Genomic DNA, 57,671 nt, shown 5'->3' on the forward strand with positions numbered 1-57,671 from the left:
GCGACCGGCGGTATGCATACGGGCCGCGTCGGGGCGCTTGGCAAGGTGCTCGGCAACAAGAACACGGCCAAGACTCAGGACGAGCGCAAACGGGCCGAGGTCGCGACGCGCATCGAGGCGCTGTACAGCAAAACCAAAACCGAAGTCACCAGCATCCTCGACGGCCTCGACGGTAAGGTCAACGGCGTCTTCGAGCGCGGCGAGAGCGCCGCGCGGGCGGCGTTCGAGCAGCACGTCGACAAGCGCATGAAAGCCTATAAAGATCAGCGCTACAGCGGGCTGCTGGGCAAGGGCAAATGGCTCAAAGATAAGCTGCTGGGCATGCCGAGCGAGGTCAACAGCTTTTTCCAGGAGGGTCGCCAGCTCTACCTTAAGCAGATGCAAGTCGTGATCAACTCGGTCGCGGATGTGGTCGGCGCTGAGCTGACGCGAGCCAAAGCGCGGATCGCGCAGGGACGGCAGGAGATCCAGCAGTTTGTCAGCGGGCTGCCCGGTGATCTGCGCGAGGTTGGGCAGCAGGCAGCCGAGGATATTCAGAGCCGTTTCGACCAGCTTGAGCAGGATGTAGACTCCAAGCAGGAAGCGCTGGTGCAAAGCCTGGCGCAGAAGTATGTCGCGGCCCGCGACGCCGTGGACGCGCGCATCACGGAGATGCAGAAGGCCAACCAGGGCCTCGTCGCCAAGGCGAAGGAAGCGATCGTCGGCGTGATCCAGACGATCCTCGAGCTCAAGAATATGCTGATGGGCGTGCTGGGCCGCGCCGCAGGGGTGATCGGGGCGATCATCAAAGATCCGATCCGCTTCCTGGGCAATCTGATCGGCGCGGTCAAGCAAGGGCTTAACCAGTTCGTCGGCAACATCGGCAAGCATTTGCAGCAGGGTCTGATGGGCTGGCTCTTCGGCGCACTGGGCGATGCGGGCATTCGCATGCCCGAAAGCCTGGATCTCAAGGGTATTTTGAGCCTCGTGATGCAGGTCATGGGCCTGACATACGCCAATATCCGCGCGCGGGCGGTCAAGCTGGTCGGCGAGCCGACGGTCAAGCTGATGGAAGGAACGGTCAAGGTCTTCCAGGTGCTGGCAAGCGAAGGCCCCGCCGGGCTGTGGCATCTGATCCAGGATAAGGTCGGCGATCTCAAAGAGCAGGTCATCGGTCAGATCAAAGAGTTCGTGATCACCAAGATCATCACCGCTGGCGTCACCTGGCTGATCAGCTTGTTCAACCCGGCGGCGGCGTTCATCAAAGCCTGCAAGATGATCTATGATGTTATCATGTTCTTCATCGAGCGCGGCAGCCAGATTATGGAGCTAGTCGGCGCGATCCTCGACTCGATCGGCGCGATTGCTAGCGGCTCGATCGGCGCGGCTGCAAACCGGGTTGAGCAGACGCTTGGTAAGGCGCTGCCCGTCGCGATCAGCTTCCTCGCCAGCCTGATTGGAGTCGGCGGCATCAGCCAGCGCGTGAAGAAGATCATCGGCTCGGTCCAGAAGCCGATCAACTCGGCGATCGATTCGGTGGTGAAGGCGGCGGCCAAGGGCTTCAAGAAGCTTGCGGGGCGGGGGAAAGCGCCACAGGGTAATGGAGCTAATAACGCTGATCATCGATCCCAAGCTGAGAAGCAGGCAGATCTTGATCAAGCTATTTCCGAATCTGAGAAAGTACTCTCAGAAGAAGGCGCTACAGCCGAGAGTATTCGCAAGAAGTTACCTGCCATTAAGTCAAAGTATAATCTTGTTTCTCTTAATCTGGTACAAGACTCCGATACAAAATACCATGTACATGGCAAAGTTAATCCTGAGAAAGATACCCTAGCTAAAGAAATAGGTGCTGAAATTGTCACGATTCAAGCTCCTCAGAAATTTGGTGGGAAACCCATTGAGTGCGTTAAGAAAGGGTCAACCTATATTCCTACTGGTAAGATCGAAATTTATGGAGCTGGCAAAGTTCAATTTCGTGAGCGCGAAGAGTATGAGCAACTCAAGGCTGAACGCTCAGGGAAGCTTGGTAAAGAAGCTCAGCGAGCATTCGCTAAAGATCCGGCGAAGCAAAAGCGCCTGAAATGGATCGAAGAAAAGCCACTCCATAATTACCAACGCTCACAAGGAAACTTAAAGTCTCTGCTTAAGGCTGGCATGGATCCGGACTCGCTTCAAGATGCCTTCAAGATTATGGAACACTTGATAAGTGAAATTGAGAAGCTCGATGTTGAATTAGTCGTAGGGACGAAGATCGATCATGGCAGCAAGATGGTAGTTCCCAATGGCAGTATGAAAGTAGACTCCAAATGGGAGGTCAAAGATGGGACACCGCCGCTGTTATATCTCGATACTATCATATACATTAAGAAATAAGGAGATGAGTTATGCATCAGTTCGATGAAGAAGAATGGAAGCACTTAAGCATCATGAACGATGAGGATATTGATTATAGTGTTGTTCCAGAGCCGATCCTTGAAAAACTGGCTCTCGGTAATGAGTTATATATTGCAAACTCAGCCCTGGTTGAGCTATGGATGCGCGAAACTCTTTCGGCTGCGCCGATAGCCGCAGAAATCTTAGTCACCGGGCACAGCGATCGTTACCTTCAAGCTACTGCACTACGAGTCTTGTTTGAAAGAGATCGCAGCACAGCACTCCGTTATATGCAGGAACAAGCGCCGACTTGCGATCTTTATACCTTGTACAAAATGATGCAATTGCTTACCGAGGAAGATGGCTTGAGTTCTTCAAACAAAGCATCATTAATTCCATCTATCCTTGAAAGACTTAAAATTCTTGAATCAGAAGAAACTAATGAAGATATTGACTTCATTGATCTTGAAGTAAAAGAAGCATTTTTTCAAAAGTATAATTCCTAACATCTTCGCTCGACGACTTGTAAAGCAAATGAAGCTAACAACTTAGCTCAAAGAGGATTAGCTCACGGAGGCAACTCGATGTCATCGCACCACTCGCTCGACAACCGGGAGCACCTGTCGCAAATTCGCCGACGTGCCTCCAACGAGGCGTCCACCAACGATACTGACATTGGCTCGACGCAGCACCCGCTGCTCAACTTACAGCGCCAGGTAGGCAACGCGCAGATCGCGCGTATGCTGGCCCAGCGCACTGCCGAAGAAGAGCAGGAGGAAGGCGGCGCGGTCCAGGCGATGCACGATCCCGCCGCCGTCCAGCGCACTGCCGAAGAAGAGCAGGAGGAGGGCGGCGCGGTCCAGGCGATGCACGATCCCGCCGTCCAGCGCACCGCTGAGGAAGAGCAAGAAGAGGGTGGTGCCGTACAAGCGATGCATGATCCTTCCGCTGTTCAGCGTACCGCCGAAGAAGAGCAGGAAGAGGGCGGCACAGTTCAGGCTAAACCAGAAGTCGGCCTCGAAGGTGGACCAATTAGCGGTGATCTAGGCGGTAGAATACAGTCGAAGCGCGGGAGCGGCTCGCCGATGGATGATGGGATGCGAGAGTCGATGGAGGGCGCGTTCGGCACAAACTTCAAGGACGTGCGCATCCACAGCGATAGCGAATCCCATCAGCTCAACCGCAGCATCAGCGCCAAAGCATTCACGACGGGCAACGACATCTTCTTCGGCGAGAGCGCCAGCCCCGCCGACACGAAGCTCCTTGGGCACGAGCTAACCCACGTGGTGCAGCAGCGCTCGATGAGCACCAGCGGGCCGATGACCGTCGGGCCAGCGGGCGATAACCACGAGCAAGAGGCCGACGCAGCGGGCGCAGCCGCAGCCGCAGCCATCGAGGGCGGTCATGCCCAGCGCCAGAGCGCCGAGGAAGAGCACGAGACGGCCTGAGCGTACGGAGCGCGCAGGCATGACGATCGATAGCGCCATATCGAAGTTCACAGCACCAGCTTCCTCCATCAGCCGACCAAGCTGATGCAGCCTCCCAGGAAGCTGGCGCACAACCCAAGCGCCAGGCAGTACGCGCAGCACAGTTCAGACCAAGACGGCAGCACACAGCTTACAACCTTTCGTGTCCAACACATAACCACAGCTTCATGCGGAGCCATACATTACTGGTTCGGCAAGGGATCGTTTGCTGCCCAAACGCTCTATGCCGCACTGTAGTAGCCGATAGATACCATGATCAGCGAGCTTGACGAAACAATCCGGCAGATCCTGCTCAAAGAGGGCGGCTTCGACACCGCCGACGTCGACGTAAGCTTCGATCTACCCAACCGCGAGTGGTCAGGCGGCATCTCGAAGCCGACGCTCAACTGCTACCTTTTCGACATCCGCGAGCGGCGGCAGCTTCGCGAGGAGGGCTGGGATCTGGAGCGGCGCGGCACCAACGGCGCGGCCCGGCGGCGGCCACCGCTGCATTTCGAGCTAACCTATCTGATCACCGCCTGGACGCGCGCCGTCGAAGACGAGCACCGGCTGCTCTGGCACGTGCTGCGGACGATGATTCGCTTTCCGATCATGCCCACGCAGCATTTACAGGGCATGCTAGCCGAGTATGGCTGGCCGATCCACACCAGCATCGCGCAGACCGAGGGCGTGCTCAAAAGCCCCGGCGAGTTCTGGTCGGCGCTGGAGAACCATCTCAAGCCCTCGCTGAGCTACGTCGTCACGCTGGCGCTGGATACGGAGGCGATCCCCGCCGGGCCGCCCGTGCTCACCACCAGCCTGCGGATGCGCCCATCGGCGCAGCAGAACGGCGACGGCGCTACCGAGTCGATCACGACCAAGCCCGCGCTCTACACCCGGCAGGTCGTGATCGACGAGCACGATCTCACCGTGACCACCGACCCACAGGGCCGCCTCAATCTTGAGGGCACGCTCCGTGGCGATCACGAGCAGCCGCTGCCCGACACCGTCATCACCGTCGAAGGGCACAACCACCGCGTCATCAGCGACTCCGAGGGCCGCTTTCGGCTGAACGGCCTGATCCCCGGACGCTACACCCTGGCCGTCAAAACGGACGGTCGCACGCTGCGCCATGCGCTGATCGTTCGCAATCCGAGCCACCAGATGGTTATCGATGTAGGTGACAGGCCAGGCAGCCTGTCGGACACCCCCACTGAAGGAGGTACTACCACGAGCTAGGCCTATATAACCACGACAAGAAGGAGAAGATTTCGGAGGATATACGCACGTTCCGCCGAAGACCGTTTAGCATCATTTAGGAGCCCATAATGCCTCAGTACCAGTACCCCGGCGTTTATATCGAAGAGGTGGATCGGGGAAGCAAGCCTATTCAGGGAGTTGGCACCTCCATTGCCGCATTCATTGGCTTTACCGAGCGTCGTCCCGCCGGAAACACCGGCCAGCCGGTCTTTGTTTCAAGCTGGACCCAGTTCGTCAATGATTTCGGCACGCCCGAAACGCAGGGCTTCGTGCCCGGCTTCTACCTGCCGCACTCGGTGTACGGCTACTTCCAGAACGGCGGAGCCGCTTGCTATATTCAGAGCATCGCAACCAAAGAAGAGTCCGAGCAGGCGTCGCGCGGTGGCGTCGCGCGGGCCGCGCTGCCCAGCCGCACGGGCACCAAGGCGCTTGAGCTGCGCAGCAAGGTCGAGAACGTTCCCGCCGAGAGCGTCAGCATCGAGATCGAAGACGCCACCGGCGAGGGAGCGACCAATGAGCAGTTCAGGGTGACGGTCAAAGCGCCGAACCGGCCCGACGAAGTCTTCGACAATCTCTCGATGGGCCGTGGCAAGGGCACGCGCAACGCCGTCGAAGTGCTGACCCGCGAGTCGCGCATCCTTCAGGCGCTCGAACTCGACAGCGCAGGCTCGATGCTGGAGCGCCGCCCGCAGAACGGCACCTACACGCTGTCGGCGACGAAGACCGCGCTGGCGACGGCGGCGAGCTTCGAGGGCAACCCCGCGCAGCGCACCGGCATCGGCGCGCTCGAAGAGATCGACGAGATCACGCTGGTGTTGTGCCCCGACCTGATGGGCGGCTACCTGACGGGCAAGCTCACGCGCGAGGATGTCGTCGCGGTGCAGAAGGCGATGCTGACGCACTGCGAGCTGATGAAAGATCGCTTTGCCATTCTCGACGCGCTGCCGGGCATGACCCCGCAGGAGATCAACGACTGGCGCATGAAAGAGGCCAACTTCAACTCGAAGTACGGCGCGCTCTACTATCCCTGGATCTACGTTGCCAACCCGCGCCCGCAGAACGGCGCAGGCAGCCAGATCATGATCCCGCCGAGCGGCCACATCGCCGGTGTGTATGCCCGCACCGACGCCGAGCGCGGCGTGCATAAAGCGCCGGCCAACGAGCAGGTGCGCGGCGCGCTGAAGCTTGAGCGCCAGCTGATCAACAGCGAGCAGGCGCTGCTCAACCCGAACGGCATCAACTGCGTCCGCGCCTTCCCTGGCCGTGGCATCCTGGTCTGGGGCGCGCGCACGCTCTCCAACGACACCTCCTGGCAGTACATCAACGTGCGCCGTCTCTTCAACATGATCGAAGAGTCGATCTTCCAGGGCACGCAGTGGGCCGTCTTCGAGCCCAACGACATGGACCTCTGGGAGCGCGTCAAGCGCACGATCACCGCCTTCCTGACCCGCGTCTGGCGCGACGGCGCGCTCTTTGGCGCGACGCCTGAAGAGGCGTTCTATGTCAAGTGTGACGCCGAGCTGAATCCGCCGGAGGTGCGCGACGTCGGCCAGTTGATCGTCGAGGTCGGTATCGCGCCGGTCAAGCCCGCCGAGTTCGTGGTCTTCCGCTTCAGCCAGATGAGCAGCGGCGGCGGCATCAACGAGTAACGTTCATCCAACATACACGACAGCAAGCATCTAAAGGAGGACACGCATGGGCGTTGGTTTGCGCAGAGATCCGTTAACCGGATACCATTTTTACCTTGAGATCGACGGCATCACCCAGGCGCGGTTCCGCGAGTGCAGCGGCCTGACCTCGGAGTCGCAGGTGATCGAGTACAAAGAGGCGGACAAGAACGGCAACGTCATCATCAAAAAGGTGCCCGGCGTGCTGAAATGGTCCGATATTACGCTCAAGCGCGGCATCACCGACATCATGGAGCTGTGGGAATGGCGCAAGAAAGTCGAAGACGGCTATGTCGAGCTGGCGCGCAAGAACGGCTCGATCGTGCTGTACAATCAGGCTAACGAGGAGATCGCCCGCTGGAACGTCACCGATTGCTGGCCGATGAAGATCAGCGGCCCGCAGCTCAACGCCAATAACAACGATATTGCCGTCGAGGAGATCGTGCTGGCGCACGAGGGCTTGCAGCGCGTCAAGTAGCGTGCAACGCCCTGGGATTATGGCCTGGGAGGGGCGTATGGTACGACGCCCCTCCTACATCACTCAATTTCAAGAGACGAGAGTCGAGACGTAGATGACCCTCCAGACTGAATTCGAGTTTACGCTGCCGCGCGGCTATGTCGACCGCGAGGGCAATGTGCATCGCCAGGGTACGATGCGCCTGGCAACGGCGATGGACGAGATCGCGCCGATGCGCGATCCGCGCGTGCGCTCCAACCAGGCGTATCTGGTGATTATTTTGCTGTCGCGGGTGATTACCAAGCTCGGTACACTGCGCGATGTTAATCCGGGCGTGATCGAAGAGCTTTTCTCTGCCGATCTGGCGTTTCTGCAAGATTTTTATCGCCGGATCAACGAAACCGGCACCAGCCTGGTTGCGGTGGCATGTCCCGAATGCTCGCACCAGTTCGAGATCGACACGGGCCGCCTGGGGGGATGATTGGCTACCCCCTCGACCGGCTCTATGAGGAGGTAGCCTACATCGCCTACCATTTCCACTGGCCGCTGGATGAGATTCTCGCGCTGGAGCATCCAGAGCGACAGGCATGGCTCGAACAGATTGGAGCCATCAATCAGCGGCTCAACGAGGCGAGCGAAGAGTGATCATGGAGCTGATCGATGGATCAGACAGCAGAGCAACCGCAAGGTGCGCAATCCGCTGAAGAGCCGATGGACGGCAAGCCAGCGGTCGATCTTGAAGCGTTGACCGCCGCAGTTGAACGCCTGCTCCGCCGCGATCTGGAGATCGCGAACGAGCGGTTGCGTGGTTTAAGGCGCGAATAGCTGCCGTCCATACAGACAGCGGGATCGTAGAGCAGCGTCGGCGATGTCGATCACCCTGCTACGTGAGAGAGTGTGGCAATGACAAAACAGCGCAAAGTCTATAGCACCTACCGTTTTATGGTGGAAATCAAGGGCATTACCGAAGCTGCCTTTAGCGAGTGCTCCGGCCTTCAGGCTGAGACTGAGATCTTTGAGTGGCAGGAGGGCGGTCGCAATGGGTTTACGCACCGGCTGCCGGGCCGCACCAAGTTTTCAAATCTGACGTTGAAGCGGGGCATCGCCAGCGCCGAGCTGTGGAACTGGTTCAACAGCAGCCGTCTGGGCAAGGTCAAGCGCTACGATATTTCGATCATCCTGTGCGGCTACCAGGGCTATCCTGAGGTGCGCTGGAACATCGCCGATGCCGTGCCGATCAAATGGAACGGCCCGACCTTCAAGGCCGATGCCAACGAGGTCGCGGTCGAGTCGATCGAACTGATTCATAATGGCTTTGAGCGCGTCGGGGCATAACGCTACATGTCTGCATCGAAGAACGACAACGCACACACACCAGACATCACGCTGCCGTCCAGCATCGCGCAGACCATGCGGCTGGTGCAGCGCACCGCGCAGATCGCAGGCTGGGGCGAGCGCATCGCGGCTCACAATCAGCCGCCGCGCTCCGCCAGCTTCGGGTCGCGTTTGTTCCGGCGCTTCGAGCCCACCAATTCGCCCGGCATCTGGGCCGATAGCTTCGCGCAGCGCTTTGCCGCCAGCGAGCTTGAGCCGTCGAACAGCGAGCTGAAGCTCGCGCCGTACGCGCCCGCGCAGCGCCAGGTGAGCGCGGCACGCCAGGGCGCGCTGCCGTGGTCGAGCGCCGATCCGTTCGCGCCCGCCGCCGCCCCGGCAGCCGCGCCGATCGCGCGCATGGCAGACACGCCCGCCGCCGATCCGCTGCTCAGCGATCTGATGGCCTCCGGCTGGCAGGTCCAGTCGCCGCGCTCCGCGCCTGTGCAGCGCTCGACGGAGCAGCCGAGCTACTCATCGGCTCCCGCGCCACAGCCCACGGGGGCATCGCCGCAGGCCGAGCCGCAGATCCGCCGCTCGACAGAAACCACGCCGCCCGCCGCAACGCCAGCGATTCAGCGCTCGACGGAGGCAGCGCCGCCTGCCGCAACGCCAGCGATTCAGCGCTCGACGGAGGTAGCGCCGCCCGCCGCAACACCAGCGATTCAGCGCTCGACAGAAACCCCGTCGCCTGATTCCGCCCCGGCCTCGCTACAACGCCAGCCTTCGGGTGAGCAGCCCGGCGCCTCGACTCCCGCAGCGCCCGATGCGCCCGCGAGCGAATCAGCGGATACGTCGTCGGCAGCGCCCGATGCATCGACGCCGACGATACAAACTGCGGCCACGCGCTCGATGACGCTGTTTCGCGGCACGCCCCAAAATCCGTTGATGCGGATGGGACTTTCAGAGAGCGCAGGCGAGGCCGACGAGATCCCGGCAGCGCCCAGCAGCGCCGCGCCTTCGGCTTCAGGCGAGCTGCCAGTGGTACGGCCTGCACGCTCAAATGATAATGCGGCCCCGCCGGTTTCCTCTCCGCAGAGCGCCCAGATCGCCCGCCGAGCCGACGCTCCCGCCGCGACACCGCAGCCGAGCGCACAGCCGGATACGCGCCAGGATATTACGTCAACTTCTCCGGCAGATACAGCCCAATCGTCGAGCAGCGCCGCCGAGAGCGCCACGCAGCCAGATGTGCAGCGCGCACCCGATGCGCCTGCCTCATCCGCCCCGTCTGCCAGCGATAGCGTCGCAGCCGATCCGATCCAGCGCACGCCTGACGCGACTCCTCAGAGCACCGCTGCCGATCCGATCCAGCGCACGCCCGACGCGACTCCTCAGAGCGTCACTGCCGATCCGATCCAGCGCACGCCCGACACGACCCCTCAGAGCACCGCTGCTGCCACGCCCGATCAGCCGGTGATCGCGCGTCTTGCACCCGATAGCGCCGATGCTCCGGCTGCCAGCGCCGCCCAGGATCACGCGACTCACGTCGCGCCCGGCGACAGCGGCTTGCCTGAGCAGGACAGCGCGGCATCGAGCGCTGCCAGCATCGCCCGCGCGACCGCCGACGCGCCGCCTGTGCCAATCGTGCAGCGGACGCCAGGCGCTTCCGCAGCGCCCACACTGTCCAATACTGGCTCAGGCGTGGATCGCGGCGCCGATGGTCCAGGCGCAGAAGCGACGAGCGAGTCCGCGCCGGTCATTCGCCGCCAGTCCAGCCCGTCTGCGCGGGACAGGGCGATGAATGCTGTGCTGCCGCTGGCGGCACGGCTGCTGCAACGCTACAGCACGGGCAATGCGCAGGGAAGCTCCGCGCCGATGCCGCTGCTCAGGACATACGCGCTACCAGGGGCGATCACGCTCATGCGCGCCACCGAGCAATCGAGCGGCTCCGCAGCGCTCCCACTGGTGACGCCTACGGAGGGCACGGCGAGCAGCCCGCCCAGCACGTCGCACGTCGCCGCGCTGCCGCTGCTCCGCCGCTCGGCGATCGTGCCCGCGCTGCCCCAGGCCCCGCTCCAGCGCGCGGCCATGCCCGGCATCACGTCGGCTCCCACCGGCAGCCCGGCGGCCACAACGCCTGCATCCGCGCCCGCTGCTAGCGCCGTGCCTGCCCTGGACTGGAGCGCCCTGCCGCTGCTACAACGGCTCAGCCTTCAGCACACGCTGCCTGCCGCGCCTGCCACGTCCACGAGCAGCCCGCCGCCTGCCGCGCCCACCAGCCACGGCATCGCCGCGCGCGTGCTGCAACGCCTCGCCCTCGACGGCACCCCCAGCGCTGCCCCGATGCCCTTGCTCAGGATGCAGACGCCAGTAACGCCCTCGGCTGTGATGCACACCGCAGCCCAGTCGATCGGGCATGGCGTAGAGTCGGGTAGCATGGTCGATTCGGAAACGGCGGGTGAAGCGACGAGCGAGCTTACGGGCTTTGACGCAGCGCCGACGATCCGCCGCTCGGCGATCATGCCGTCGCTTGCGGGACAGTCGTACCGGCCGCTGCCTTTGCTCAGGATGCACACGCCCGACGCACCGACGATGGCGCAGACGAGAGCAGATAGCGCCGATTGGTCGCAGCCGCTCTACGATCCGGCGATCGGCAGCGCAACCCCGCCGACAAGCGCCGCTGTGATGCGTAGCGCTGATCAGCCCGGCACAGCGCAGTTTTTGCCAGAGATGACACCGGCGGAGGGCACGGCGAGCAGCCCGCCCAGCACGTCGCACGTCGCCGCGCTGCCGCTGCTCCGCCGCTCACCGATCGTGCCCGCGCTGCCCCAGGCTCCGCTCCAGCGCGAGGCCATGCCCGGCATCACGTCGGGTCCCACCGGCAGCCCGGCGGCCACAACGCCCGCGTCCGCGCCCGCTGCCAGCGCCGCGCCTGCCCTGGACTGGAGCGCCCTGCCGCTGCTGCAACGCCTCAGCCTCCAGCACGCGCTCCCTGTCGCGCCCACACCCACCAGCAGCCCGCCGCCTGCCGCGCCCACCAGCCACGGCGTCGCCGCGCGCGTGCTGCAACGCCTCGCCCTCGACGCCACGCCCGGCGCGGCCCCGATGCCCTTGCTCAGGATGCAGATGCCGCACATGCCCGCCTTCGACAGCGCAGCGGAAACAGGTCCGGCAAGCCCAGGCGACTCCCCGACACACGAATCGACACCAGTGCTGCATGTCGCAGCGCCTTCGTTGGCATCCGCGCTCGTGCGTCGCTCGGCGATCCTGCCGTCGGTACCAGGCTTTGCGGCACCGGAGCAGGAATTCTTGCCGATGGCGGCAGACACGCCTGAGGCTGGCGCGGGCGCATTCCAGCAGCCAGCCAGCGCCGTCGACATGGGCAGCGCTCGCCCATTGCTGCAACGCGCCAGTCTTCCCGCTCTACTGTCAGGACAATCCACGATGAGCAGCCTGGGCGCTCCCGCATCTGGATACTTCCAGCGCAGCGCTTCGCCGCTCGCGCCGAATCAGGCCGGATCGGAATCGGGGACGCTAGGATTGCCGCTGCTTCAGCGCATGCTCACCGACAGGCATCCTGGCGCTGACGGAGAAGCCGGGCTGTTCGGAGGCGCTGACCACACGCTCGCGTCAGCCGATACGCCGGATCAGCCTTCTGGCGCGAGCCGTCAAGCCCCGATCAGCCGCACGACCGCCGATCTTGCGCTGCTCAAACCGGCGCGACCCGACATCCAGCGGACGCCGGAGCAGGGCCAGGGCGGGGAGGCCGAGGCGAGCGCCGCGCAGCCGTCAGGCGGCAGCGCCGACGCAGCGGCAAAGGGCGAGGCAGGCAAAGAGGCCAAGCACGACATCGAAAAGCTTGCACGTCAGGTCTATGCTCGATTACGGCACCGGCTGCTGATCGATCGAGAGCGATTGGGACGTTACTGATCAAGATAGTCTAACAAGAGGACATCTATGCGCAGCGGTCAACTCGCGAAAGCAGAAATCATCAATCTGCACACTGGTGAAAAAGTCCCGTGCATGTTCAATCCCAAGGAATATACCTTCTCCAAAAGCAATGGCTGGAAGGAATCAGAGACAAAGGGGCTTGATATTCCGCCACTGGAGTTTAGCGGCGGCGAGCCTTCAACGCTATCAATTCAGCTTCTCTTCGATACGAATGAGTCGCACAGCCATCTGAACCTGGGCGTCGTGGCAGGCCGCGATGTACGCAAGTACACCAAAGGGCTGTGGGACATGATGAAGATCAACGAAAATAGAAAGCATCCGAAGACCAAAAAGGGAGAGCCGCCATACTGTCGGTTTGTGTGGGGCACGATGTGGTCGTTCGAGGCGGTGATCACCAGCATCTCGCAAAAATTCACGCTCTTTGCCCCGGACGGAACGCCCCTGCGGGCGGTGCTCGATGTCTCGTTCAAGCAGGCCTTTGACGAAGGCCAGTACCCGCGACAAAACCCGACCTCCGGCGGTAATCCTGGCGAACACGTGCGGACCGTCCGTGAGGGTGAGACCCTGCCGTACATTGCGTACGAAGAGTACGGCGACCCGACCGTGTGGCGACATCTTGCGAATACCAATAATATTTCTGATCCCCGACGGCTGCGTCCCGGCGATATGCTGATGATCACGCCGCTGCCGTCGCGCTAGTTTGTGCCGCCATAGCCCGACCATACGATACAGGGATGATGTATGCCTCCGAATCAGCAGAAGAGTTCTATCGGTCAGTTTTTTATCCAGGTGGATGGCTCCAACGCGCCGCCTGAGGTAATGAATGCCCTTCAAGACGCGGTTGTCGAGGACGACATTGGGCAGCCGGCCATGTTTGCGCTGCGCTTTCATGATCCCAATCTCACGCTGACCGACGGCGATCAGTTCAAGCTGGGCCGTGAGGTGACACTTGGAGCTGCCGCGCCGGGCGGACAGCAAAAAACGATCATGACCGGCGAGATCACGGCGCTGGAGCCGGAGTTCGAGCAGCATACTCCCACGATTACGGTGCGCGGCTACGATCGATCGCATCGGCTGTACCGGGGCCGCAAAACGCGGACATTCCTCAATCAGACCGATAGCGACATAGCCTCGCAGATCGCGCGTGAGGCCGGGCTGACCGTCGATGCGGAGGCGACCAGCGCTCAGCACGCCTATGTCATTCAAGATAACCAGACCGACATGGATTTTTTGCGGGCGCGGGCTGCCCGGATCGGCTACAGTATCACCGCAGACGAGCGCAAGCTGCGCTTCCGCCGCGCCGAGGCCTCGCCGCCAGCCGCGCCCGCTCAGGAGTGGGGCCTTTCGCTACGCACCTTCCGTGTGCGGCTTACAGCCATCGCGCAGCCCAACGATGTCCAGGTGCGCGGCTGGGACCCCAAGATGAAGCGGGCGATCGTCGGCAAGGCCACGCAGGCGGCCAAGCCGTCACAGATCGGCGATGGCAAGACTGGCGGCGAGGCGGCGCAGGAGTCCTTTGGCTCGGCGGCGACGCTCACCGTCACCAATCAGCCGGTCCGCACGCAGGGCGAGGCCGATTATCTTGCGCAGGCGACACTTGACGAGCTTTCCGGTGGCTATCTCGTGGCCGAAGGACTCTGTAACGGGGAGCCAGCCCTGAAAGCAGGCACCACGGTCGAAATTAGCGGAGTCGGCACACGGCTGGGCGGCAAATATTTTGTCACCGCCACGCGCCATGAGTACACGCCGAAGGGCGGCTACACCACCATCTTCACGGTCAACGGGCGGCAGCCGCGTAATCTCGTCGCGTCGGTCAACGGGCATCACGGGCAGCACAGAATCGAGGGCGTGGTCATCGGCGTCGTCACCAACATCAACGATCCCGACAAGCTGGGCCGTGTCAAAGTCAAGTTTCCCTGGCTCGACGAAGGCCAGGAGAGCGACTGGGCGCGACTCGTCGGGACCGGCGGCGGCAAAGATCGCGGCTTCATGGTCGTGCCCGAAGTCGAAGACGAGGTGCTGGTTGCTTTCGAGCACGGCGACATCAACCGGCCCTACATCATCGGCGGGCTGTGGAACAGCAAAGATACAGCGCCCGTCGTCGCCGTGGCCGGTGGCAAAGTCGAGCAGCGCATTTTCAAGACGCGCGTCGGGCACCAGATCGTCTTCAAAGACGACGCCGGTCCCGGCTTTATCCAGATCAAGACCGCCGGTGGGCATCTGATCAACATCAACGACACCGATAAGCAGATCCAGATCAAATCGCAAAGCCATACGGTGCTGCTCGACGACCAGGGCAAAGCCGTCAAGATCACGTCGGGCGGCGATGTCGAGATCAAAGGCACGGGCGGCCAGCTCACGATTACGTCCAGCGGCGTCGAGCTGCGCTCCAACAGCGGCATGACCGTCCAGGCCAACTCGATGCTCGATGTTAAGTCAAGCGCGGCGCTAACCATCCAGGGGGCGATGGTCAAGATCAACTAAGTTGCCAGCCCGATCCGGTACCGAATGGCTGGTTTTCAAGGCTGAAAAAGGGGTATATATGAGTTTCCCTGCGGCGCGCTTAACCGATACCACCGCGACCGGCGACATCATCACCGGGCCGGGCGCTCCAACAGTACTGATCGGTGGGCTACCGGCGGCATGCGTCGGCGATGCGACCGTAGGCGCGGCCTGTACCGGCACGATCACCATGGGCAGCGGCACGGTCTTGATTGGAGGCCGTCCTGCCGCGCGGATCACCAGCCAGGTCAACGGCGTGAACAGCGCGGGCGTGCCGACGACCACCGTGGTCGCCAAGGGAGCGCCCAACGTGATGATCGGCGGCTAAGATGGCTGCCGGTGCGGCTGCGGGCAGATCCGAGCGTGAGTAGCAAAGGTTCAGCATGACTCAACTAGGCGATATTATCGGCTCAGGCTGGCGCTTTCCGCCGGGAGTCGATGGGCGAGGCAACATTGCGCTCTCCTCGCGCGAACAAGAGATCGAAGAGGCGATCGAAATTATTCTGAGCACGCCCAAGGGCCAGCGCGTGATGCGGCCTGAGTTCGGCTGTCGCATCCATGAGCTGATCTTCGCGCCGATCAACGCGGGCACCGCCGCCGCAGTGTCGCATCATGTCAAAGAGGCGCTGGGATGGTGGGAGCCACGGATCGATGTCGAGGACGTGAACGTCGAGCCCGATCCTGAGAGTCCCTCGTGTTTGTTGATTCACATCGCCTATCGTATTCGAGCGACCCACGACGAGCGGGCGTTGGTCTATCCCTTCTATACCATTCCGGGCGAGCCCTAGTCGCCGCACCGCCCGATCCGCTTGCTCGTCGTCGTAGGAGATATCGATGCCGCTTCCAACACCGAATTTAGATGATCGCCGCTTTCAAGACCTTGTGGACGAGGCCAAGCGGATGATTCCGCGCTACTGCCCGCAGTGGACCGACCACAACGTGAGCGATCCCGGCGTGACGCTGATCGAGCTGTTTGCCTGGATGACCGAGACGATGCTCTACCGGCTCAATCGCGTCCCCGAAAAAAGCTATATCAACTTTATGGAGCTGATGGGCGTGCAGCTTCAGCCGCCGACCGCCGCGCGCACGACGCTGACCTTCTGGCTGGCCGCGCCATCCAGCGAGACGGTGACGGTCCCGACTGGCACCGAGGTGGCGACAGTGCAGACCGCCGCCGAGGCCGCCGTCAGCTTCAGCACCGACGCCGATCTGGTGGTACGGCCAACCAAGCTGATCGGCTGCTTCACGTCGCCGGACGAGCGCAACTTTGAGGATCAGTTCTGGAAGCTGGACGTGCCCAACCAGTCGTTTCTGGCGTTCAGCCCGCAGCCCAATCCCGGCGATGCGTTCTACCTGTGCTACGAGCAGGATCATAGCAACCATATTCTCGCGCTGTGGATCGACTGTACGATCGAGGGTATCGGCGTCGATCCGACCAACCCGCCGCTCTCGTGGGAAGCCTGGTGTACCGAAGGCTGGTCGGAGGCGGAGTTCGATCGCGACGAGCACGGCAAGCGCAACGACGAGACGGGCGGCCTCAACAAGAAGGGCCGCGTCCTGCTGCACCTGCCGCCGGGCATGGCTCCGATCGACTTCGGCGGGAAGCGCGGCTACTGGCTGCGCTGCCGCCATACGCCGCCCAAGCCGGGACAGCCCACCTACTCGGCGTCGCCGATGATCTATACGATCGACTCCGGCTCGATGGGCGGGATGATGACCGCGACACACGCGCGCACGATCGTCGGCGAGATCCTGGGCCGCAGCGATGGCATGCCGGGACAGACCTACCGGCTGGAGGCCACGCCGGTTCTGCCGCGCCAGCCGCACGAGACGCTGGAGGTGCAGGAAGAGGACGGCACCTGGACGGTCTGGGAGGAGCGCGCCGATTTTGCCCAGTCGATGCCGCAGAACAAGCATTTTGTCCTCGACAGCGTGACGGGCGAGGTCCGCTTCGGGCCGTTCATGCGCGAGCCCGACGGCACGGGCCGTCAGTACGGCGCGATCCCGCCACGCGGCAGCCTGGTACGCTTCAGCCGCTACCGCAGCGGCGGCGGCTCGCTGGGCAACGTCGACACCGGCAAGCTGAGCGTGCTGAAAAACGCCGTGCCCTACGTCGATCGCGTCACCAACCGCCAGCGCGCGATCGGCGGTCGCGACGCAGAAAGCCTGGAGCGAGCCAAGCTGCGCGCGCCGCAGATGCTCCGCACCCGCGATCGGGCTGTCACCGTGGAAGACTACGAGTACCTTGCCAAACAGGCGTCGTCGAGCGTGGCGCGGGCGCGCTGCCTGCAACCGCGCGCCGTGGGCATGGCAAACACACCGCCGCCAGGCGTCGTGCAGATGCTGCTGGTGCCCGATCTGTCCGCCGCCGAGGGCCGTATCCTGCCCGAACAGCTCCGCATGCCGCAGGAGGCGATCCAGGAGGTGCAGCAGTACCTCGACGAGCGCCGCCTGCTGACCACGATCATCAAGATCGGACAGCCCGACTACGTGTGGGTTTCGGTCGATGCGCGGCTCAAAACGCGGCCTGAGACTGATCCGGAAGCCGTGCGCCGCGATGCTCAGACCAAGCTCTACCGCTTCCTCAACCCGGTCGTCGGCGGCCACGACCAGAGCGGCTGGCCGTTCGGACGCGATCTCTACATCTCGGAGGTGTACGCGGTGCTCCAGAGCGTGCCGGGCGTTGAATACATCGAGCACGTGAAGCTCTGGCTCGAAGGCAAAAAAGAGCCGCAGGATCGCATCACGCTGACGCCAAATGGACTAATCGCATCGGCAGAGCATCGCATTGCCGTCGTATAACTGAAATGCTATAAGCGATGGATTACGGGTTACTTAGCTACCTCGACCAGCACGGCACGCCCAGGAAGTACACGCTACGCCTGGGCAGCATGACGATTGGCCGCGCGCCTGAGAACGAGATCGTCTTCGAGGACGAGCAGATCGAGCGGTTTCATATCCGCGTGCTGTGCCTGCCCGACGGCTGCTGGGCGATCAACCTGGGCAACGGCGGCACGCTGCTGAATCAGGTCACGCTCCAGCCGAATATTCGCACGCTGCTGCGCGACGGCGATACGATCTACGTCGGCGCGTACGAGGTCAAGTATAACGCCCAGCAGCAGCTAGAAACGCTGTCGCCGGTGCTGCGGCCTGAGATCGCGGCCAAGCTGCCGCAGATCGTCCAGCCAGCACCGCCGCCGCCCAAGCGCTCGACGGTGCGGCGGCTGCGCGGCAACGGCGGCCCGCCCCGCGTCCAGCGCAGTTTGTATCTCGACGACAGCGTTAGCTCGTACCTTCAGTACTTGCCGCCGTGCTACCAGGCCGACGACTTTCTCGGTCGTTTTCTGCTGATCTTCGAGGCGATCAATGATCCGCTTGAGCGCATGATCGATCAGATCCCGTTCTATTTCGACCCGCGCCTGACGCCGGAGTCGTTTTTGCCGTGGCTGGCCTCGTGGGTCGATCTGGTGCTGAACGAGAACTGGACGGTCGAGCAGCGCCGCGCGCTGATCCGCGCGGCGCCGGACCTGTATCGCTGGCGTGGCACGCGGCGCGGGCTGAGCGAGTATATCAAGCTGTACGCGGGCGTGAAGCCGATCATCGTCGAGCCGCATGAGACGGAGCAGAACGGCGAGCAGGAGCCGCTACCGCCGCATGTGTTTCGCGTCGTGCTCAACGTGCCCGATCCCGACGAGATCGATCGCGACATCATCGAAGCAATCATCGAGTCGGAAAAGCCGGCGCATACCGGCTATATCTTGGAGATTCATCAGGCAACCGTTGCCGCATCCTAGCTTCCATCGCCGACGACATACAGTGCGCCGGAAAGGATCTTCATATGGACTATGGCTGGCTGCAAATCTACCATCGCGGCGGTCTGCAACAAGATCTGCCGCTGCGAGATGAGCTTACGATTGGACGTGCCGACGATAACGATGTAGTGCTCAATGAGGCGACGGTATCACCCTACCACGCCAAGATCGTCTGCGACAGCGAGGGCTGCTGGATTGTGGACCTGACGAGCGCCAACGGTACGTTTGTCGAGGGCGAGCGCCTCGCCAGCCAGCAGCCACAGGTCCTGACCGAGGGCGTGACGGTCCAGATCGGCAACACGCGCATTATTGCCTATCCGCAAATCGCTGGAGCCTCCGATGCGACGCAGCCAAGCGGCCCGAACGCGCCGACGCTTGCGGTCCCGGCGATTGTCGCGCCGTTCAATCGCGGCGCGCCGCCCGCCGAGGGCGTGCCCACGGGCAATCCTTTCGCGCAGAGCGGCCTGACCGCGCCGTCGCCGATGCGCGCGGTGCCCGCCGGCGAGTTTGGTCTGCACACGGCCAGCAGCACCGGGCACAGCTCGGTCAATCTGACGCTGACGGCCAGCGATCTGGCGGCGCACGCTGGCGGCTCGGCGTTTACGTCGATCTTCGTCGTCAACCGCTCGACCGTCGTCAACCGCATTGAGCTAGTGGTGGACGGCGTGCCGCCCTCCTGGGTGACGATCAAGCCAAACACGCTCTCGCTCTTTCCGGGCGGTCAGGGCGAGGCGCAGATCCTGATCAATCCGCCGCGCGATCCGAGCAGCCGCGCAGGCACACATACCTTTGAGGTCATCGCGCGCTCCGAGCAGCATCCCGCCGAGCGTCCGGTCGTCGCGGGCACGCTCACGATCCTGCCGTTCAGCGAGTTCGCGCTCGACATCAACCCGCAGCAGCAGACGGCACGAGTCCAGGGCACCTACGAGATCCAGGTGGCGAACCGCAGTAACAGCGAGCGCGTCTTTCAGTTCGAGGGACGCGAGGCCGAGAATGCGATTACGTTTCGCTTTCATCCCGCGACGCTCAAGGTGGGTCCCGGCGAGACGGGCACGGTGCGCACACGCGCGCGGCTGATCGCGCTGCACTGGGTGGGCAGCCCCAAGATCTATCCCTTCACGGTCAACGTCGCGCCGAACGACCAGTCAGCGCCGCACCAGCAGGTTGGCGGTCGGCTGGTGCATCGTCCGCCGATCTCGCCGCAGCTTTTGATGTTCCTGATGCCGCTGCTGATGGCGGCGTGCAGCGGCATGTGGTACCTCTACCGCTACAACAAGCCCAGGATCGTCGCGGCGCTCATGCCCTCGGCCACGCCCACGCCAAGCATGACGACAACCGCGACGATTTTTAGCACCGACTCGGCCTTAACGCTCACTCAGACGGTGACGGCTACCGGGACCGAGATCGTGCCGACGCTGGAGCCGACGCTTGTGCCGACCGATCCCGGCGCTGGCCTGGTGCCGATCGCGGATCCGACAGCGCCATCGCCCGCCGCATCGCCAACCACGCCGCCGACGGCCACGCCCAATCCCACCGCGACGGGCACCGCGACGGGCACTGCGACTCCGCCGCCAACGGCCACGCCCAATCCCACCGCGACGCAAGCCCCGACGTCGACGCCGACGATCGGTGTGGCAACCGCGCTCCCGACGACGTTTATCGCGCCGACGCTGCCGCCGCTGCCTACGCCCACGCCCACGAACACGCCGACGCCTTCGGTCACGCCAACGCCGCTGCCGCTGGTCGTGGAGGCGATTGCCCAGGCGCAGGCCAATCCATCGAGCAGCCGAAGATGCCAGGAAACATTCGGCTTCAGCGGCACGATCAGGGTCAATGGCCCCGTGACCGTTAAATACCACTGGACTCGCAGCGACGGCAGTATGTCGCCTGACGCGACGTACACGTTCACCAGCGCCGGATCGTACCCCGTCAGCAATAGCTGGAATGTCTCTGTCTCACAGTCCACGAGCGGCTGGGCGCGTCTCGACGTGATCGAGCCGGTTGCTGTTTCGTCCGGACAATCGAACTTTACCCTGACCTGCGATATGCCCTACGCGGCGTATGTCTACAATAACGATACGACCAGCGGGTCTTCGTTCAGCCAACTGATCATCGACAGCGTGCAGGTCGACGTGGTTTCCCAATCCGCAGTGGCAGCCCATCCCAATCGAGCCAGATGGATGAGCGTGATCGTCGGCAACGACACGAGCTGGTCGTCGGCGAATGTGGGATCAGTCTGGGACTTAAATAAACCGATCATCGGCGTCGGCATGGGCGGCAGATCCTTCTTCAAAGCGGCGGCGGCTGTGGCCCCGTCCCTGGAGCTGGATAATAGCGACTGGCAGGCGAGCGGCAAAGATGTCATCGCCGCGAATCGCCAGGATACGTTCATGTGGCAGAGCATTGATACCAACGCCGTCGTTCCGCTCTACACGGCTGATACGTCGCTGGTGGGCATGTACAGCCCTCAGCCCAAGCTTGGCCTGATCCGCGTCGGACAGAAAACCGACAGCACGCCCTACTACCCGATCGCTGCCCAGGAGGTCAACGGCGCGTGCCACAAGCTGTGGGGCTTTACGGGCGCGCCCACGAGCATGACGGATCAGGGAAAGCAATTATTCAAGAACGCCTTCTTTAAGAGCAGTTGCCCGGCAAGCATCACCAAGGTGACATTGACGATCTCGCAGGTGTATTGCAGCCAGCCGCTCGAATCACCGCCTATCGGGAACGGCGACGAGGTCTTCTTCACGCTTCAGGGTAGTCCGGCCAATGCACAGGGTACGGCTGCCAGTACCTCTGTGCAAGGAGGCGTCGTGAGGGGCTATACCTATGCGCCCAGTATGTCGCCGATAACGTTTACCGATCCCGGCAGCTCGCTCACGATTAACGTGCAGGGTGAGGACCGCGATCTTGCGCCTGAGCAGAACGATGGCAACAACAGCTTGATCAGCCCCGGCGCGATCACGATCACGCGGGCAGAGCTTGAAGCTTCGTTCGGAACGAGCATGGTCAGGGATTTTCAGCTCACGGGCACGAATGGCACCGGCGTCTATCGGGTCAGCGTCACGATTGTCGTCGAGTAGCGCACCGGGCTGTGCATAGCCATAATCCGAAATCGTGCTCGATGACACCACCTACGCGGGAGCGCATACGCTCCTGCGTAGGCGTAAGCTGGCCGGTAGATTCTTGTGGCCGACCTGATGATCAACGCCGCCGACCATCCATCACCCATAGGTAGGAACCATACGCCGATGATCCAGCCCGCAGACATGCAAACGAACACTGCCAAGCCTGCACCCCTGTCGCTTGAGGCTGCCAGATCAGAGCTATCGTTTGGTCTTCTCGTCATCACCTATCCCGATGGACGCGAGGACATCGTCGACCTCGTCAGGGCAACGACGCATGTTGGACAGGCCAGCGATAACGATGTGGTTCTCGACCACGAGCTGATCGCCGATCATCATGCCCAGATCCTCTGCGATTGGACCGGCTGCCAGGTGATCGATCTCGGTAGCCATATCGGGAGCCAGATCTTGGAGCGCGAGGAGATACCCGATAAGCGCTCGATCGTCGGCAAGCGCCTGCCGCCAAAGGTGCCGCATCCGCTGGAGAAAGGCACGACGGTGCTGATGGGCGAGGTGGTGCTGATCTATTATCCCTCGGTCAAGGACATACCAAAAGCCGCGCCGGTAGGCGATAACGAGCCGCTTGTGCGCATCCTGCATCTGATTAGCGCCGTGCTGCTGATGGTCTGCATCCTGGGCACCAGCGCCGTGTGGCTGCGGGGCTGGTGGCTGGGCGCGACCTCGCTTGCCACATCCGCACCGCCGCGCACCGCGACGCCCATCCCACCCACGCCAGCCCCGACCGCCCCGCCGACGATTGCGTTCTATAGCTACGCGGTTGAGACGGACTACAAGCTCAATCTGCATATCCGCGTCGCGCCCGGTCTGGATCAGCAGATCCTTGGCAAAATCCCGTTCGGCACGGCGGTGAAGGTGTACGGCGATCCCGTGCCCCGCGATGGATACCACTGGGTCCGCGTCGATGCTCCCAACCTGTCCGGGTGGTGCGTCATAGAAGCGCTACGTCGAGAGTAGCTGTCCTAGAGTATGTCAGCCTTCGTACGATTGAGTTCAATCATGCGGCATCGTATGGTGTGCCTGGTACATCGCCATACGCAGCGCCGTTCAATAGTTCCTTACATTTCTTTATGGAGCGCCATCCATGACGTACATGCCTTTTCCACGGCCTCGGCCACTCGCTCCTGATACAAAACGTCCTTCGTTCAAGCTCTTCTGCCTGACGATGCTCTTGAGCCTCTGTCTGGCGCAATTCTCGCAGTTCCTTTTCGAGGTGCGTATCGCGGATGATGCGCCCGTAGCGCCGCTCAAGCCCATGCCCGACATGAGCAAGCTGCCGATCGCGTTCGTGCCCAACGTCGGGCAGACCGATTCCAGCGTTCGCTTCCAGGCCCAGGGCCTCGGCGGTATGATCTTCTTTACCACAGACCAGATCGTGCTGTCGCTGCCGACCGACTCCCCCCAGGAGTCCGCGTCGGATCAGGAGGCTGCTTCTGAGTCAGCGCTTGTGCGGCTGCGCTTTGTCGGGGCCAATCCCACGCCTGCGGTCAAGAGCGCCGAGCCGCTGCCGGGTATCGTCAACTATTTTCTCGGCGACGATCCCGCCAGGTGGCACAGCAACGTCCCAACCTACGGCGCGCTGCGCTACGAGCGGCTCTATCCCGGCATCGATCTGCGCTACGACGGCAAAGGCGGGCGGCTGAAAGGCACCTATACGGTCGAGCCGGGAGCCGATCCTAGCCGCATCCGCTGGCGCTACCAGGGCACCACCGCGCTCACGGTCGACGGCGACGGCAATCTGGTTGCGACGCTGCCCACCAGCCGCGCGCAGCTCGTCGAAGAAGCGCCGATCGCGTGGCAGACCGTGGATGGACGCCAGGTACCCGTGCAGGTGAGCTATGCCCTGAGCCAGGATCAGAGCGTGAGCTTCAGCCTGGGAAGCTACGATCGCGCCCTGCCGCTGACGATCGATCCTGAGTTAGCTTTGGCGTACAACACGTATCTTGGAGGTGGAGATGAGGATTTTGCATATAGCATTGCGGTAGACGAGAGCGGCTCTGCCTATGTCGCTGGTAGAACAAAATCCACTACATTTCCGACGAATGGCAATCCCTATGACAATTCACATAATGGTGGGCATGACGTATTTGTAACTAAGCTGATTGCAGACGGCAGCACTCCGGTGTATAGCACCTACCTGGGAGGCAATGGTGACGATGGTGCAACGCGTGTTGCTATTGCCGTGGATCAAAATGGCAGTGCCTATCTTACTGGTGATACAACACCATCATCGAGTTTAATCCAGGTTGGATTCCCAACGCTTAATCCGATATACGGAAGTCGTCGTGGTGGAACTGATGCATTTGTTACCAAACTGAACCCACAAGGGAATGAGCTTGAGTATAGCACCTACTTGGGAGGAGCCGATACCGATGTAGGCTACAGTATCACTGTAGATCGGGACAGTGCAGCTTATATCACAGGTTCTACCCGATCTTCGGGAAATGCCAGTCATCAAAAATTTCCGATGCAAGGTGACTCCTGGTCGTCATCGAATAATGGTGGCTCTGACGCTTTTATCAGCAAGCTAACGGCGGACGGCTCAGACCTCGTTTACAGCTCCTACATCGGGGGAAAGCACCGGGATAATAGTTTCGATATCGCTGTGGACTATGATGGCTATATCTACCTGGCAGGATCAACAGAGATCGATACGAACCTCAATCCAATCCCAGCTCAAGACTTCCCAAGGGTAGGCAGCACCAGGCAATTCGGGGGAATCAAAGATGCATTTGTGATGAAACTAAATATCAGCCTCGGAAGAGCCGAACAGATTGTTTACAGCACGTATCTGGGCAGTTCAGAATCAGAAGAAGCGCAAAGTATTGCGCTCGATCATAGAAATCACGTATATGTTACTGGTTGGACTAATTCGCCTAACTTCCCCACTCGCAATGCATATGATAACGCTCTCTTTGTTAGCAATGCTGATCCAAAACATGCTGATAACAATGATGTGTTTGTGACTGAGATGATCATGCAAGGTGCAGACCCAGTGGTATATAGCACCTTTTTTGGCGGCAATGGCTTTGACCGTGGGATCGCCATTGCAGTAGATGGATCGGGACATGTGTACATCACTGGTGATACACAATCACCCGGAAGTAGTGTCTCGCCTGATCCATCGCCCTCCCCGTCGCCGTCGCCATCGCCATCACCATCAGCGTCACCCTCCCCATCACCGTCGCCATCGCCATCACCATCAGCGTCACCAGCACCATCGCCTGATCCTTCGGCGTCACCGTCGCCATCGGCGTCGCCTGCTCCATCACCGTCGCCATCGCCGTCGCCATCGCCATCGCCCTCCCCGTCGCCATCGCCATCGCCCTCCCCGTCGCCCTCCCCGTCGCCGTCGCCTGGACTGGCTTCTAATAGCATCTCTCCGGCGAACGTTGGAGCGCTGCCCACTACTGGGAATGCTTTCAGCACCACCTATTTAGGTGGGTCAAAAGATGCGTTTGTGGCGCAGTTGGATGTAACAGCGGGGACTTCCGGCCTCGTCTACAGCACCTATCTCGGCAGCGCCCAAGGAGATGAAGGGCGCGGGATTGCGTTAGATGGTTCGGATAATATATTTATAGCTGGCTACGTAAAAGCTCCTTTCCAGGCCCCGCCTGCCAGCGGAGCAAATGGTGGTGGTTTCGATGCGTTTGTCACCAAGCTCACAAATCCACTACCCGGTGATACCAGCATCTCGCTCAGTCCTGCACAGAAGGAGATTGGGAGTAACCAGTTCTTCAGCATAGAGATCAGGGTAAACCGGGGGAGCATACCGATCGATAAGGTTGCGGCCTATCTCAACTTTAATCCAGACGCGCTGGAAGTGGTAGATACAAGAGGTGCCCCAACAGACGTTATCGTACCATCAGACATTCTTGCAACCACGACCACCAACAAGGTCGATAATGGCACTGGAACTATCAATTTCGTGGCAGATGTAAATAGTACTGTGCCAGAAGAATTTCTTGCCGCTACGGTGCTCTTCCATGCCAAATCGGGTGCTCCTCTGTCTCAGACGACAGTGAATATCGTACGAGATAAGGCGAATGATAGATTCAGTGATCTATTCAAGGATGGCCTCAGAAAGCGTGCAACACTCAACAACGCCGATATCACCGTCTACGAGGGTATTCTGCTCAACGGGAAGGTCGCGATCGAGCAGCGCACTAGCACCGATTGGGACACGGACTTGTTTCGCGCAACGAAGGAAGGAACGAAGGGCGGTATCAGCATTTATGACGTGGGAAGTTCCACGCCCCTGACCATTACCACTGATCCGATAACACCTACGACCAGCCCGGACGGGCGATTCTCGATCAAGATCCTGGGCATTCCCGGCGATACCTACGATATGCAGATCAAGGGCGCGAATACGCTCAGCATTATTACAAGCTCGGTCGACCTCCAGTTCACCAATGAGATCGACTTTGGCACGCTGCCCGCTGGCGACGCCAACGGCGACGATCTGGTCAACGGCGGTGACGTTTCGTATATCGCGCCCGCCTTCGGGCTGAGCGCGGGACAGACCGGCTACCGGCCCTTTGCCGACATCAATAACGACGGCAATATTACCGGGGCGGATGTCTCAGGGCTGATCTGTAACTTCCTCAAGAGCGGGCCGATCGACGCGGCGACCGCTCCCGCATGTCCGGGGCCGTTCCAGGCTGCGAGCGCCACGACGTCGACGCGGCCCACGCTTGGCGTGAGCACGGCCCGTCAGATGGTGCAGGCGGGAGAGATCTTTACCGCAACGCTCGACCTCGACTTGAACACGGCGTCCGCAGACACGATCGACACGTACCTGGACTTCGATCCGCAGTACCTCGAAGTCGTTGACGCCGCCGGGCAGCCCACGACGCGGCTGAGCCTGAACACCGCGATCTTCGGCAGCGCGACCTACAATGCCGTGAATAACGCTCAGGGACGAATCGGCCTCTCGGTTTCGCGCTTCAGCCAGCCCTGGCTGACCGGCAAGCTGACGATCGCTACTGTTCGGTTCCGCGCCAAAGCGCCTGTGAGCACAACGCGGATTGTCATGGCGCAGGCAGGCCCGCGTCACAGCGATTCATTCCGGGGCGGATACCCGCTGGGCGTGATCCGCTCTGATGCCGCAGTGAGCATCGGCGCGACCGTGCATCAGGTCTATCTGCCTTACGCCACGCGGTAGCGCGGCTATCGCACGTGGTGAGCGGCAGCCGATACGCACGGTTGTCGTTCACCACCCTGGTAAGCACGCTGCTTGCAGCCAGCGCGCAGCCGACGATCCGAAACCTATATGCTAAGACGAAGAGGATTGCTACGGCGAGAAATCTGTTTCGGCTAGTTAAAGAGACGAGCCTTGCATCTGATACAGCAGCTTCATCCCAATTGCTATCTCAGTCGTGAGCCATTCATTGGCTGATCAATACGGAGCGCCATTCATGACCACCACAGCATATCCGCGACTTCGTGTACCTGTAGCATCCTCATATCGCCCGTTATACGGTCTATGTTGCCTGGTGCTGATCGTGAGCTTGCTGCTGACGGCGCAGCCTCTACCATCGCTTGCGACCGGCCTGGCGGATGTGCCGAGGCCGCCGATGAAACCCAGCCTGGCAAATCTGCCGATTGCGTTTGTCCCCAACGTTGGGCAGACCGATCCCAGTGTGGAGTTTCAAGCGCAGGGTCTTGGCGGCACGCTCTTTTTCACGCCCGATCAGATTGTGCTGACGCTGCCTACAGCTTCCCGATCAGACCAATCAACCGATGATCATTCGCCTGTCGCGCTGAAATCCCGGTCGCGCACGCGCGCAGCCGAGCCAGCATCCCGCCGCGATCAGCGTGCGGTCGTGCGTCTGGATTTTGTCGGAGCCAACCCTAGCCCGGCGATCACGAGCGCCGATCCGCTGCCCGGTATCGTCAACTACTTCCTCGGCGACGATCCCGGCCAGTGGCGCACGAACGTGCCGACCTACGCCGCGATCCGCTATGAGCGGCTGTATCCCGGCATCGATCTGCGCTACGACGGCAAAGGCGGGCGGCTGAAAGGCACCTATTTCGTGGCCGCAGGAGCCAATCCCAGCCGCATTCGCTGGCGCTACCAGGGCGCGACAGCCGTCACCGTCGATCAGAGCGGCAACTTGGTCGTAAGCCTGGCGCCGCATGCCGACTCCCAGGCGGGCAGTACGCTGGTCGAAGAAGCGCCGATCGCGTGGCAGACCGTGGATGGACGCCAGGTGCCGGTGCAGGTGCGCTACACCGTCGCGCCCGACCAGACGATCGGCTTTACGATCGGCACCTACGACCGGACGCTCCCGCTCGTGCTCGACCCGACCCTCGACTACAGCACCTACGTCGGCAGCAGCGGCGACGATACAGGCCGCAGCATCGCCGTCGATGGAGACGGCGAAGTCTATATTACCGGCGATACCAATTCGCTCAGCTTTCCTATTACCAACACCGGTACACTTACTGATACCAATCAGGGCGGCACAGATGCATTCGTGGTCAAGCTGAACCCGGCTGGTAGCCAGGCGCTCTACAGCTCCTTTATTGGTGGTGAGAATACAGATGTCGGCAATGGCATTGCCGTAGACAGCGCCGGCAATGCCTTCATCGTCGGGTCGACCGCCTCCGTCACTTTTCCGCGAGTCAATCCGTACGATCTCGTGTTCAACGGCGCAACCGATATCTTCGTGACGCAGCTCGACACCGCAGGAGCAATAACCTACAGCACGTATCTGGGCGGGAGTTTCGCAGAATCGGGCAATAGTATCACGGTAGACAGCACGCACAATATCTACATTACCGGCGAAACAGAGTCGGACTACTTTCTACCCGCTACCAATCCTGACAGCACGCCTATTCTTGGCTACAGCAAAACGTTAAGAGGCATCGCCGATGCGTTTGTGATCAAGCTCAAAAGCGATAAGATGATCGCGTACGGCACCTATCTGGGCGGGAGTCTTGCTGAGGCTAGCAGCGCCATCACGATCGATGGCAACGGCTTCGCCTACGTGACCGGCTACACCAGCTCCACCGATTATCCAAGGCAAAATAGCTTCCTGCTGCCGACCGTCGGCGGGATCGATGCGTTCGTGACCAAGCTTGCCGCAGATGGCAGGACGCTGGTGTATAGCACCTTCTTCGGCGGCTCGTCGAACGACTTTGGCACGGGTATCGTGGTGGACGCCGATCGCAGTGCCTACGTTACGGGCTATACCAGTTCGCTCAACTTTCCGGTTGCAAACTACTACCAGAAGACGCTCAAAGGTAACAACGATGCGTTTGTCACCAAGATCAGCGCGATCGGCAACTCCATCGTGTACAGCACCTACCTGGGCGGCACCAGCGATGATTATGGTCAAGGCATCGTCGTGGATCGCCAAAAATCGATCTATCTCATCGGTTATACGGCGTCGGGCGACTTTCCGAACGACAATGCGTTGCAGGCTACCCGCAACGGCGGCACGGATACCTTTGTCACGCAGCTCAAGCCGAATGGCACGACGATCGAGTATAGCACCTACTTTGGCGGCACGAGCAACGATTACGGCCAGGCTATCGCCGCGAAGTGCGAGTTGGCAGGGCCGTGTACCCTGTATATCACCGGCATCACGGCCTCCAAAGATTTTCCAACAACCGCTGGCTCATCCAGCCCCGGCTACCATGAAGGTCTGACCGATATATTCGTCGCCCGGCTTGGCCCGCCCTCGACTGGCCCGCGCCTATACCTGCACCCGCCGCTGAAGTTCATCGGCACGAATCAAGAGCTGAGCGTGGAGATCAAAGTAGATACGGGTGGTGCGGACATCGATACCGTCGACGCCTATCTTCAATTCCCTAAAGAGCACCTGGAGGTTATAGAGGTTGTACCGATTACGCCTACGAATATCACGAACCTCCAGATCTATAGAACATTTGACAATGCGGCAGGCCGTGTCGACTTTTCTGCCACCACGCTGGAACGGGGCACCACGCTGCCGGATCAATTTACTGCGGCTACCGTACGCTTCCGCACCACCTTACTCACGACAAACGGCTCAGCCCCTGCCACTATCTCCTTTATCGAGAAAGAAAGGGCGCGCCGGAGTAATCTTTACTTCGAGGGCACGGCGGTTCCTGCAGCACCGAGTACGCTCAAGCTGGAGAGCAGCAATATCCGCATCCTCTCCGGCGCGCTTTTGAATGGGAAGATCTCCCTGGAAGGACGCGGCGCGCCGTCCACTCCTGGCTGGATCACACCGCTCTTCCGAGAACATAACGGACTCGTCAACGGCGGTATCGTGGTGTATGATCCGGCCGATCCCACAAACCAGACGGTTTTGGGATACTTTGCGACGACGACCGACAACAACGGGCGGTTTTCGATCTTGCTTGAGGGCATTAACGGCGGTAAGTATCCTGTTCAGATCAAAGGTGCCGATACGCTCAGTAATATTCGCCAGGCGGATCTGGACACCAGTGATCTGATCGAATTCGGCACGCTCTGCACAGGCGATAGCACCGGCGACGATATGATTAACGGCGCGGACGTATCCTACATGGTGCCGTCCTACCAGCTGGAGAGCAGCCATCCGAACTTCTTGCCCTATGGCAACGCCAATAAAGACGGGCTGATCGATCGCGCGGACGTGCTCGCGGTCAAAGAGAATTTTCTCAAGACGGGCGTGATCTCGGAGACAAATCCGCTGGCGTGTCGCCCCCCTGCTCTCAGCAGCACCAATCGTTCAGCCGCCGCACAGCCGCTCGACGCATTGAGCGCAGCGCCGGAAAATAGCCCTGGGACCGTCGAGCGACCTACGCTCCGTTTGTATCCAGAGAATCAGACCGTCTTTGCCGGACAGGTCTTTACGGTCAGTCTTCAGGTCGATCTCAAGTCGACCGTCGCCGACACGATCGATGCGTTTCTGGATGTCATGCCCAATGAGCTAACCTTCGTCGACAAGGATGGCAATCCGATCAAGGATGATGCTCTGCAAGGCGAGATCGAGCTAGACGTTGCTGGTCTAGGCAACACGTCTTGCGAGCCCACCTACAATGATATTAGGAGCCAGAGCATCGGGACGGCCAACGCTTCTGTGACCTGCTTCAGGCAGCCGTTCTTGCCCAACCAATTTACGCTTGCGACATTCCGGCTCAAAGCAGACTCCAGCACAGACCAGGCGACGATAACGCTCAAGAGCACTCCGAATAATGTGCGGCAGAGTAATCTCTATCGCGACGGCAATCCGATCGACTCGCTGCGAACAAACGCTACGGTTGAGGTGCTAAAGCTGGCTGGAGAGATCTTTGTGCCGATCGTACGTAAGTAGCCCGCATCATACCAACGCCGGTTGATCCGCGCTGGTCGTCTGGCCGACTCAGGCCAGGATCAGGTAAGCCGAAGCACTCGCTCAGAGGCATCTCGCACGAGATGCCTCTGCTGTTTAAGCCTGCTGCACCCTGCCAAGCCATTGCTCCCGCGTGGACCGAATACGCGCCGTATGTGCAGCATGCGGCTCAGTACCAACTGTGGTACTCAATGAGTATGGTACTCAATTCGGGACCTGCGTGTCTATCATGATCTCATCGACACTCTACAATGCGCTTACACCCTTCCTTCGCTCATCATTACCGCTGAAAGCAACACCAGGATTCGCAGAAAATCCGTTGTGAATCTTTATTGGGATAAGGTTGCTGGTAAGGTGGTACTGGTAAAGTATAGCCATAGAAGAAAACAACTTGACGAGAAGCACTAAACTACAGTACTATAGAGCACCAAGCCAGCAGCCCAACCAACCGCCAAAGCGCAATATCCCACAGGATAGCAATCGAGCAGATCGGCGCAGAGCCGAGACGAACGCCCTGGACATGGCATGTCAACACGCCGGATGACCCTGTCGTCATTCGTTCATCAAATCAATCATCACGTCAGAAAGGGAGACACGATCATGGAAGCATCAATCGAGATCAAGAACCTCTACCTCGGCCTGCTGAACGCCTATAACACCGGAGATGTCGACTTTATGATCCGCTACACGGCCCCCGCCGATGGCATTCTGGTCGTCGGCACCGACCCCGACGAGTGGTGGGCCGACCATGAGACGTTCGTCGAAGCGGTGCGCGTGCAGTTGAAAGGGTTCCGCGAGGCGGGCCTCTACGCCACACCGGGCGAGCCGCAGGCATTTGTGGATGGTCGTGTGGGCTGGATTGCGGATCGCCCGGTGTGGACGCTACCAGATGGCACAATTACCGAATCGCGGGTGACGGCGGTCGTTCGCTGGATGGATGGCGAGTGGAAGTTTGTGCAGCAGCACTTCTCGCTGGCGATTCGTAACGAGGACGTGATCGAAGCTCCGGAGACGGTGGAGCTGGCGCGTGAGGTCGCGGGCTAATCTCCGAGGCAGAACGGACCACAGCGTTGCTATCGCGCTCCATGATATGATACATCCCATCAGTTGGATTTGATGAAACAGGGGCACCACGGAGTGCCCCTTCGTATTACCCGGCAAACCAGACTCCTGCCCCCTCCCTCCAGCGCCTCATTATAAAAACCCACTTTACAATTACTATTTCATGTAGTATTGTATTAACCACTATAACACGTAGTAGCAAAAGCCATCGCATCGCACGGTGCCACAACTTCCCAGCCTTGCGATCATCTCCGACGGAGGCATTGCGCATGCGCTCAGAGCAATCGATCGATTCGGCCACCCATCACTACCGCGCGCAGGAGAGCATGCTCCTACGCCCCGGTAACGCTGCCTCGTCCGCGCTGCCCCACACCAGCGCTACCCCAAGGTTGCTGGAAACAATGTCCGTTACCGCGCCGCTCGATGATGCCGATACAGGCGTCGAGTTTCTCTCGGTGTATCGTCGTCTGCTGGCCGAGATCGAGTGCTGGTGCAAGCTCGAGCGCGCGCCGATCACCCAGGTGATCCGCTGGCAGGCGCTCCGCGATTATGTCGAGGTGTATAGCTACACCTATCCGCGACAGCCCTCGTATCCGTTTCCGCCGCGCTTTGGACGCTACGTAGCCTACCTGGAAGGCTTCGATACGATCATCACGGCGATCGACGACTGGTGCGAGTGGCTGAACCGCCAATTTCTGCCCGGCGTCGTGCCGATCCATCTGCTGCGCAGCGCTCTGGAGGAATGGGACGAGACACGTCGCGCGAGCGGACTGTCGCCGTTGCACGCGATGCCGTACCGGCTGCCGTCGATGAGCGCGCCGACGCCCGACCAGGCGTATCGCAGGTAGATCGGGATCGTGTAGCACTGCCTGCGCCGGGGTGTCTCGCCCGACCAGACGCGGCATGCTGGCGGCGATCACAGAATCAGCACGAGCGTGCCAGCCACGATCAGCGCGCTGCCGATGATCGATTGCCAGGTGAGCGGCTCGCCCAAAAAGAGCACCGAGAGCACCAGGATCATCACCAGGCTGGACTTATCGATCGGTGCGACCAGCGAGGCATTGCCCTCTTGCAGCGCCTTGAAGTAGCACAGCCACGATAGGCCGGTAGCCGCGCCGGAGAGCGCCAGAAAAACAAGCGTCTTGCGCGAGAGCGTCTCCACACCCGCCAGCTCGCCGCGCGCAAGCACAATGCCCCAGGCAATCGCCAGAATCACCACCGTGCGGATCGCCGTCGCAAGATTAGAATTGACCTCTTTGACGCCGATCTTCGCAAACACCGTGGTAAGCGCCGCAAACAAGGCCGACAGCAGCGCGTAGATCCACCATGATCGATTCATGCTCCTCCTCATCTCTCACCGATCGCCCCGGCAGCGCCTCAAGCCAGCGCTTTCTGCAACGTGACGTAGGTCGGCTCGGCGTAGCCTTCGTGCGTGCCGTAGCGCAAAAACGTGTAGCCGAGCCGCTCGTAGGCGGCGCGTAGCTCAGGCAGCGCCAGCCGAACGGACAGCCGCACGCGGGACAGCCCGACCACCCGCGACCGATCTTCCACGGCCACGATCAACCGGCGCGCAAAGCCGCGTCCCCGGTAGGCTGACAGCACCGCCAGCCGAGAAAAATACATATGGTCGGCGTATGCGAAGTAGAAGACGCAGCCGACGATCGCGCCATCGAGAAGCGCTACGATCGCGCTGCCCCGCGCCAGCTCGCGGCGCGTCGCTTCCACGGTTCTGGCCTGCGCGCTCGACGGCGGATCGAGACGACCATCATACTCGGCGAACGCGGCGCGAATCACCTCGACGATTTGTGGAATATCGGCCTCGGTAGCCTCACGTATTTGCACCATCGGATCATCTCCCCGTACGCTGCATCTGCCTCAGCCTTTCGGCTCCACGCGCCATTATACAGCGTTGACCGATGCGCCCACGCCGGGTCTATCGGCTGCGTGGAGCGATCTTCACCGCAGGCTCAGATTCGCCCTATTGAGCGGCATGGTGTCAGGGACTACACTTAAGCTGTTCTTTGCAGTATCCCGCGCAGCTTTGCTTACCATAAGCAGCACCATAGACGAGGCATGTATGCGACATCTTTTTCTGATCTGGCTTGCGCTGACGATCGCCCTGCCTAGCGCGATCAGCGCTCAGGCTACCGGAGACGCCCCACCGGCAGGTGTCGTCTGGCGATTAACGGGCAGCGCGTCCGGCAATATCTTCGCCGGTACCTGGTGCGGCGTGTACCAGCTTGCCGCCGATGGCACCCGCTGGCAGGATGTGCCGGGGCTGCGCGATGTTCCGGCCCGGCGGCTGGTGCGGCTCGACGGCAACGTGCTGCTCGCGGCGACGGCTGGCTGGTGGCCCGGTGGGATCTGGCGCTACGCGCCCGGTGAAGGCTGGCGGCGTGTACACGACACTGGCGATGCCCATCTGGCGGCCAATCCCTCCGGCACGCGCGTTTATGCGGTGTTTGTGGGGCCTGCCGGACCCTACGGCCCGACGTTGAACGTGCTGCGCTCCGACGACAGCGGTCGTACATGGAACGAGGTCGGGCATCCCGGCTATGCCCTGCCGATGGGCCTCGAAGTCGCGGTCGATCCCAGGAGCGGCCAGGAGATCGTGCTGCTGGCGACGCAGGCGCAGCGGCTCGGCGGCACCCATCTGCTGCGCTCGCTTGACGGCGGCGCAACCTGGGAAACGTTTCCGGGCTACACCGACGACATCCGCCAGGCCGACAGCCCGCTGCTGATGCTCGACAAGGACAACGCAACGCTGTACTTTTCTAATCGGAAGCAACATTTCGCGACCGGAGCGAGCACAACCAGACTCTACCGCGGCTCGGCAGCCGGATCGGGCCTTGAAGCCGTCGCGCTGCCCGCCGATCTGGAGCGCCACGGGCTGATCGATCTGGTAGCGCACGGCAACACCCTGATCGCCGCCGGATCGTCGAGCGTGTTTCGCGGCGAGCGGACAGGCACAGGCGATAGCTGGACCCGTATCGATGAGGGCCTGGGCCGTCCCACGATCTTCGATCTGCACGACGCCTCCGCTGCGGCGTCCGACCCCGCGAGCGTCTATGCGGCTACCAGCATCAGCGTGTACCGCTACGACGCCGCCGCCGATCGCTGGCGCTATGTCGCGCCCGGCATCGCGCCGTGCAACGCGCCGGGTCGCACCGTGTACGAGCGAATACCGTCGTTCTCAAGCGGCCCTGACCATCAGTTCTTCCCCGAAACCGGACACTCGTTGAGCTCTGGCTTCAAAGCCTTCTGGGAGCGTAACGGCGGATTGCCCGTGTTCGGCTTCCCGCTCAGCGAGGAGTTCGACGAGCGCAACGCCGACCTTCAGCGTGCCTTTACCACGCAGTACTTCGAGCGTGAGCGCCTTGAGTATCACCCGGAGAACGCCGGAACGATCTTTACTACGCTGCTTGGGCGGCTGGGAGCGGAGCTGCTGGCGGCGCAGGGACGCGACTGGCGGCAGGAGGACGGCACTGACAACCCCTTCCCCGGCGGCACAGGTCCATGCCGCGCCTTCAACGTCGGCGACGAGCGGCGCTCGGTGTGCGGGCCGTTTCTTCAGTTCTGGCAGAGCCACGGCCTCGATCTGCATCGCGGCGCGATCTCATACGACGAAAGCCTGCTGCTCTTCGGCTATCCGCTGAGCGCGCCCAGGCTGGAGGTCAATCCCGACGGCGATCGGGTGCTGACGCAGTGGTTCGAGCGCGCGCGCTTCGAGTATCATCCCAACAACCCCGACCCGTACAAGGTGCTGCTGGGGCGGCTGGGCAGCGAGGTGCTGCGCTCGCGTGGCATCGCTGTGCCGTAGCGTAGGGTGTGGGGATAGGACAGAAGTAGCGTCGTTCCGGGGATATTCCGTGGTATACTATCGTGCGCCGCGTACCAGCCGCTGTGCTGGCCGTGCGTGCCATCGAGCGCTCGTCGGCGGCACGGCTTGCGGCACGTGCAGCCAGTGTCGAACTCCCCCTTTGGCACGAGCTCATCACCGGGCAATCGTGGATACCTATGGCAGACTGAATCCCGCAGGCAGAGCCAGATCGGCGCGATATGCCATGCTCCCACGAGCAGGACGGTTCGATCGCCGTCCCGCGCGCATAGCTCGCCACGCACCGCGCTGCCGATGATCTCGATCGTCGCCGGAATGGCGAGCACATGCCGTGTTTGAAACCAGACGTACAGAGGAGAACGAAGCTATGATCGATCTAATCGAAGTGTGTCGGCGGCGGGCACCCGCAGCAGGAGGCGCGTGATGCCGCGCGATCGACGAGCGACGATGCGCCGAGCAAGCCTGCTCATGGCGCTGCTGACGCTCCTGGCTGCCTGTGGGCAAACCCAGCCGCCCGCGAGCGAGGCCGGCGGGCCTGTCGCGCTGCCGCTGAGCGGCGCGGTTGCCGAAGCGCCCGGAAAATTACTCTTCGACAGCACGGGAACCTGGACGACCTTGGAGCTGAGCAGCCAGCAGCGCAAAGAGATCGCGTCCTTTGCCGAGCGTGTCGTTCCATCGACGCCAGCCGTTGCGCCCGACGGGCAGACCGTGGCCTTTAGCGTCTTCACCTTCGGCAAAGGCCCCGACGATCCGGCCTACGGCACCGATCTCTACCTGATGCAGGCCGACGGATCGGAGCAACAAACGCTGCTGGCACATGCCGCGCCCGCCGAAACCCTGACCCAGCCCGCATGGTCGGCGGATGGGAAGACGCTCTACTTTACGTTCCGCAAGCCAAGCGGCGAGCAGCAGATCGAGCGGATGAGCCGTGACGGCTCGGAGCGATCGGCGGTGGTCAAGCAGGGTGAGAGCCCAACGCTATCCGCCGACGGACAGCACCTTGTCTATATCGGCCCCGACCCGAAGCACAACGTGCCCGTGCTGCTGATCGCCGGGGCGGACGGCAGCAACCCGCGACCCCTGCTGCACGATTGGGCATTTCAGGCCATCGCCGCGCCGCGCTTTGCGCCCAGGGGCAACCAGATCGTCTTTGCGGCGGTGCCCAATCCAACACCCTCGCCCACGGGAGCGCAGCCGCAGCGCGAAGACAGCCTCCTCGACGGGCTGCGGCCACGCACTGCCCGGGCGCATGGCATTCCCTGGGACCTGTGGATCGTCAACGCCGACGGGAGCGGCCTACAACAGCTTACGAAGCTCGCAGAAGACTCGCCGATGCCTGCGTGGTCGCCGGATGGCGCATGGATTGGCTTCAAGGGCGAGATGGGGCTGTACATCGTCGATCTAGCCGGGAAGCAGGTACGGCGTGTCGCCGAGGACAAGGCGGTCAGCATCGCCTGGCTGCCGTAGCCGAGATCTTCCGCGTCCGCCGGATCGGACAGGCCAGATTGCGGAGCAAGCACCAGCCGCCCTATGCGCTGGTGCTTGTTCGTGTGTCGCAGCGTCGGCCTGATACGCGCCGCCGCTGCGCTTACTTGGGGAGCAGCTGCTCCCTGGCCCACACGATCGCCTCGGCCCGCGAGCGCACGTCCAGCTTCATATAAATCCGGCTGAGATGATTGCGCACGGTCTGCTCCGCCAGGTTGAGCGAGTGCGCGATTCGCGCGTTGTCCCAGCCCTCGATCAACAGATCGAGAATCTGGCGCTCGCGTGTGGTCAGCAATTGCTCCGGCGTGCGCTGATTCTGGCCCTGCTGATACTGGATCAACTTCGCCAGGATCGCGCGGCTAAACCACGTCTCGCCGTTCATAATGGCGCGGATTGCCCGCACGATCGACTCGGTCGCCTCCTCTTTGAGCACATAGCCCGCAATATCGAGACTTGCCATGCGCCGCACATAGACTTCGTCGTCGTAGGCCGTGAGGATCAGCACGCGCGTGTTGGGGCAGCGCTCCCGAACGTATGGCACAGTCTCGGTCGGCGCCGGACCCGGCATGCGCAAATCTAGCAACAGGATATCGGGCTGCATATCGACGCTCATTTGCCGCGCCTCATGGCCGTTGGACGCTTCCGCAATCAGCGTGATGTCGGACTCGGCGCTCAGAATGGCTCGGATGCCCGCGCGCACAAACGGATGATCATCGGCGAGCAAGACCCGGATAGAATTGGACATACGATCGTATCCCCCTAGATGTCAGGCATGGTATGCAATGTGACGATGAACGACAGCATCAGGCGTTCGGCAGTGGAGCAGCGAGCAGCCGCTACGTCGAAGCGCCTACGGCTAAGGCATGTCTGGTCGCGTGCTGATCGGCGGGACGCTCCTGTAGCGGAATCCGTGCCAGCACCTCGGTTCCTGCGCCGACACGCGATCGGATGCTGAGCTGCCCACCAGCCCACGCGACGCGCTCCGTCATGCCAACCAGACCAAAATGATTCGCCTGCGTTAATTCGGTAAGACGCGGCGGCATCCGAAAGCCTCTGCCGTCGTCGCTGATCATCAGCACCGCCTCGTCGGCGTGGAGCCGGAGGCTGATTACCGCCTGGGTCGCCTGGGCGTGCTTGACCACATTGCGCAGCGCCTCTTGAGCAACCCGGAACAGACAGGTAGCGATCGTCTCCTCGATCAGCGTGCCGCTCTCATCCAGATCGAGCACAATCTGGGGAATATTGGCGTCGTCCAGGCGTCGAAGACGCCGCACGTAGCCTTCCAGGGCATCGGTCAGGCCAAGCTCATCCAGCCCCGCCGGACACAGATCGCCGATCATATTGCGCAACTGCGTTCCCACGTTAACGATCTCATGGCGCAGCTCCTCCAGCTCCTGCGGCAGAACCGCGCCGATGTCGGCGCTTGGCTCGCCGCGATCGATGCGCCGCTGAAGACCGCCAAGCTGATAGCTGATGCCAAAAATCTGCTGTACCGGGCCATCATGCAACTCCTGCGCCAGCCGCTGCTGGGTCTGCTCGCGCTCCATCAACAACTGCTGGTGCGCGCGCGTCAGCTCACGATGACCGAGATGGACCTGCTCGATCAGCAGCACGTTATGCACCGCGATAGCCGACTGTCGCGCTAGCGTCGCCAGGATACGCTCGTCCTCGGCGTTCAGATCGCTATCGCCGCGCCACGGCCCGATCAGCAGGATGCCCTGGAGCACGCCGCCGGAGCGCAGCGGCAGCCAGGAGACGCTATTGGGCAGCTCAAGCAGCACTTGCTCGCCCGGCAGCAGCGCCGCCCGATCCAGCGCGAACCGGACTCGCGCGCTGGCGATCGGCGCGGCCTGTCGATCCAGATAGCGTACGAGCTGCCCCGCGATTGGCAGCCGTCGATCGCCAAGCGCCGCGACGTTGAAGCCGGTCGCACCCAGCAGCATCAGCGAATCCGGCTGATCTTTGATCCAGAGCGCCACGCCCGCCAGATGCAGCGCGTCGGCCAATTCGTCGATTAGCAGCTGGCGCAGCGTAGCCCGATCGAGAGTCAGCGCCAGCAGGCCCGACAGGTGCTCGACGACGTCGATGTAGTGCAGGGTATGGCCGTACCAGATCCAGTTCATCAGATGTTGGAGCAGCTTCTGCAACGGCAGCGCCAGCAGCAGCAGGCCAACGCTCAGCAGCGCGTTGGCGAACGGCCAGCGATTCAGGACGTGCCCAGGCAGCGCCAGCGTCGTCGCAAGATAGACCGCCAGCAGCAGGATCGCCAGCATGTAGTAGCTGGCCGCCCGGTTCACCATGCGCTCGACCTGCACCAGCCGGTAGCGGAAGATGGCATAGACATAGGCCAGCGGGCTGAGCAGCAGCCAGGGAAGCGTGATCTCGTACGGCAGCGCGGGCGTGTTCCGCACCGTCTCAGGCAGCAGCGAGAAGAGCAGCAGCGGCAAAAAGGCCAGGAACGATCCGGCGACAAAGAGCCGGAGCCGCTGCCGTGTGACGACCGAGGTCAGTGTGTGGTAGTTATAGACCAGGACAACGACGCTCAGCACCAATCCGACCATGATATTGAGCCGGATCGCGGTGTTGAGGCTCGTAAACCACGGCAGGGCGCGCAGCGCCTCAAGCGGCCAGATCAGAATCAGCGGAAGCGTGAGCAGCGCTGCCAGGCCGTAGAGCATCCAGACCAGCAGGCGCTGCTTGGAGCAGAGCGCCCGACCGAAGACGGTACAGTGAAAATGCACCGTGAGCGGCGACATCCACGTCAGCGCGAGCGAGAACAATCGGCTGCCCAGCGAGTTATCGACCACCGAGAGCTGACCTGCGGCGAGGACGCTCGCGCTGAGCAAAAAAAAGCCGATCGAGGCCGCCGACTGTCGGGCATACCATGTGATCAGGCCGACGCTCCAAAAGCCCACGCCGACGATCAGCGGCTCAAGGCCACGCAGCCGCGAGATACACGCTGAGGCCGTGCTCGCGATCTCGGCGCTCGTCTCCGGGCAGGGATACCGCCAGGTTTCAGCACCGGCCCACAGGATCAGCGCGATACTCGCAGCCAGCAGGCCGCTGATAACAATGTTTCTGCAAATGGATGCGGCCTGAATGCTTTGCATTGCGTTTCGCATCATGTATGCTTCAGGTGTTCCAGCGCTGGAAATACCTGCTCCACCAGGGCACCAAGCTGCCCGGTCGTCGAGCCGACCGGATCGATTGATCGTAGCGCTTCCAGGGCATGCTGCTGGTAGATGCGCGCGATGACGACCATATACGCCTGTGCTCCAAGGTCGATCAGCCGCTGGCGCGCCGCCGCCTGGTTGTTTGCCGCCTGGCCCGTCGAGCGCTCAAGCAGCTCGCGCAGCGCGGCCCGCTCGTGCGGCGGGGCGACCGAGAGCGCGTAGCAGACCGGCAGCGAGAGGCGGCGCGTCGTCAGATCGCTGGCCCGCTCCGGCTGCCAGATGCCGACGAAATCATCGGCGATTTGCAGCAGTACGCCAAGGTACTCGCCGTAGGCGTAGTATCGATCGAGGGCGGCACCCTGCGCTCCTGCGACGGATGCGCCAGCCCAGGCGGCCCAGGCCAGCAGCGCGCCGGATTTCGCCCGCGCAATTGCCAGCCAGCGGTCGGGATCGACCTCCGCCGCGTCTCGGCTGCCTGCCAGCAGATCGGCATGCTGTCCGGCAGATGCCAGCATCACCGCGCGGTGCGCTCCGTGTGTCAGACGTTGGATCTGCGCCAGCGGCAGATCGTGCTCGACCAGCCGCTCCAGCAGCAGCGGAACGAGAGACAGCAGCGCGCTGGCGATATTCACATCCGCCGCCGGATCGTCGGCATCGCCATCCTCGACATCGTCGAACAGCTTGGCCGCGATATGTAAGACCTGCCAGGCTGCTGTCACCGGTAAGGCGCCTTCGAGCACGCCGCCGGCAGCCTGACAGCTAAAGATGGACAGGTGCGCGACCGAAGGCTCCGGCGATCGCGCATCTGCCCAGCGGGTAACCCGCCCCAAGATCGATTCGCCGTACGACTGTGTGAGTGGCTCGCCGTACAGCGTCTCGGAAATAAGCTGCCGAATCAGCCGCCAGCAATCAACCATGACTGCTTCCATAGGCTGCATACGAGCGTGAGTTACAGCGCTGGCTGATCGTCGTTTGACACAACGCCGAGTGTCCACCCGCGCGCCTCAGGCGTAATCGCAGAGATGTCCTGCGGTGCGGCCAGAAGCAGTGGCCGCAGCTCTTCCAGAACCGCCTGTTCCACCGCCGTAAGTTCGTTGGTTTCCGGCATACGCTGGCCTGTCACCAATGCGTGTACGAAGCGAGCTGTTGTGTTCATAGTCGTCCTCTTGTGCATGAAGTAACCGACGAGAGAGCGTTGGGCACGGCGCACCAGCCCCGTTGCTGGTGGATCTGGCACATCTTAGATGTCGGCGCTACCGCACGGAAGTATAGCCGACCATGGCCCTATTTCGAGAAGATGATCAATGCTGCATCACTTACGATGTACGCGCGGCTGTGAGGATATTTTATATAAAGTTTATACAAGTTATAGCTTGCTGTATTGTAATACGTTTATTGACAAATTGCACGCACGAATTTTAAGTGTTTGCTGAGGAAGCGCATGTGCTGAATGAAGGTCGCCGCTCTGCGCTCGATGTTTCGCCGGGAAAGCGCCGCCCATGCGCCAGATCGCCGCTGCGTTCTCCGTACTTCCGCGAGCATGCTGAGCTCGTGCATGCAGAAATGCGCGAGCAACCATCGAGCCGCCCTATGAGGATGCCGGTCGTTGGAGCCGACGCGCGGCAGTGGTCCGCAACTCAGGGCAGCCGCATAGATTGGGTGACGGGCTAGCACAGCAAGCGGAGCCGTCGATCGACGGCTCCGCTGGTGCATGCTATCCGCTTGTGAGCCTTCGGGCACGCTACCGGGCAAACGCCTCAAGGTCGTCGACGAAGCGCTGCGGCCACTCGACATGCAGGCCGTGTCCTGTCTCGTCATAGACCTTCAGGGTCGCGTTGGGGATCAGCTGCGCCAGCGTGTACTGCTCCTCCAGCGTAAAGATGCCGTCGTGATCGCCCCACAGGATCAGCGTCGGCGCGGTGATCTGCCCAAGCTGGGCGGTATGATCTTCGGCGATCAAGCCCGTGAGCGTCTGCTTCCAGACCGAGGCGGGCACCTTCAGGCTTTCCAAGACGGCGGTATCCAGAAACTCCGGCGGGATCGGGCGGTAGAACGTGCTGGCCTGAAACTCGCGCACAAACTGTGGATCGATCGGATCTTCGAGCGTCTGCACGAACTCGTTGAGGCCCAGGATCACCTCGTTTCCGGCAGCGGTCGGCGCTGAGCCGATCAGCACCAGCCGCTCGACGCGCGCCGGGTACTCGCTGGCGAACTGGTGCGCGACAAAGCTACCCATTGAGTGGCCGACGATCGTGGCGCGCTTGATCTTGAGCGCATCCATGAACGCCAGCACATCGGCGACAAAGTCGTCCTGGGTGTAGCAGCAGGCGGGCTTCGACGAATCGCCGTGGCCGCGCTGATCCAGGGCATAGACGTGGAACTTCTCCGAGATCAGCGGCAGATTACGCTCGAACGACCGCCACGAGTCGGTGTAGCCGTGCAGGAAAATCACGACGTGACCCTTCCCGTGGCCTTTCTCGACGTAGTGCATGTTAATGCCCGTCGAGAGCGTCACGGTATGCGATTGGAGGCCAAGCTCCTCGGGCGGTGTTTGCGCTTGAGCTAAGACGGGCAGGACGAGCGATAACAGGGCGAGTAGTGCCAGGTAGGCAAACCGTTTCATGCCAACTCCTACGATTTGGTGGGCGATTGAAAGCCAGGCCGGATAGCCTGAGGAACGTACGCTGTATGAGCTACGGAGGCGTGTCACTTCCGGCCAGGTGCTCCGTCGGTGACAGGTGCCGTGGGCTCGTGCGCCGTCAACCGGAGCGGGTAGGCCTGGGAGCGGAGAAACCCCAAACATTTCCCTTGCCGACGCGGAAACATGGACGCTATTTCCTCAGCACGCTCCGTGACTCTGCACTAGATATGGCAAGGATACCATATTTTGTGACAGGGAACGTCCCATTTACCCAGGGAAAGATGGTTCTATGGCTTTACCAGTAGACTACCTCGGATGGCATCGCGGCGCGCAGGGCAGGTTGACCCTTGGATCGTTGAAGCTCTATTAAGGAGTATGCCATAATTTGCTCACTGTGAATCGCCCGGTGTCGCAGCGAGTTTCATCTCGCGTGCCTATCCCGTCACATCCCAGAAGAGATCCATTGATTCTGCCCGATCGATCAAGATACATCTCCTGGAGGGCCGGATTGCTGTGGAACCGATTGTGGAATAGAATGATAGCCGATTAACACAAATAAACCAATGAGCACACGTTATGGCAACCAGAAAGATCGATCCGCAAGACGCAACGGTCTTCGTGGTCGAAGATAATCCCGATAACCTGTTTATGTTCAGCGACATCCTGCGCGGTGATGTCGGGGTGCGCTCCTGCCATGCGCGCGCGTCAGGACAACAACTGCTCAGGTATCTCGTGGACAACCCAGAGCACAGCCTGGATCTGATCCTGCTTGACCTGGCGATCCCGTACGAAGACGGTTTTATCGTGCATCAGAAACTTCGCGAATTTTTCCGCAATCAGGAGCAGCAGCCATACGTCATCGCCGTCACCGCGAACTGTCTGCCCGAAACGGTCGAGCGCGCTCAGCGAGAGGGCTTCGACGGCTTTATCGGCAAGCCGATCGACCGTGGACGCTTCATTCAGCAGATCAACCGAATCTTGCAGGGCGAGCCGATCTGGGAGCCGCACTAAGGAAACAAGCGCACAAAACGAGAACTAAGCGCCAAGAACCAGGCACAGCTTCTCCCCCTCTCCCGCTGCGCAGGCGAGGGGGTGAGGGCCTGAACTCGGAACGTGGAACCTCGTGATCCTCGACCCCTGATCGCTGCACGGCGCGGTTGGCTAGACAGGCCATTGCCAGCACTGCAAGCGCCAATCGCGCCCCTCAACGACGATCGCGGCCAGATAGCCCGGCCCAGGATGCAGCTCGCGCAGCAGCCAGCGCTCAGCCTCCTCCACATTGCCGCGTACCGCCAGCAGCGCGGCAGGCTCTCCCGGCACGAGCGACACATCGAAGCAATCCAGCGGCATCGACAGGCCCTCGCCGATCGCCTTGATATACGCCTCCTTGCGCGTCCAGCAGGTAAAGAACGCATCCACCTGGATCTCCTCCGGCAGCGCGTGCAACACAGCGCTTTCGTTCGCCGAGAAGAAATGTCCGGCGATCTGCTTAAGATCATCCAGCCTGCGAATCCCCTCGATGTCCACGCCGACCTCGCGGTTGCGTGTGACGGCGCAGAGCGCCATGCCCGCCGAGTGCGACAGATTGAAGCGCAGCGAATCGCCGCCGGTCGTCTCGGACAGCGCGGGCTTGCCGTATGAGGTATAGGTAAACTGCAACTCATGCGGCGCCAGGCCGATGTAGCGGCTCAAGATCATCCTGAGCGCGCCGCGCCCGACGGTAAAATGGTGCCGATCGCGCTCGAAGTAAAAGCGGCTCGCGCGCGTTGTCTCATTGGGCGCGAGCGTCTGCGCGTAATACGGCAGCCGCGCTGCGGGCTGGTCGAGCGCAATACGCCAGACGTGAACATCGTCGTGTTCCAGCGTCAGAGATGCCGGTGGAGGTGCCCATAGGGCGCTACGATCGGTCATAGATACTTTCTCGCGATCAGCTCTCGGTTGATTGTGCCATGGAGGCTGCCGGTGTGCGTCCTGAGGCAGGGCTATCGAGCGCCGGGCTGCGCCGGGTGCAGACACCTGCGCGGCAGGTCGACGGAGCCGCCTCCGATGAACTATACCATAACCTGTACGAGCGGACCGCACGCGCGCAGCCGATTGACGCATCGGCAAGTGGATCGATACCTTGTCGGACTTTACTACAAAACATGGTACTATCGTAACATACACATCCTACAGGAGACGAGAGTGGCGATCAGGATCATCCAAGTTGGCATGGCACCATGGGGCATCACCTGGGCACCGATCATCCGTGAAGCGGCGGATGCAACGCTGGTAGCCTGCGTGGACTCCAATCCCGAAACGCTTGCAGCCGCACAATCGCATCTGGATCTACCGACGACACGCTGCTTCTCCACGCTAGAAACGGCGCTGGCAGCCGTCCCAGCAGACGCCGTGCTGATCACGGCGTCGATCGGCGCGCACGCATCGCTGGCGCTCACAGCGCTGGCCGCGGGCATGCACGTCTTGCTGGAAAAACCCTTCGCGGCTACCCTCGCCGACGCCGAGCGGGTGGTTGCCGCCGCCGCCGACGCCGGTCGGATCTTAATGATCAGCCAGAACTACCGCTTTCAGCCTGCGCCGCGCACGGTCGCGGCGCTGATTCGCGGCAATATCCTGGGCTCCGTCGGCAATATTACGATAGATTTTCGACAAAATGCCGCTACGCTGCTGCCACAGGAGCACGCGCTGTACCGCATGCCGCAGCCCTTGCTGGCCGAGATCGGCGTGCACCACTTCGATCTCCTGCGCATGGTGCTCGGCGATGAGGCGGCGCATATCACCTGCCAGGCCTGGAATCCGCCCTGGAGCACGCTGGCCGGGCCAGCGGCGGCCACCGCGACGATCACCTGCGCAGGCGGCACGATCGCCAACTATCGCGGAAGCTGGGCCAGCCACGCGCTGCCGACGCCGTGGGCCGGGATCTGGCGCATGGAGTGTACCGGCGGCGAGATTGTCTGGACCAGCCGCAACGGCAGCAATACGAACGCCGATCTGGTGATCGTCCGGCAGCGGGGCCAGCCAGCGCGGCGCGTGGTCCTGCCCAAGCTGCGCCTGCGCGGTCGCGCCGCATGTCTGGCCGCGTTCACCAGCGCGATCCGCACGGGACAGCCGCCGGAGTGCTCAGGCCGCGATAATCTGGGCACGATCGCGCTGATGCAGAGCGCGATCAGCGCCGCGACCTCAGGACAGCCGCAGGTGCTCCCACCGACGATCGTCAGCCTGCCGTGGGCCTCCTACAAACAGGGCTGCACCAGCCGCATCCGGGCCAGCGCCCATCGCTTCGCCTGAGACTTGCGCATCGGCCAGCGACATGCTACGCTCACCGCCGCACGATCAGCCGATGAGCCTGTGGATACGCTATGTCTCAAGCCAGCCTCGAACAATTCCGCCAGCGCGTCCTCGCCGATCCCGCGCTGCAAGCGCAGCTGCGCGAAACACCCGATAAACCGGCTTTCATCGCCCGGATGCTTCAGCTTGGTGCGGAGCTGGGCTACGAGTTCAACGCCGACGAGATCGAAGCGGCGCTTGCGGTTGCCCGGCGAGCCTGGACTCAGCGCGGGAGCACACGATGACGCTGCCTGCGCTCGACCGATGGGTGCCGATCCGCCTCTACTGGCAGCGCCAGCAGCCGATGCTCGACTGGTGCTACCTTGGCGCGCGTCGTCTGACCGAGCCGTTTTTCGATCAGAGCATCGATGCGTGCCTGCGCCATCCGTTCAACGTTCTGTTTCGCCACCAGACGCCGCTCGACGCGCTGGGGGAGCTGCTGGCGCGCTCGCCCGGCCTGCCGCCGACCGGGTTTATCTTTCATATGTCGCGCTGCGGCTCGACGCTGGTAGCCCAGATGCTCGCGGCGCTGCCCCAGCATATCGTGATCGCGGAGGCCGGGCCGATCGACGGCGTGCTGCGCGCCAACCTGCACGATCCCACGATCTCCGATCAGCAGCGGATCGCCTGGCTGCGCTGGATCGTCGGCGCGTATGGTCGGCGGCGATCGGCTGAGGAGCGCCGCTACTTCATCAAGTTCGATAGCTGGCACGCGCTGGATCTGCCGCTGATCCGGCGGGCGTTTCCGACCGTGCCCTGGATCTTCGTGTATCGCGATCCGATCGAGGTGCTCGTTTCGCACGCGCGCATGCCGGGCAGCCAGATGGTACCGGGGCTGGTCGATCCGCGTGTCTTCGGCCTGGACCTGGAGACGGCAGTGCAGATGCCGCAGATCGAGTACCGATCGCGCGTGCTGGCAAGCATCTGTCGCGCCGCCGTCGAGATGCCGCGCGACCAGCGCCTTGTGATACCGTACCGGCGGCTGCCGGATGCCGTCTGGGATACGCTGCTGGACTTCTTCCGCATCGAGCACAGCACGCTCGACATCGAGCAGATGCAACACGTGGCGCAGTTCAACGCTAAAAGTCCCAGGCAGCCCTTCGAGCAGGACGCGCAGGCCAAGCGGCAGGCCGCATCCGACGAGATTCGGCAGGTGGTCGATCGCTGGGTGCGGCCCTGGTACGAGCAGCTTGACAGGCTGTACGCGGTCCAGGGAGATCCTTGAGGCGGCCAACGAATCGCGCAGGGCGGGTACCATCTGTACCCGCCCTGTTGTGACGAACATCCCCGTTATGATCGCAATTCGGTCGAGCCCGCCTACGGCACCGCCGCGCCGCTGGGCCGCGCCAGCAGGATGATCGTCGAGCGCGCCTGCACGCCGTAGCTGGTACCCGGCACCCTCGGCAGCCGCTGCTGGTTCCAGTCGGCGATCGCCGGATCGTAGTAGATGTTGCCGTAGCTCTCGCCCCAGGACGCTGTATCAGCGAGGATGTACCACTGCTTGCCGTTGGGCGCGGTCGGCAGGTTGAAGGTCAGATCCTGCCAGTAGGCGTTGTGCGCGACATAGATGTCGGGCGCGTCGGCGCTGCCTTTCGTCTCGGACGCCGATCCGTCGAGCAGGAAGGCCAGCGTGCGCGAGGTCGAGGTCCAGTCGGGCGAGTCGGGCCAGACGCCGTGCCATTTCAGATCGCGGTAGCCGTCGCCGTCGCTATCGGTTTCGCCGAAGCGCACGCTGCGGCGCAGCGCGGGATGCGCCTTGCGGAAGGCGATCAGCTTGCGGAAGAACTGGAAGGTGCTGGCGTGGGTGGTCTTGTTCTGCCAGTTGAGCCAGCCGCAGGTGTTGTCGGCCATGTAGGCGTTGTTGTTGCCGTACTGCGTCTGGCGGAACTCATCGCCCGCGACGATCATCGGCACGCCCTGATCGACCATCAGATGCGCCGCGAAGTTGCGGATCTGCCGCCGCCGCAGCGTCTCGTCGCCGCCGCTGTCCCAGCTATCGTTGTCGTTGCTGCCGCTGTTGGGATCGGATCCCGTGGGATTGCACGGGCCGGTGCCGTTCTGCTTGGTGTTGTACGAGACGAGATCGTTGAGCGTAAAGCCGTCGTGAGCGGTGACAAAGTTGACGCTCTCCGGCGGCGTGCCGAAGCCGACCTCATTGGCGGTGATCGCCGTGCCCAGCCTGCCGACCTGATCGGCGTTGCTCTTGACGAAGCGGCGGGTCGTGTCGCGCATTTTGCCGTTCCACTCGTGCCAGCCGTCGGGGAACTGCCCGACGCCATAGCCCTGCGTGTCCCAGGCCTCCGCGACCATCTTGACGCCGCGTGTTTTGCCGAGCGCGGCGATGTCGCGGAGCAGCTGCGCGTTGGGATTGAAATCGCGTCCGTCGTTGCCTTCGCGGCCCAGCTCGTAGGCCAGATCGAAGCGAAAGCCGTCGACGTGCATCTCGTCGATCCAGTACTTGAGGCTGTCGATGATCAGCCTGCGCGCCGCCGGACGGCTGCCGTTGACGTTGTTGCCGACGCCCGTCGTATCGAAGTAGGTGCTCCTGGTATCGCCGAGCGTGTAGTAGTTCTGGTTGTCGATGCCGCGCAGGTTGTAGTACTTGACGCTGCTATCGGTGTTGACGCCGACCTCGGCGGTATGATTGTAGACCACATCCAGCCAGACCTCGATGCCCTGCCCGTGGAGCGCTTTGACCATCTGCTTGAAGGCGCTGACCTGCTGGCCCGACACATACGAGCAGGCGCTCATGTCGGTGCAGAGGTATTCGCGGTTGGGCGCGAAGAACTGTGAGGTGATGTAGCCCCAGTAGCCGATCCGGTCGGCGGTTTCGCCCGGCAGCGGATCGTCAAACTGCGGAAACTCGTGGACCGGCAGCAGCTCGACCGCCGTCACGCCCAGCTCTTTGAGATGCGCCGCCTTGGCCGAGAAGCCGCTGTACGTGCCGCGCATCGAGGTGGTCATGATGGTGTCGTTGCGGGTATAGCCGCGCAGATGGACCTCGTAGATCACCGAGTCTTTCATCGGCTTGTTCGGCTTCGCATCGCCGGTCCAGTCGAAGGTGGGATCGACCACGATCGACTTCGGCGCGACGGGCGCGCTATCGACGAAGGCATAGGTGTCGTTGCCGCCCAGGTAGCCGGTCGCGTAGTGCGTTCCCGTGCCGGTTGTGACGCGCGTCACCTCGCCGGACACCGCCCGCGCGTAGGGATCGGTCAGCAGCTTGTTGGGGTTGAAGCGATTGCCCGCCGTATCGACATGCGCGCGAAAGCCGGTGTCGCTGGCCTTGGGCGTGCCCGGTCGCCAGCCCGCCATGTACTGCCAGTTCGGCCCCCACAGCCGATAGCCGTAATAGGTGCCCGCGCCGATGTTCGGCACCGTCACGCTCCAGACGTTGGTCGCGCTGTCCCTGGTCAGCAGATGCGTGCTGCTGGGCGTCGAGGCTGTCGCCGACGAGAAGATCGATAGCTCGGCGCGCGTGGCGTTCTGCGAGAAGATCGTGAACTTCACGCCGCCGGTAACGATATGCGCGCCCAGCGGCGGCAGCGGCGGCGTGCTCGCGGCCTGATTCCACACGTTGTGGACGCTGGTCGAGCCCGCGCTGGGCACCGTGAGGCTGCGATTGGCGATGTTCTCCCAGGTCGTGCTGGTGCCCTGGCGTACGATGTACTTGTACTGGATCGTCTGGCCCGCGCTCGCGCCGAAGTCCACGAAGCCGCTCCAGGTGTCGCTGTCGATCCACGTCAGCTTGACCGCGCTGGTCGGACTCCAGCTTCCAAGCTCGGCCACGCTGCCGACGACGTAGATGTCCTGGCCGGGAGCGGTCACGAACCCGTCGACTGTAAAGTCGAGGCGCACCGCACCTGCCGCCAGGATCGTGCTCTGCTGCGTCCGCGCCGTGGCTGTGGCCGGACTACCCGCCGCCTGCGTTGTGACGCCGGGCAGACTCGACAGCAGCAGCGCCACCAGCACCACCAGCGCCAGCACCCGACTCCGTCGTCCGTATGTGTGTAGCATGGATGATCTCCGAAGGCCGTCAGGCCGGGGGTGAGGGCCTGCATCTCGAAACACTTTGTTGACTAGTCAACAATCTAGCAAAAATACTATACCCGCCGAGAAGGCTTGTCAAGAGGGAGAAGGATTCGCTGTCTCATGCGCCACGCAGAACAGCCGTCGCGACCTGCGCCTACTCGATCGCAACCCCGTACAGGCGGCTGGCGTTCTGCCACAAAATCTGCTGCGCGATAGCTTCCGCCTCGGCGCTCGTCAGGTAATCGAGCGCGATCAGCTCGCTCAGGCAGTGAGCCAGCGCATGGCGTCCATGCAGCGCCGCGATGTAGAACAGTTCGGGGATCGAATGGGCATCGGTCGCAAAGAGCACCTTGGTGGTCGGCGCGAGCTCGAGCGCCTCGGCGAAGCGCGCGCGGCTGCCCGCGCCCGTCAACGGCACGCTCAGCGACACGTCGACATACACGTTCGCATAGAGGCTGGCAAGATAGCCGGCCTCACGAACATAGGGGTAGCAGTGAAGCAGCACGATCGGCGCGCCGCGCAGCCGCCGATCGTGAAGCAATGGGCGCAAATGAAGCGGATTCGCCAGACGAAGATCGGCATCGTCGTCGCCGAAGGCCACATGAAACTGCACCGGCAGCTCGATCGCCGCCGCCTCTTCGAGCGCGACATACAGCAGATATTCGATGAGCGGGCGCTGCGTTAGACGAATCGCTCCGGTCTGCTCCCATAACGTCCGCAGCTCGGAGAGCGTAGCGCCAGCCTCGACAGCGCTGCGCGGCTCGACCTGCAAGCCGCCACGGTAGGCGGCGATACTTTTGAGCGCCACGGTGCCATGCGCCCGCGCCTCACGAATCCGCAGCCGCAGCGCCTCCTCAAGCTGGCTCAACGAGTGAATCTGGCCGATCAGCTCCTCGACGTAGGTTTCCAGCCGCAGCACGTGTAAGACGGGCACGCAAGATAGCGCCGCCATCTCGCCAAGATCCAGCGTGAGCGCCGCCTGAAAGCCGCTGTCCAGCAGCAGCGTCTTGATATTGGCGGCGGCAAAGCAGCGGCGCATCAGATCGGCGAAGGGGAGCGCCGACCGCGCAGCCAGCACCGCTGCTTCTGTTGGCTCACAGCCCAAGAATGCAGCCAGATCGCGGATCGCCCGCCGGTAGACGATCGTCGTCGCCAGATGCGTGTCCATGACCGGATCGGTGCTTTCGCTGAATGAGCGCCGAACGAGCGCCGGATCGACGGATGACTGGTCGCGCCGAACCGCGTGGGCATGATGGTCGAGCAGCGGAATCGCGGCCAGATCGAGCGGATCAGTACTTGAAGAAATGCTGGCTGAACTCGTCATCCGTAGCCTCTCCTGCAAACATCTCCGCCTCCGACCGCCGAACCGCAACAAAGGTGCGCGTCAGCAGATCGCCCATGTTGTCGCACAGCACCCGATCGTCTTCAAACTCGTCCAGCGCCGTCGACAGGCTGCTCGGCAATCGCCGGATCTTGCGCTCCTGGCGCTCAGCGTCGGTCAGCGCGCCGGGATCGACCAGCACCTCAGCGCCCGGATCGAGCTGCCGCTCGACGCCATCCAGACCAGCGGCGATCAGGCAGCCCAGCGCGAGATAGGGATTGCAGCTACTATCCGCCGCCTTAAGCTCAAGATTGGTCGTGCCGTGAGCGTCGCTCCAGAAGGGCGAGGCGATGCGAATCGCGGCCTCGCGGTTATCGTAGCCATAGACCGCATACGCGCTGCTCCACGACTGGGGCTGCAACCTGCGGTAAGAATTAACGCTGGGACAGGTCACGGCGACCAGCGCGGGCAGATGCGTCAACACGCCGCCGATAAAGTGCCGCGCCGTATCGGAGAGGCCGCGCGCCGCCTGGGGATCGTAGAACACATTGCGTCCCGACTCGTCCCACAGGCTGAAGTGGATGTGGCCGCCGTTGCCTGCCTGCTGCGGAAAAGGCTTCGGCGCAAGCGAGGCGTACAGGCCGTGATTCAGCGCGACCGAGCGGATCGTTTCGCGCAGCTTCAGATGGTTATCGGCGGCGGACAGCGCACGGCTGTGGCGGATCGAGATCTCGTGCTGGCCGTGACCAAGCTCAGGATAGTACTGCTCCACAGGCAGGCCCTGCGCCTCCAGCGCCGCAACCAGATCGTCGGCGAACGGCCCGGCCAGCGCCATCGCGATCGAGCTGAAGCATAGCGTCTCGTCGAATGGCACATATCCATCGCCCTCCCGCCGACAGAGCGAGAACTCAGCCTCAAACGACGCCTGCAAGTGCCAGCCATAGCCGGCAAGGCGCGCCTCCATTCGCCGTAAGAACGAGCGGGGACACGCGGCCCACGGCGTGCGATCCTGCTCAAGCTGATCGCAGTACATCACGGCGCTGTGCGGCGCGTACGGCAGCACCGTGAAGCTCTGTACGTCGGGCACCAGCCGAACCTCGCCCACCGCGCCGGTTCCCTCCACGGTCTGCAACCGATCAAAGGCATTCATCGCCATCATCGCCTTCGTCAGCCCGATCCCGTCGGCGCAGCGATCCGCGAGACGGGCGGCGGATGTCGTCTTGCCGCGAATAATGCCGCCGTTATCGCAGTAGAGGAAGCGCACCAGGCGGACTTCGGCGGTCTGTACGTCTTTGAGAATCTGCTCAACGTTCATACAACAACCTCTGTGAGCATCAGCCACGAGCTTGCAGGTTCCTGGCTCAATGCCTCGATCTCGATCGCGCCTGAGATCCGGCACATGTGCAGGGCGGTAGAGCGTACGAGCGGCGTCCCGGCCACTCGCCTGCGCGATCATACCACATGCGGGCAAGCAATCGGGATGGTGGGGCGAGTCACAGCGGTGCGGATCTATGCGTGAGGGCGGGTAAGCGGAGGCCCTCATCCCGCTGCGCGCGGCGCAGCACCCCTCTCCCATTGCGATAGGAGAGGGGAAGGAAGCGGATGTTATTCGATTGGTATCGATCATCCTCAACTCTCGTTTTGGAGGGAACGAGATCGGTGCGCTGGTCGAATCCACGAATCACGAACGGCACCGATCCCCCCTCTGCTATGCCAAGGGGGGCGCCCTTTGGGCCTGGAGAGGGGGGTAGCGCGGTAGCGCCGGGGGTGAGGGCCACCCCAACTTGACACAACCCCACACCTTGCTCTAGCATAATGCACACGTGTGCATCAGCGGCAGGAGCGGTATGGCCCCGACGATCAAAACAATCGCGCGGCAGGCGGGAGTGACGCACTCCACCGTCTCGCGTGCGCTGCGCGGCGATCCACGGGTACGGCCCGAAACCACCGCGCGCATCCAGGCAATCGCCGAGGAGCTGGGCTACACGCCGAGCCGGATCGGGCGGGGACTCAAGACGCGGCGCACCCACACGCTGGGCCTGGTCGTCTCGCACATCACCGATCCGTTCCTCACCGAGGTGATCCACGGCGTGCAGGACAAGGTCTTGCCCGCGAGCTACAGCCTGTTCGTCGCGGCGACCAACGTCGATCGGGAGCGCGAGGCGGCGATCGTGCGCTCGTTTCGGGAGCAGCGCGTGGACGGCATCCTGATCTGCTCGTCGCGGCTGGGCGGGCTATACCGCACGCTGATCGCCGAGCAGCGCGTGCCGATCGTGCTGATCAACAACCAGGGCGAGGGCCAGTATGCCTACGCTGTGGCCCACGACGACCGCCGCGCCGCGAGCGCGTGCGTCGAGCATCTGATCGGCCTGGGGCACCGGCGGATCGGCTACCTGGGCAACGAGCGCGGCGGCAGCGCCAACGCCGACCGGCTGGTGGGCTATCACGCGGCGCTGAGTGCGGCGGGCTTGTCTGTCGGATCAACCGACGTGCAGCAGGCCCACACGGGCCGGGCCGATGCCAGCGCCGAGGCGATCCGGCCCTGGCTGGAGCAAGCGCCCGATGAGCGACCGACCGCGATCTGCTGCTATAACGATCTGCTGGCGATCGGCGCGCTGCGAGCGCTCAAGCTGGCAGGATTGCACGTGCCCGGCGACATCTCGCTGGTTGGCTTTGACGACATCGACATGGCGGCGTATATCGACCCACCCCTGACGACCTTCGCGCAGCCCAAGCACGCGCTCGGCTACCGGGCGGCGGAGATGATGCTCCGGCTGCTGGATCGAGCGACGGATAGCGTCGCGCCCGTGCTGCTGTACGGCGATCTGGTCGTGCGCATGTCGGCGGGGCGGCCCAAAGATACGGCGTAGCAAGGAGAGACGATGAGCTATACCCCGTCCAATCTGATCGTTCATCCCACGCCCGGCAGCGACACGATCGTCGCGGTCGATCCGGCCACGGCGGGCTGGGATCTGCTGCACTTTCAGGCCCGATCGCTGGCCGCGCAGCAGACGCTTGCCTGGAACACGGGCGATAGCGAGCTGGCGCTGGTGCTGCTCGGCGGCGTCTGCTCGGTACTGTCGAATCGGGGCGAGTGGCAGGGCATCGGGCGGCGCGCAAACGTTTTCGACGGGCTGCCGCATGCGCTCTACCTGCCCCGCCAGACCGAGCTGACGATCGCCGCCGCGACTGACTGTGAGATCGCGCTGGGCTGGTGCGCGGCGGAGCAGGACTACGAGCCGAAGCTGATCACGCCTGCCGAGGTCGAGGTCGAGATTCGCGGCGGCGACAACGCGACCCGCCAGATCAACAACATCATATCGCCGGGCTTTGCCTGCCAGCGCCTCGTCGTCGTCGAGGTCTACACGCCGAGCGGCAACTGGTCGAGCTACCCGCCGCACAAGCACGACGTACATCGCACCGACGGGGCTGGAAACGTGCTGGAGGCCGATCTGGAAGAGATCTATTTCTACAAATTCAGCCGCCCGACCGGCTACGGCTACCAGCGGATCTACACCGACGATCGCTCGACCGACGCGCTGCTGCTCTGCCGATCGAACGATCTGGTGCTGGTGCCGCACGGCTACCATCCGGTTGTGGCCGCGCCGGGCGCGCACGCCTACTACCTCAACATCCTGGCGGGATCGGCACAGTCGCTCGCCAACAGCGACGATCCTGAGCACGCCTGGATCAAAGCGAGCTACGCCGGACGCGATCCGCGCGTGCCGCTGTATCCGCTGGATCGATAGAGGAGCAGCCAACGTGAGCGCAGCCTTGATCGAAATGCGCGGCATCTGCAAATATTTCGGCGCGGTCACGGCGCTGGATCACGTCAATCTGGCGCTGCACGAGGGCGAGGTGCTGGGCGTCGTCGGCGACAACGGCGCGGGCAAGTCCACGCTGATGAAAGTGCTCAGCGGCGTCTACCAGCACGACGCGGGCGAGATCCTGTGGCAGGGCCAGGCCGTGCGCTTCGCCAGTCCAGGCGACTCGCGGCGACGCGGGATCGAGATGGTCTATCAAGACCTGGGTCTGGCGGGCAACATGACGATCGCCGAGAACATCTTTCTGGGCCGCGAGCCGGTCAGGAGCTACCTGGGCGGCCTGATCCGGCTGATCGATCGTCCGGCGATGCTCCAGCAGACGCGCGAGCACCTGGACCGGCTGCACATCACGGTCAAGCATATCGAGCAGCGCACCGAGCAGCTTTCGGGCGGGCAGCGGCAGGCGGTGGCAATCGCGCGAGCGACGGCGTTCAATACCCGTGTGGTGATCATGGACGAGCCGACCGCCGCGCTGGCGATCAAAGAGGTGCGCAAAGTGCTCGATCTGATCCGCTCGCTCAAGGAGCACAGCGTCGCGGTGATCCTGATCAGCCACCGCATGGACGACATCTTTTACGTGTGCGATCGGGTGATGGCGCTGTACCACGGGCGCAACTTCGCTGAAGCGCCGATCGGCGCGGTCCAGCCCGACGACGTGGTCGGCTGGATCATGGGCTTGCAGCCAGGGCAGCATATGGAGCAGGATCATGCAGCAGACGCAGGCTAACGCGGCGCGCGCGCAGCAGGCGCGGCTCCAGATGTTGCAGCTCATCGATCGCTTCGGCATCGTGCTGGTGCTGCTGCTGATGGTGCTTGGCCTTTCGATGCTGCGTCCGGCGACGTTTCCCACCGCCGAGAACTTCGCCAACATCGGGCGGCAGGTGCCGTTCATCGCGCTGCTGGCGCTGGGCCAGTTCTTCGTCGTGCTGACGGCGGGCATCGATCTGTCGGTCGGCTCGGTGATGGCGCTCAGCATGGTCACGCTGGCGCTCGGCGCGCAAGCCGGGCTTCCGACGATCGTGCTGCTGCTGATCCCGCTGCTGGTCGGGCTGGGCGTCGGCGCGCTCAACGGCCTGGGCCTGACCTGGCTGCGGCTGCCGCATCCGTTCATTATGACGCTCGGCACGCAGTACATCGCGCGCGGCGCGACCAATCTGGTCACGGGCGGCGTGCCGATCTCCGGCCTGCCGGAGCCGGTGCGCTGGTTCGGCGCGGGCGATCTGCGCCTCGTGCGCCTGGGCGACGACACGATCGTCGCGCCGGTGGCGATCCTGCTTGTCTTCGCGCTGTACGGGCTGGCGGCGCTGTTTCTGAACCGTACCCGCACGGGACGGCACATCTACGCGGTCGGGGGCAATCCCCAGGCGGCGCTCTACGCCGGGATCAACGTCGATCGCGTGCTGCTGGTGGTTTACTGCGCCTCAGGGCTGCTGGCCGGGCTGGCGGGGCTGATCCTGGCGGGCCGCACCAACTCCGGCTATCCCAACGCGGGCATCGGCGACGAGCTGTACGCGATCGCCGCTGTAATCATCGGCGGGGCCAGCTTCTTCGGCGGGCGCGGCAGCGTGCTGGGCGTGCTGTCGGGGGTGCTGATCATCGGGCTGCTGCGCAATGGCCTGAACCTGCTCAACATCAGCGTCTTCTGGCAGCAGGTGTTGATCGGCGTGGTGATCGTCGCGGCGGTCTACGGCGATGTGCTGCGGCAGCGGTTTGCGAGGAAATAACGAAAGGAACAA

The 57,671-nt window shown here is 62.4% G+C and carries 44 protein-coding genes; 33 read left to right on the forward strand and 11 right to left on the reverse strand.

Annotation, left to right across the window (positions count from 1 at the left end):
* The 23 genes from VFZ66_11135 to VFZ66_11245 form a co-directional block, all read left to right on the forward strand.
* Positions 1-2,352: hypothetical protein (locus VFZ66_11135; GenBank protein HEX6289738.1), on the forward strand; the 2,352-nt coding region annotated here is incomplete at its 5' end.
* 11 nt (positions 2,353-2,363) lie between these two features.
* Complete coding sequence (locus VFZ66_11140) at positions 2,364-2,858, forward strand: hypothetical protein (protein ID HEX6289739.1); 495 nt, start codon at positions 2,364-2,366, stop codon at positions 2,856-2,858.
* A gap of 78 nt (positions 2,859-2,936) precedes the next feature.
* Positions 2,937-3,800: a DUF4157 domain-containing protein gene (locus tag VFZ66_11145; GenBank protein HEX6289740.1), complete on the forward strand. Its 864-nt coding sequence runs from the start codon at positions 2,937-2,939 to the stop codon at positions 3,798-3,800.
* Between the two features lie 291 nt (positions 3,801-4,091).
* Positions 4,092-5,057: a Pvc16 family protein gene (locus tag VFZ66_11150; GenBank protein HEX6289741.1), complete on the forward strand. Its 966-nt coding sequence runs from the start codon at positions 4,092-4,094 to the stop codon at positions 5,055-5,057.
* An 89-nt stretch (positions 5,058-5,146) separates the two neighbouring features.
* Positions 5,147-6,727 carry a phage tail sheath family protein gene (locus VFZ66_11155; GenBank protein ID HEX6289742.1) on the forward strand — a complete coding sequence of 527 codons (1,581 nt, stop codon included), beginning with the start codon at positions 5,147-5,149 and terminating at the stop codon, positions 6,725-6,727.
* 46 nt (positions 6,728-6,773) lie between these two features.
* Entirely contained in the window at positions 6,774-7,223 is a 450-nt protein-coding gene (locus tag VFZ66_11160; GenBank protein HEX6289743.1) for a phage tail protein, read from the forward strand.
* 94 nt (positions 7,224-7,317) lie between these two features.
* A complete protein-coding gene (locus tag VFZ66_11165; protein ID HEX6289744.1) occupies positions 7,318-7,683 on the forward strand; it encodes a hypothetical protein in 366 nt (121 codons plus the stop codon).
* A complete protein-coding gene (locus VFZ66_11170) occupies positions 7,680-7,847 on the forward strand; it encodes a DUF6760 family protein (GenBank protein HEX6289745.1) in 168 nt (55 codons plus the stop codon). The genes VFZ66_11165 and VFZ66_11170 overlap by 4 nt, the downstream gene beginning before the upstream one ends.
* Positions 7,848-7,862: 15 nt before the next feature.
* The gene (locus VFZ66_11175; protein ID HEX6289746.1) at positions 7,863-8,027 is read left to right on the forward strand and encodes a hypothetical protein; all 165 of its coding nucleotides are present in this window, start codon (positions 7,863-7,865) and stop codon (positions 8,025-8,027) included.
* 78 nt (positions 8,028-8,105) lie between these two features.
* Positions 8,106-8,537, forward strand: a complete 432-nt coding sequence (locus tag VFZ66_11180) for a phage tail protein (protein HEX6289747.1) — start codon at positions 8,106-8,108, stop codon at positions 8,535-8,537.
* A gap of 6 nt (positions 8,538-8,543) precedes the next feature.
* Entirely contained in the window at positions 8,544-12,443 is a 3,900-nt protein-coding gene (locus VFZ66_11185) for a hypothetical protein (GenBank protein ID HEX6289748.1), read from the forward strand.
* 27 nt (positions 12,444-12,470) lie between these two features.
* Positions 12,471-13,163 (forward strand): hypothetical protein, encoded by a 693-nt coding sequence (locus tag VFZ66_11190; GenBank protein ID HEX6289749.1) that lies wholly within the window; start codon positions 12,471-12,473, stop codon positions 13,161-13,163.
* A 42-nt stretch (positions 13,164-13,205) separates the two neighbouring features.
* Positions 13,206-14,948 (forward strand): VgrG-related protein, encoded by a 1,743-nt coding sequence (locus tag VFZ66_11195; protein ID HEX6289750.1) that lies wholly within the window; start codon positions 13,206-13,208, stop codon positions 14,946-14,948.
* Between the two features lie 58 nt (positions 14,949-15,006).
* Complete coding sequence (locus tag VFZ66_11200; GenBank protein HEX6289751.1) at positions 15,007-15,294, forward strand: PAAR domain-containing protein; 288 nt, start codon at positions 15,007-15,009, stop codon at positions 15,292-15,294.
* A gap of 55 nt (positions 15,295-15,349) precedes the next feature.
* Complete coding sequence (locus VFZ66_11205) at positions 15,350-15,754, forward strand: GPW/gp25 family protein (GenBank protein HEX6289752.1); 405 nt, start codon at positions 15,350-15,352, stop codon at positions 15,752-15,754.
* 46 nt (positions 15,755-15,800) lie between these two features.
* Positions 15,801-17,768, forward strand: a complete 1,968-nt coding sequence (locus tag VFZ66_11210; GenBank protein ID HEX6289753.1) for a putative baseplate assembly protein — start codon at positions 15,801-15,803, stop codon at positions 17,766-17,768.
* A gap of 17 nt (positions 17,769-17,785) precedes the next feature.
* Positions 17,786-18,760, forward strand: coding sequence for a phage tail protein (locus tag VFZ66_11215; GenBank protein ID HEX6289754.1), 975 nt, complete (start codon positions 17,786-17,788; stop codon positions 18,758-18,760).
* Between the two features lie 44 nt (positions 18,761-18,804).
* Positions 18,805-21,861 carry an FHA domain-containing protein gene (locus VFZ66_11220; protein ID HEX6289755.1) on the forward strand — a complete coding sequence of 1,019 codons (3,057 nt, stop codon included), beginning with the start codon at positions 18,805-18,807 and terminating at the stop codon, positions 21,859-21,861.
* A gap of 186 nt (positions 21,862-22,047) precedes the next feature.
* Positions 22,048-22,878 (forward strand): FHA domain-containing protein, encoded by an 831-nt coding sequence (locus VFZ66_11225; GenBank protein HEX6289756.1) that lies wholly within the window; start codon positions 22,048-22,050, stop codon positions 22,876-22,878.
* A 127-nt stretch (positions 22,879-23,005) separates the two neighbouring features.
* Positions 23,006-27,088, forward strand: a complete 4,083-nt coding sequence (locus tag VFZ66_11230; GenBank protein ID HEX6289757.1) for an SBBP repeat-containing protein — start codon at positions 23,006-23,008, stop codon at positions 27,086-27,088.
* A gap of 340 nt (positions 27,089-27,428) precedes the next feature.
* Complete coding sequence (locus VFZ66_11235) at positions 27,429-31,214, forward strand: SBBP repeat-containing protein (GenBank protein HEX6289758.1); 3,786 nt, start codon at positions 27,429-27,431, stop codon at positions 31,212-31,214.
* Between the two features lie 618 nt (positions 31,215-31,832).
* The gene (locus VFZ66_11240; GenBank protein HEX6289759.1) at positions 31,833-32,276 is read left to right on the forward strand and encodes a nuclear transport factor 2 family protein; all 444 of its coding nucleotides are present in this window, start codon (positions 31,833-31,835) and stop codon (positions 32,274-32,276) included.
* Positions 32,277-32,563: 287 nt separating this feature from the next.
* Positions 32,564-33,142, forward strand: a complete 579-nt coding sequence (locus VFZ66_11245; GenBank protein ID HEX6289760.1) for a hypothetical protein — start codon at positions 32,564-32,566, stop codon at positions 33,140-33,142.
* A gap of 68 nt (positions 33,143-33,210) precedes the next feature.
* On the opposite strand, the gene VFZ66_11250 is transcribed toward VFZ66_11245, so the two are convergent.
* Both VFZ66_11250 and VFZ66_11255 read right to left on the reverse strand, forming a co-directional pair.
* Positions 33,211-33,633, reverse strand: a complete 423-nt coding sequence (locus VFZ66_11250) for an EamA family transporter (GenBank protein HEX6289761.1) — start codon at positions 33,631-33,633, stop codon at positions 33,211-33,213.
* Between the two features lie 38 nt (positions 33,634-33,671).
* Entirely contained in the window at positions 33,672-34,139 is a 468-nt protein-coding gene (locus tag VFZ66_11255) for a GNAT family N-acetyltransferase (GenBank protein ID HEX6289762.1), read from the reverse strand.
* A 232-nt stretch (positions 34,140-34,371) separates the two neighbouring features.
* Here VFZ66_11255 and VFZ66_11260 point away from each other — a divergent pair, with 232 nt between their 5' ends.
* Both VFZ66_11260 and VFZ66_11265 read left to right on the forward strand, forming a co-directional pair.
* Positions 34,372-36,114, forward strand: coding sequence for a sialidase family protein (locus VFZ66_11260; protein HEX6289763.1), 1,743 nt, complete (start codon positions 34,372-34,374; stop codon positions 36,112-36,114).
* Positions 36,115-36,555: 441 nt separating this feature from the next.
* Positions 36,556-37,599: a hypothetical protein gene (locus VFZ66_11265; GenBank protein HEX6289764.1), complete on the forward strand. Its 1,044-nt coding sequence runs from the start codon at positions 36,556-36,558 to the stop codon at positions 37,597-37,599.
* Positions 37,600-37,720: 121 nt separating this feature from the next.
* Here VFZ66_11265 and VFZ66_11270 read toward each other — a convergent pair whose 3' ends face one another.
* The 5 genes from VFZ66_11270 to VFZ66_11290 all read right to left on the reverse strand — a co-directional run bounded on the left by VFZ66_11270 (position 37,721) and on the right by VFZ66_11290 (position 43,413).
* Positions 37,721-38,362, reverse strand: a complete 642-nt coding sequence (locus tag VFZ66_11270) for a response regulator transcription factor (protein ID HEX6289765.1) — start codon at positions 38,360-38,362, stop codon at positions 37,721-37,723.
* A 91-nt stretch (positions 38,363-38,453) separates the two neighbouring features.
* Complete coding sequence (locus VFZ66_11275) at positions 38,454-40,742, reverse strand: ATP-binding protein (GenBank protein ID HEX6289766.1); 2,289 nt, start codon at positions 40,740-40,742, stop codon at positions 38,454-38,456.
* Positions 40,739-41,707, reverse strand: coding sequence for a polyprenyl synthetase family protein (locus VFZ66_11280; GenBank protein ID HEX6289767.1), 969 nt, complete (start codon positions 41,705-41,707; stop codon positions 40,739-40,741). Before VFZ66_11280 ends, VFZ66_11275 begins: the two co-directional genes overlap by 4 nt.
* Positions 41,708-41,739: 32 nt before the next feature.
* Positions 41,740-41,946, reverse strand: coding sequence for a hypothetical protein (locus VFZ66_11285; GenBank protein HEX6289768.1), 207 nt, complete (start codon positions 41,944-41,946; stop codon positions 41,740-41,742).
* Positions 41,947-42,531: 585 nt separating this feature from the next.
* Positions 42,532-43,413 (reverse strand): alpha/beta hydrolase, encoded by an 882-nt coding sequence (locus VFZ66_11290; GenBank protein HEX6289769.1) that lies wholly within the window; start codon positions 43,411-43,413, stop codon positions 42,532-42,534.
* A gap of 594 nt (positions 43,414-44,007) precedes the next feature.
* On the opposite strand from VFZ66_11290, the gene VFZ66_11295 reads away from it, so the two are divergent.
* The gene (locus tag VFZ66_11295; GenBank protein HEX6289770.1) at positions 44,008-44,442 is read left to right on the forward strand and encodes a response regulator; all 435 of its coding nucleotides are present in this window, start codon (positions 44,008-44,010) and stop codon (positions 44,440-44,442) included.
* Positions 44,443-44,592: 150 nt separating this feature from the next.
* Here VFZ66_11295 and VFZ66_11300 read toward each other — a convergent pair whose 3' ends face one another.
* Positions 44,593-45,342: a 4'-phosphopantetheinyl transferase superfamily protein gene (locus VFZ66_11300; protein HEX6289771.1), complete on the reverse strand. Its 750-nt coding sequence runs from the start codon at positions 45,340-45,342 to the stop codon at positions 44,593-44,595.
* Positions 45,343-45,642: 300 nt separating this feature from the next.
* Between VFZ66_11300 and VFZ66_11305 the strand changes: the two genes are divergently transcribed.
* From VFZ66_11305 to VFZ66_11315, 3 genes are all read left to right on the forward strand, one after another.
* Positions 45,643-46,719, forward strand: a complete 1,077-nt coding sequence (locus tag VFZ66_11305; GenBank protein HEX6289772.1) for a Gfo/Idh/MocA family oxidoreductase — start codon at positions 45,643-45,645, stop codon at positions 46,717-46,719.
* 71 nt (positions 46,720-46,790) lie between these two features.
* Positions 46,791-47,003, forward strand: coding sequence for a Nif11-like leader peptide family natural product precursor (locus tag VFZ66_11310; protein HEX6289773.1), 213 nt, complete (start codon positions 46,791-46,793; stop codon positions 47,001-47,003).
* Positions 47,000-47,983: a hypothetical protein gene (locus VFZ66_11315; protein HEX6289774.1), complete on the forward strand. Its 984-nt coding sequence runs from the start codon at positions 47,000-47,002 to the stop codon at positions 47,981-47,983. The genes VFZ66_11310 and VFZ66_11315 overlap by 4 nt, the downstream gene beginning before the upstream one ends.
* A gap of 92 nt (positions 47,984-48,075) precedes the next feature.
* On the opposite strand, the gene VFZ66_11320 is transcribed toward VFZ66_11315, so the two are convergent.
* The 3 genes from VFZ66_11320 to VFZ66_11330 all read right to left on the reverse strand — a co-directional run bounded on the left by VFZ66_11320 (position 48,076) and on the right by VFZ66_11330 (position 53,426).
* A complete protein-coding gene (locus tag VFZ66_11320; protein ID HEX6289775.1) occupies positions 48,076-50,775 on the reverse strand; it encodes a carbohydrate-binding module family 20 domain-containing protein in 2,700 nt (899 codons plus the stop codon).
* A gap of 169 nt (positions 50,776-50,944) precedes the next feature.
* Positions 50,945-52,114, reverse strand: coding sequence for an amidohydrolase family protein (locus VFZ66_11325; GenBank protein HEX6289776.1), 1,170 nt, complete (start codon positions 52,112-52,114; stop codon positions 50,945-50,947).
* Positions 52,080-53,426, reverse strand: a complete 1,347-nt coding sequence (locus VFZ66_11330) for a glutamine synthetase family protein (protein HEX6289777.1) — start codon at positions 53,424-53,426, stop codon at positions 52,080-52,082. The genes VFZ66_11325 and VFZ66_11330 overlap by 35 nt, the downstream gene beginning before the upstream one ends.
* Before the next feature lie 532 nt (positions 53,427-53,958).
* On the opposite strand from VFZ66_11330, the gene VFZ66_11335 reads away from it, so the two are divergent.
* The 4 genes from VFZ66_11335 to VFZ66_11350 are packed head-to-tail and all read left to right on the forward strand — an operon-like array spanning position 53,959 to position 57,659.
* Positions 53,959-54,981 (forward strand): LacI family DNA-binding transcriptional regulator, encoded by a 1,023-nt coding sequence (locus VFZ66_11335; protein HEX6289778.1) that lies wholly within the window; start codon positions 53,959-53,961, stop codon positions 54,979-54,981.
* Between the two features lie 12 nt (positions 54,982-54,993).
* Positions 54,994-55,860 carry a 5-deoxy-glucuronate isomerase gene (gene iolB, locus VFZ66_11340; GenBank protein ID HEX6289779.1) on the forward strand — a complete coding sequence of 289 codons (867 nt, stop codon included), beginning with the start codon at positions 54,994-54,996 and terminating at the stop codon, positions 55,858-55,860.
* A 13-nt stretch (positions 55,861-55,873) separates the two neighbouring features.
* Positions 55,874-56,662 (forward strand): ATP-binding cassette domain-containing protein, encoded by a 789-nt coding sequence (locus VFZ66_11345; GenBank protein HEX6289780.1) that lies wholly within the window; start codon positions 55,874-55,876, stop codon positions 56,660-56,662.
* Positions 56,643-57,659, forward strand: a complete 1,017-nt coding sequence (locus VFZ66_11350; GenBank protein ID HEX6289781.1) for an ABC transporter permease — start codon at positions 56,643-56,645, stop codon at positions 57,657-57,659. The genes VFZ66_11345 and VFZ66_11350 overlap by 20 nt, the downstream gene beginning before the upstream one ends.
* Positions 57,660-57,671: the final 12 nt, after the last annotated feature.

The organism is Herpetosiphonaceae bacterium, from assembly GCA_036374795.1.
Classification (GTDB): domain Bacteria; phylum Chloroflexota; class Chloroflexia; order Chloroflexales; family Kallotenuaceae; genus LB3-1.

Coding starts and splice junctions, on each gene's coding strand:
- VFZ66_11140 (HEX6289739.1), top strand. CDS start 2,364: ATGCATCAGTTCGATGAAGAAGAATGGAAGCACTTAAGCATCATGAAC.
- VFZ66_11145 (HEX6289740.1), top strand. CDS start 2,937: ATGTCATCGCACCACTCGCTCGACAACCGGGAGCACCTGTCGCAAATT.
- VFZ66_11150 (HEX6289741.1), top strand. CDS start 4,092: ATGATCAGCGAGCTTGACGAAACAATCCGGCAGATCCTGCTCAAAGAG.
- VFZ66_11155 (HEX6289742.1), top strand. CDS start 5,147: ATGCCTCAGTACCAGTACCCCGGCGTTTATATCGAAGAGGTGGATCGG.
- VFZ66_11160 (HEX6289743.1), top strand. CDS start 6,774: ATGGGCGTTGGTTTGCGCAGAGATCCGTTAACCGGATACCATTTTTAC.
- VFZ66_11165 (HEX6289744.1), top strand. CDS start 7,318: ATGACCCTCCAGACTGAATTCGAGTTTACGCTGCCGCGCGGCTATGTC.
- VFZ66_11170 (HEX6289745.1), top strand. CDS start 7,680: ATGATTGGCTACCCCCTCGACCGGCTCTATGAGGAGGTAGCCTACATC.
- VFZ66_11175 (HEX6289746.1), top strand. CDS start 7,863: ATGGATCAGACAGCAGAGCAACCGCAAGGTGCGCAATCCGCTGAAGAG.
- VFZ66_11180 (HEX6289747.1), top strand. CDS start 8,106: ATGACAAAACAGCGCAAAGTCTATAGCACCTACCGTTTTATGGTGGAA.
- VFZ66_11185 (HEX6289748.1), top strand. CDS start 8,544: ATGTCTGCATCGAAGAACGACAACGCACACACACCAGACATCACGCTG.
- VFZ66_11190 (HEX6289749.1), top strand. CDS start 12,471: ATGCGCAGCGGTCAACTCGCGAAAGCAGAAATCATCAATCTGCACACT.
- VFZ66_11195 (HEX6289750.1), top strand. CDS start 13,206: ATGCCTCCGAATCAGCAGAAGAGTTCTATCGGTCAGTTTTTTATCCAG.
- VFZ66_11200 (HEX6289751.1), top strand. CDS start 15,007: ATGAGTTTCCCTGCGGCGCGCTTAACCGATACCACCGCGACCGGCGAC.
- VFZ66_11205 (HEX6289752.1), top strand. CDS start 15,350: ATGACTCAACTAGGCGATATTATCGGCTCAGGCTGGCGCTTTCCGCCG.
- VFZ66_11210 (HEX6289753.1), top strand. CDS start 15,801: ATGCCGCTTCCAACACCGAATTTAGATGATCGCCGCTTTCAAGACCTT.
- VFZ66_11215 (HEX6289754.1), top strand. CDS start 17,786: ATGGATTACGGGTTACTTAGCTACCTCGACCAGCACGGCACGCCCAGG.
- VFZ66_11220 (HEX6289755.1), top strand. CDS start 18,805: ATGGACTATGGCTGGCTGCAAATCTACCATCGCGGCGGTCTGCAACAA.
- VFZ66_11225 (HEX6289756.1), top strand. CDS start 22,048: ATGCAAACGAACACTGCCAAGCCTGCACCCCTGTCGCTTGAGGCTGCC.
- VFZ66_11230 (HEX6289757.1), top strand. CDS start 23,006: ATGACGTACATGCCTTTTCCACGGCCTCGGCCACTCGCTCCTGATACA.
- VFZ66_11240 (HEX6289759.1), top strand. CDS start 31,833: ATGGAAGCATCAATCGAGATCAAGAACCTCTACCTCGGCCTGCTGAAC.
- VFZ66_11245 (HEX6289760.1), top strand. CDS start 32,564: ATGCGCTCAGAGCAATCGATCGATTCGGCCACCCATCACTACCGCGCG.
- VFZ66_11250 (HEX6289761.1), bottom strand. CDS start 33,633: ATGAATCGATCATGGTGGATCTACGCGCTGCTGTCGGCCTTGTTTGCG.
- VFZ66_11255 (HEX6289762.1), bottom strand. CDS start 34,139: ATGGTGCAAATACGTGAGGCTACCGAGGCCGATATTCCACAAATCGTC.
- VFZ66_11260 (HEX6289763.1), top strand. CDS start 34,372: ATGCGACATCTTTTTCTGATCTGGCTTGCGCTGACGATCGCCCTGCCT.
- VFZ66_11265 (HEX6289764.1), top strand. CDS start 36,556: ATGCCGCGCGATCGACGAGCGACGATGCGCCGAGCAAGCCTGCTCATG.
- VFZ66_11270 (HEX6289765.1), bottom strand. CDS start 38,362: ATGTCCAATTCTATCCGGGTCTTGCTCGCCGATGATCATCCGTTTGTG.
- VFZ66_11275 (HEX6289766.1), bottom strand. CDS start 40,742: ATGATGCGAAACGCAATGCAAAGCATTCAGGCCGCATCCATTTGCAGA.
- VFZ66_11280 (HEX6289767.1), bottom strand. CDS start 41,707: ATGGTTGATTGCTGGCGGCTGATTCGGCAGCTTATTTCCGAGACGCTG.
- VFZ66_11285 (HEX6289768.1), bottom strand. CDS start 41,946: ATGAACACAACAGCTCGCTTCGTACACGCATTGGTGACAGGCCAGCGT.
- VFZ66_11290 (HEX6289769.1), bottom strand. CDS start 43,413: ATGAAACGGTTTGCCTACCTGGCACTACTCGCCCTGTTATCGCTCGTC.
- VFZ66_11295 (HEX6289770.1), top strand. CDS start 44,008: ATGGCAACCAGAAAGATCGATCCGCAAGACGCAACGGTCTTCGTGGTC.
- VFZ66_11300 (HEX6289771.1), bottom strand. CDS start 45,342: ATGACCGATCGTAGCGCCCTATGGGCACCTCCACCGGCATCTCTGACG.
- VFZ66_11305 (HEX6289772.1), top strand. CDS start 45,643: ATGGCACCATGGGGCATCACCTGGGCACCGATCATCCGTGAAGCGGCG.
- VFZ66_11310 (HEX6289773.1), top strand. CDS start 46,791: ATGTCTCAAGCCAGCCTCGAACAATTCCGCCAGCGCGTCCTCGCCGAT.
- VFZ66_11315 (HEX6289774.1), top strand. CDS start 47,000: ATGACGCTGCCTGCGCTCGACCGATGGGTGCCGATCCGCCTCTACTGG.
- VFZ66_11320 (HEX6289775.1), bottom strand. CDS start 50,775: ATGCTACACACATACGGACGACGGAGTCGGGTGCTGGCGCTGGTGGTG.
- VFZ66_11325 (HEX6289776.1), bottom strand. CDS start 52,114: ATGACGAGTTCAGCCAGCATTTCTTCAAGTACTGATCCGCTCGATCTG.
- VFZ66_11330 (HEX6289777.1), bottom strand. CDS start 53,426: ATGAACGTTGAGCAGATTCTCAAAGACGTACAGACCGCCGAAGTCCGC.
- VFZ66_11335 (HEX6289778.1), top strand. CDS start 53,959: ATGGCCCCGACGATCAAAACAATCGCGCGGCAGGCGGGAGTGACGCAC.
- iolB (HEX6289779.1), top strand. CDS start 54,994: ATGAGCTATACCCCGTCCAATCTGATCGTTCATCCCACGCCCGGCAGC.
- VFZ66_11350 (HEX6289781.1), top strand. CDS start 56,643: ATGCAGCAGACGCAGGCTAACGCGGCGCGCGCGCAGCAGGCGCGGCTC.